The sequence below is a fragment of the Pseudomonas sp. TJI-51 genome, assembly GCF_000190455.2.
GTDB classification, from domain to species: Bacteria; Pseudomonadota; Gammaproteobacteria; order Pseudomonadales; family Pseudomonadaceae; genus Aquipseudomonas; species Aquipseudomonas juntendi.
The window spans coordinates 13070-69455 of the sequence record NZ_AEWE02000046.1 but is presented as its reverse complement, the minus strand read 5'-3'; the positions used below and the strand labels follow the sequence as shown (position 1 = coordinate 69455).

Annotated in this window: 51 protein-coding genes, 1 tRNA gene and 1 pseudogene (1 of these 53 only partly in view); 24 read left to right on the top strand and 29 right to left on the bottom strand. The window is 63.3% G+C overall.

What is annotated here, in order from left to right; translation table 11 throughout:
* From dusA to G1E_RS10945, 3 genes are all read left to right on the top strand, one after another.
* Nucleotides 1-49, top strand: partial view of a tRNA dihydrouridine(20/20a) synthase DusA gene (dusA, locus tag G1E_RS10955; protein WP_009686308.1) — the 3' end only. Its footprint begins 962 nt before the window's first position; the window shows 49 of its 1011 coding nt (coding positions 963-1011); its start codon lies beyond the left edge, outside the window; the stop codon is at nt 47-49.
* Between the two features lie 195 nt (nt 50-244).
* Nucleotides 245-1171: a transaldolase gene (gene tal, locus G1E_RS10950; protein WP_009686307.1), complete on the top strand. Its 927-nt coding sequence runs from the start codon at nt 245-247 to the stop codon at nt 1169-1171.
* Between the two features lie 71 nt (nt 1172-1242).
* Nucleotides 1243-3093: an alkaline phosphatase D family protein gene (locus G1E_RS10945; RefSeq protein WP_009686306.1), complete on the top strand. Its 1851-nt coding sequence runs from the start codon at nt 1243-1245 to the stop codon at nt 3091-3093.
* Nucleotides 3094-3175: 82 nt separating this feature from the next.
* Here G1E_RS10945 and rssC read toward each other — a convergent pair whose 3' ends face one another.
* The gene (rssC, locus tag G1E_RS10940) at nt 3176-3658 is read right to left on the bottom strand and encodes an anti-sigma factor antagonist RssC (RefSeq protein WP_009686305.1); all 483 of its coding nucleotides are present in this window, start codon (nt 3656-3658) and stop codon (nt 3176-3178) included.
* Entirely contained in the window at nt 3655-4836 is a 1182-nt protein-coding gene (rssB, locus tag G1E_RS10935; RefSeq protein ID WP_009686304.1) for a two-component system response regulator RssB, read from the bottom strand. Before rssB ends, rssC begins: the two co-directional genes overlap by 4 nt.
* Before the next feature lie 279 nt (nt 4837-5115).
* Between rssB and G1E_RS10930 the strand changes: the two genes are divergently transcribed.
* Nucleotides 5116-5415 (top strand): PilZ domain-containing protein, encoded by a 300-nt coding sequence (locus tag G1E_RS10930; RefSeq protein WP_009686303.1) that lies wholly within the window; start codon nt 5116-5118, stop codon nt 5413-5415.
* Nucleotides 5416-5475: 60 nt separating this feature from the next.
* On the opposite strand, the gene G1E_RS10925 is transcribed toward G1E_RS10930, so the two are convergent.
* The gene (locus tag G1E_RS10925) at nt 5476-6183 is read right to left on the bottom strand and encodes a VacJ family lipoprotein (protein WP_009686302.1); all 708 of its coding nucleotides are present in this window, start codon (nt 6181-6183) and stop codon (nt 5476-5478) included.
* 198 nt (nt 6184-6381) lie between these two features.
* On the opposite strand from G1E_RS10925, the gene G1E_RS10920 reads away from it, so the two are divergent.
* The gene (locus G1E_RS10920; protein WP_009686301.1) at nt 6382-6945 is read left to right on the top strand and encodes a hypothetical protein; all 564 of its coding nucleotides are present in this window, start codon (nt 6382-6384) and stop codon (nt 6943-6945) included.
* A 122-nt stretch (nt 6946-7067) separates the two neighbouring features.
* Entirely contained in the window at nt 7068-7331 is a 264-nt protein-coding gene (locus G1E_RS10915; RefSeq protein WP_009686300.1) for a DUF4404 family protein, read from the top strand.
* 43 nt (nt 7332-7374) lie between these two features.
* Here G1E_RS10915 and queF read toward each other — a convergent pair whose 3' ends face one another.
* Both queF and G1E_RS10905 read right to left on the bottom strand, forming a co-directional pair.
* A complete protein-coding gene (queF, locus tag G1E_RS10910) occupies nt 7375-8205 on the bottom strand; it encodes an NADPH-dependent 7-cyano-7-deazaguanine reductase QueF (RefSeq protein WP_009686299.1) in 831 nt (276 codons plus the stop codon).
* A gap of 68 nt (nt 8206-8273) precedes the next feature.
* Entirely contained in the window at nt 8274-8819 is a 546-nt protein-coding gene (locus G1E_RS10905; RefSeq protein WP_009686298.1) for a plastocyanin/azurin family copper-binding protein, read from the bottom strand.
* 199 nt (nt 8820-9018) lie between these two features.
* Between G1E_RS10905 and cinR the strand changes: the two genes are divergently transcribed.
* Together cinR and G1E_RS10895 are read left to right on the top strand one after the other, a co-directional pair.
* The gene (cinR, locus tag G1E_RS10900; RefSeq protein ID WP_009686297.1) at nt 9019-9699 is read left to right on the top strand and encodes a two-component system response regulator CinR; all 681 of its coding nucleotides are present in this window, start codon (nt 9019-9021) and stop codon (nt 9697-9699) included.
* Nucleotides 9696-11048, top strand: coding sequence for a heavy metal sensor histidine kinase (locus G1E_RS10895; RefSeq protein WP_033691081.1), 1353 nt, complete (start codon nt 9696-9698; stop codon nt 11046-11048). Before cinR ends, G1E_RS10895 begins: the two co-directional genes overlap by 4 nt.
* Before the next feature lie 44 nt (nt 11049-11092).
* On the opposite strand, the gene G1E_RS10890 is transcribed toward G1E_RS10895, so the two are convergent.
* From G1E_RS10890 to G1E_RS10880, 3 genes are all read right to left on the bottom strand, one after another.
* On the bottom strand, nt 11093-12334 hold the full coding sequence (locus G1E_RS10890) for a lipoprotein-releasing ABC transporter permease subunit (protein ID WP_009686295.1): 1242 nt from the start codon (nt 12332-12334) through the stop codon (nt 11093-11095).
* A 61-nt stretch (nt 12335-12395) separates the two neighbouring features.
* Nucleotides 12396-13079 (bottom strand): lipoprotein-releasing ABC transporter ATP-binding protein LolD, encoded by a 684-nt coding sequence (lolD, locus tag G1E_RS10885; RefSeq protein ID WP_172828393.1) that lies wholly within the window; start codon nt 13077-13079, stop codon nt 12396-12398.
* A 7-nt stretch (nt 13080-13086) separates the two neighbouring features.
* On the bottom strand, nt 13087-14337 hold the full coding sequence (locus G1E_RS10880) for a lipoprotein-releasing ABC transporter permease subunit (protein WP_047149820.1): 1251 nt from the start codon (nt 14335-14337) through the stop codon (nt 13087-13089).
* A gap of 93 nt (nt 14338-14430) precedes the next feature.
* On the opposite strand from G1E_RS10880, the gene G1E_RS10875 reads away from it, so the two are divergent.
* Entirely contained in the window at nt 14431-15015 is a 585-nt protein-coding gene (locus G1E_RS10875; protein WP_033691079.1) for a PilZ domain-containing protein, read from the top strand.
* A gap of 30 nt (nt 15016-15045) precedes the next feature.
* Entirely contained in the window at nt 15046-15768 is a 723-nt protein-coding gene (locus G1E_RS10870) for a glycerophosphodiester phosphodiesterase (protein WP_009686291.1), read from the top strand.
* 42 nt (nt 15769-15810) lie between these two features.
* Here the strand turns inward: G1E_RS10870 and sthA are convergent, their stop codons facing one another.
* The 3 genes and pseudogenes from sthA to G1E_RS10860 all read right to left on the bottom strand — a co-directional run bounded on the left by sthA (nt 15811) and on the right by G1E_RS10860 (nt 19162).
* The gene (gene sthA / locus G1E_RS10865; protein WP_009686290.1) at nt 15811-17205 is read right to left on the bottom strand and encodes a Si-specific NAD(P)(+) transhydrogenase; all 1395 of its coding nucleotides are present in this window, start codon (nt 17203-17205) and stop codon (nt 15811-15813) included.
* A gap of 203 nt (nt 17206-17408) precedes the next feature.
* Nucleotides 17409-17622: pseudogene (locus G1E_RS29410) on the bottom strand (FAD:protein FMN transferase); the annotation flags it as partial.
* 76 nt (nt 17623-17698) lie between these two features.
* Entirely contained in the window at nt 17699-19162 is a 1464-nt protein-coding gene (locus G1E_RS10860; protein ID WP_009686289.1) for a glyceraldehyde-3-phosphate dehydrogenase, read from the bottom strand.
* A gap of 167 nt (nt 19163-19329) precedes the next feature.
* On the opposite strand from G1E_RS10860, the gene mfd reads away from it, so the two are divergent.
* Genes mfd through G1E_RS27495 form a run of 3 tightly spaced genes read left to right on the top strand, consistent with a single transcriptional unit; the run spans nt 19330 to nt 26683 of the window.
* Nucleotides 19330-22779 carry a transcription-repair coupling factor gene (gene mfd, locus G1E_RS10855; RefSeq protein WP_009686288.1) on the top strand — a complete coding sequence of 1150 codons (3450 nt, stop codon included), beginning with the start codon at nt 19330-19332 and terminating at the stop codon, nt 22777-22779.
* A gap of 9 nt (nt 22780-22788) precedes the next feature.
* Nucleotides 22789-23361: a CsiV family protein gene (locus tag G1E_RS10850; RefSeq protein WP_009686287.1), complete on the top strand. Its 573-nt coding sequence runs from the start codon at nt 22789-22791 to the stop codon at nt 23359-23361.
* Nucleotides 23362-23365: 4 nt separating this feature from the next.
* On the top strand, nt 23366-26683 hold the full coding sequence (locus tag G1E_RS27495; RefSeq protein ID WP_009686286.1) for a DEAD/DEAH box helicase: 3318 nt from the start codon (nt 23366-23368) through the stop codon (nt 26681-26683).
* A 100-nt stretch (nt 26684-26783) separates the two neighbouring features.
* Here the strand turns inward: G1E_RS27495 and nagZ are convergent, their stop codons facing one another.
* Together nagZ and G1E_RS10835 are read right to left on the bottom strand one after the other, a co-directional pair.
* Nucleotides 26784-27782 carry a beta-N-acetylhexosaminidase gene (nagZ, locus tag G1E_RS10840; protein WP_172828394.1) on the bottom strand — a complete coding sequence of 333 codons (999 nt, stop codon included), beginning with the start codon at nt 27780-27782 and terminating at the stop codon, nt 26784-26786.
* An 83-nt stretch (nt 27783-27865) separates the two neighbouring features.
* A complete protein-coding gene (locus G1E_RS10835) occupies nt 27866-28573 on the bottom strand; it encodes a TetR/AcrR family transcriptional regulator (protein WP_009686283.1) in 708 nt (235 codons plus the stop codon).
* Between the two features lie 217 nt (nt 28574-28790).
* Between G1E_RS10835 and lexA the strand changes: the two genes are divergently transcribed.
* Nucleotides 28791-29399, top strand: coding sequence for a transcriptional repressor LexA (gene lexA, locus G1E_RS10830; RefSeq protein WP_009686282.1), 609 nt, complete (start codon nt 28791-28793; stop codon nt 29397-29399).
* Between the two features lie 13 nt (nt 29400-29412).
* Nucleotides 29413-29889 carry an SOS-induced cell division inhibitor SulA gene (sulA, locus tag G1E_RS10825; RefSeq protein WP_009686281.1) on the top strand — a complete coding sequence of 159 codons (477 nt, stop codon included), beginning with the start codon at nt 29413-29415 and terminating at the stop codon, nt 29887-29889.
* 56 nt (nt 29890-29945) lie between these two features.
* Here sulA and G1E_RS10820 read toward each other — a convergent pair whose 3' ends face one another.
* The 7 genes from G1E_RS10820 to G1E_RS10790 form a co-directional block, all read right to left on the bottom strand.
* Nucleotides 29946-30179: a hypothetical protein gene (locus tag G1E_RS10820; protein WP_009686280.1), complete on the bottom strand. Its 234-nt coding sequence runs from the start codon at nt 30177-30179 to the stop codon at nt 29946-29948.
* Nucleotides 30180-30229: 50 nt separating this feature from the next.
* Nucleotides 30230-30745, bottom strand: coding sequence for a DUF6586 family protein (locus G1E_RS10815; RefSeq protein ID WP_009686279.1), 516 nt, complete (start codon nt 30743-30745; stop codon nt 30230-30232).
* Nucleotides 30746-30834: 89 nt separating this feature from the next.
* A complete protein-coding gene (gene topA, locus G1E_RS10810; protein ID WP_009686278.1) occupies nt 30835-33444 on the bottom strand; it encodes a type I DNA topoisomerase in 2610 nt (869 codons plus the stop codon).
* A gap of 101 nt (nt 33445-33545) precedes the next feature.
* The gene (locus G1E_RS10805) at nt 33546-33797 is read right to left on the bottom strand and encodes a DUF1653 domain-containing protein (RefSeq protein WP_009686277.1); all 252 of its coding nucleotides are present in this window, start codon (nt 33795-33797) and stop codon (nt 33546-33548) included.
* A gap of 76 nt (nt 33798-33873) precedes the next feature.
* Nucleotides 33874-35049, bottom strand: a complete 1176-nt coding sequence (fadA, locus tag G1E_RS10800) for an acetyl-CoA C-acyltransferase FadA (protein ID WP_009686276.1) — start codon at nt 35047-35049, stop codon at nt 33874-33876.
* A 31-nt stretch (nt 35050-35080) separates the two neighbouring features.
* On the bottom strand, nt 35081-37228 hold the full coding sequence (fadB, locus tag G1E_RS10795) for a fatty acid oxidation complex subunit alpha FadB (protein ID WP_009686275.1): 2148 nt from the start codon (nt 37226-37228) through the stop codon (nt 35081-35083).
* A gap of 608 nt (nt 37229-37836) precedes the next feature.
* The gene (locus G1E_RS10790; protein WP_009686274.1) at nt 37837-38274 is read right to left on the bottom strand and encodes a hypothetical protein; all 438 of its coding nucleotides are present in this window, start codon (nt 38272-38274) and stop codon (nt 37837-37839) included.
* 110 nt (nt 38275-38384) lie between these two features.
* Here G1E_RS10790 and G1E_RS10785 point away from each other — a divergent pair, with 110 nt between their 5' ends.
* Nucleotides 38385-38825: a universal stress protein gene (locus G1E_RS10785; RefSeq protein ID WP_009686273.1), complete on the top strand. Its 441-nt coding sequence runs from the start codon at nt 38385-38387 to the stop codon at nt 38823-38825.
* A 125-nt stretch (nt 38826-38950) separates the two neighbouring features.
* Here the strand turns inward: G1E_RS10785 and G1E_RS10780 are convergent, their stop codons facing one another.
* Nucleotides 38951-40879 (bottom strand): ATP-binding cassette domain-containing protein, encoded by a 1929-nt coding sequence (locus G1E_RS10780; RefSeq protein ID WP_009686272.1) that lies wholly within the window; start codon nt 40877-40879, stop codon nt 38951-38953.
* A gap of 222 nt (nt 40880-41101) precedes the next feature.
* On the opposite strand from G1E_RS10780, the gene G1E_RS10775 reads away from it, so the two are divergent.
* On the top strand, nt 41102-43027 hold the full coding sequence (locus tag G1E_RS10775; RefSeq protein ID WP_009686271.1) for a transglycosylase SLT domain-containing protein: 1926 nt from the start codon (nt 41102-41104) through the stop codon (nt 43025-43027).
* A 66-nt stretch (nt 43028-43093) separates the two neighbouring features.
* On the opposite strand, the gene G1E_RS10770 is transcribed toward G1E_RS10775, so the two are convergent.
* A complete protein-coding gene (locus tag G1E_RS10770) occupies nt 43094-43897 on the bottom strand; it encodes an MOSC domain-containing protein (protein ID WP_009686270.1) in 804 nt (267 codons plus the stop codon).
* Between the two features lie 55 nt (nt 43898-43952).
* Nucleotides 43953-44888 (bottom strand): chemotaxis protein CheV, encoded by a 936-nt coding sequence (locus tag G1E_RS10765; RefSeq protein WP_009686269.1) that lies wholly within the window; start codon nt 44886-44888, stop codon nt 43953-43955.
* Nucleotides 44889-45214: 326 nt separating this feature from the next.
* On the opposite strand from G1E_RS10765, the gene G1E_RS10760 reads away from it, so the two are divergent.
* The 3 genes from G1E_RS10760 (at nt 45215) to G1E_RS10750 (ending at nt 47635) form a co-directional block, all read left to right on the top strand.
* A complete protein-coding gene (locus G1E_RS10760; protein ID WP_009686268.1) occupies nt 45215-45724 on the top strand; it encodes a hypothetical protein in 510 nt (169 codons plus the stop codon).
* 365 nt (nt 45725-46089) lie between these two features.
* A complete protein-coding gene (locus G1E_RS10755) occupies nt 46090-46986 on the top strand; it encodes a sensor histidine kinase (RefSeq protein ID WP_033691078.1) in 897 nt (298 codons plus the stop codon).
* Nucleotides 46976-47635, top strand: coding sequence for a response regulator transcription factor (locus G1E_RS10750; RefSeq protein ID WP_009686266.1), 660 nt, complete (start codon nt 46976-46978; stop codon nt 47633-47635). Before G1E_RS10755 ends, G1E_RS10750 begins: the two co-directional genes overlap by 11 nt.
* Here the strand turns inward: G1E_RS10750 and yegS are convergent.
* Nucleotides 47619-48506 carry a lipid kinase YegS gene (gene yegS / locus G1E_RS10745; protein ID WP_009686265.1) on the bottom strand — a complete coding sequence of 296 codons (888 nt, stop codon included), beginning with the start codon at nt 48504-48506 and terminating at the stop codon, nt 47619-47621. The genes G1E_RS10750 and yegS overlap by 17 nt on opposite strands.
* 364 nt (nt 48507-48870) lie before the next feature.
* Here yegS and G1E_RS10740 point away from each other — a divergent pair, with 364 nt between their 5' ends.
* A complete protein-coding gene (locus G1E_RS10740; RefSeq protein ID WP_047149819.1) occupies nt 48871-50115 on the top strand; it encodes a glycosyltransferase family 4 protein in 1245 nt (414 codons plus the stop codon).
* On the opposite strand, the gene glp is transcribed toward G1E_RS10740, so the two are convergent.
* Nucleotides 50104-51330: a gephyrin-like molybdotransferase Glp gene (gene glp, locus G1E_RS10735; RefSeq protein ID WP_047149818.1), complete on the bottom strand. Its 1227-nt coding sequence runs from the start codon at nt 51328-51330 to the stop codon at nt 50104-50106. The genes G1E_RS10740 and glp overlap by 12 nt on opposite strands.
* The gene (gene moaB / locus G1E_RS10730; RefSeq protein WP_009686260.1) at nt 51314-51853 is read right to left on the bottom strand and encodes a molybdenum cofactor biosynthesis protein B; all 540 of its coding nucleotides are present in this window, start codon (nt 51851-51853) and stop codon (nt 51314-51316) included. The genes glp and moaB overlap by 17 nt, the downstream gene beginning before the upstream one ends.
* A gap of 186 nt (nt 51854-52039) precedes the next feature.
* Between moaB and G1E_RS10725 the strand changes: the two genes are divergently transcribed.
* A complete protein-coding gene (locus G1E_RS10725) occupies nt 52040-52261 on the top strand; it encodes a YgdI/YgdR family lipoprotein (protein WP_009686259.1) in 222 nt (73 codons plus the stop codon).
* 80 nt (nt 52262-52341) lie between these two features.
* A tRNA-Pro gene (locus G1E_RS10720) sits at nt 52342-52418 on the top strand.
* A gap of 108 nt (nt 52419-52526) precedes the next feature.
* Here the strand turns inward: G1E_RS10720 and G1E_RS10715 are convergent.
* Entirely contained in the window at nt 52527-54290 is a 1764-nt protein-coding gene (locus tag G1E_RS10715) for an ABC transporter transmembrane domain-containing protein (RefSeq protein WP_009686258.1), read from the bottom strand.
* A 209-nt stretch (nt 54291-54499) separates the two neighbouring features.
* Between G1E_RS10715 and G1E_RS28670 the strand changes: the two genes are divergently transcribed.
* The gene (locus tag G1E_RS28670; RefSeq protein ID WP_009686257.1) at nt 54500-54673 is read left to right on the top strand and encodes a PA1571 family protein; all 174 of its coding nucleotides are present in this window, start codon (nt 54500-54502) and stop codon (nt 54671-54673) included.
* 131 nt (nt 54674-54804) lie between these two features.
* On the opposite strand, the gene pdxB is transcribed toward G1E_RS28670, so the two are convergent.
* Together pdxB and tusA are read right to left on the bottom strand one after the other, a co-directional pair.
* The gene (gene pdxB / locus G1E_RS10710) at nt 54805-55947 is read right to left on the bottom strand and encodes a 4-phosphoerythronate dehydrogenase PdxB (RefSeq protein WP_009686256.1); all 1143 of its coding nucleotides are present in this window, start codon (nt 55945-55947) and stop codon (nt 54805-54807) included.
* A 60-nt stretch (nt 55948-56007) separates the two neighbouring features.
* Nucleotides 56008-56250 carry a sulfurtransferase TusA gene (gene tusA / locus G1E_RS10705; protein WP_009686255.1) on the bottom strand — a complete coding sequence of 81 codons (243 nt, stop codon included), beginning with the start codon at nt 56248-56250 and terminating at the stop codon, nt 56008-56010.
* Nucleotides 56251-56386: the final 136 nt, after the last annotated feature.

The following is a 56386-nucleotide window of genomic DNA, read 5'->3' as shown; positions in this document are numbered from 1 at the left end:
GCCGCTGGCCGTGTTCGACCAGGCAGTGGAGCTGCTTCAGGGGCGCTGATGCGCTGTGTAGCGACAGCGGGTCCAGATGACGCCAGCACGCGCGGTGGTTTGGTGGTGTGCGGAACCTCGGGGTGGCGCCGGACTCGAATATCATCTTCACACCACCCTTCGTGGCAGGCCCGCGCCTACCGGCCCTTGAGCGGCCGTCGGGGCTCGGGTAATGTCGAGTCATTGCACAGGACAGAGCACGCCCATGACCTCCAAGCTGGAACAACTCAAGCAGTTCACCACCGTGGTCGCCGATACCGGAGACCTGGACGCCATCACCCGCCTGAAACCGGTCGATGCCACCACCAACCCGTCGCTGCTGCTCAAAGCCGCTGCCATCACCGGTTACGCGGACCTGCTCAAGCAGGTCAAGGCAGATGCCAAGGGCAATGTCGACCTGGCCTGCGACAAGTTTGCCGTGGCCGTTGGCTCGGGCATCCTCAAGGTCATTCCCGGGCGCATCTCCACCGAAGTGGATGCCCGCCTGTCATTCGACGAACCGGCCCTGCTGGCCAAGGCCCGGGCGTTGATCGACCTGTATGAAAAAGCCGGCGTCGGCCGTGACCGCGTGCTGATCAAACTGGCCTCGACCTGGGAAGGCATTCGCGCTGCCGAGAAGCTGGAAAAGGAAGGTATCCAGACCAACCTTACCCTGCTGTTCTCGTTCGCCCAGGCCCAGGCCTGTGCGGATGCCGGGGTGTTCCTGATTTCGCCGTTCGTGGGCCGGATCTACGACTGGTACAAGAAAAGCACTGGCCAGGACTACGTGGGCGCCGAAGACCCGGGTGTGCAATCGGTCACGCGCATCTACAACTACTACAAGGCCAATGGCTACGACACCGTCGTCATGGGTGCCAGCTTCCGCAACATCGGCCAGATCGAACAACTGGCGGGCTGCGATCGCCTGACCATCAGCCCTGACCTGCTCGACCAATTGAGCAGCGACCAGGGTGAGTTGCCGCGCATGCTCAAGCCAGGCAATGCTGGCGAGGCCAAGCAGGTGCTGAACGAAAGCCAGTTCCGCTGGGCAATGAACGAAGATGCCATGGCCACCGAGAAACTGGCCGAGGGCATCCGCCAGTTTGCCCGGGACCAGGAAAAGCTGGAAAAACTGATGGCTGTAAACGCCTGAGTAGTTTCGGCCTCGCCAGGCGGGCGTAAAGTGCCAAGCACCTTGCGCCCCATACCCTTCCCGAGCTGTTGATGACCGCCCCTACACTGCTGCCCCTCGTACTGGCCGGCCCGGTCCTACGGCGCCTGGAACCCCAGCGCCTGGCTATCTGGCTGGCCGCCACCGAACCGCTGCACGCGCAATTCGTCTGCCACGCCAGCGACGCCCAGGTAGACTGCCAGGTGATAGCCGTAGGCAAGCACGCCTTCATTCACCTGCTGGATATCCATTTCAGCGATGCGCTGCCCTGCAACCAGTTGCTGGACTATGACCTGCTGATCAATGGCAAGGGCATCGCCGATTGGGCACCTCACCTGCTCTACCCCGGCAACCAGCGCCCCAACCTGGTGTTGCGCGAGCGCCTCGACCACCTGTTGCATGGCTCCTGCCGCAAACCGCACCACCCTGCGGCCGACGGCCTGCTGTGCGCAGACCGCCTGCTGCAGGCTTGCACAACCCCGCAAGACCGGCCCGCCGTGCTGCTGATGACCGGCGACCAGGTGTATGCCGACGACGTGGCCGGGCCGATGCTGCGTGCCATCCACAGCCTGATCGCGCGCCTGGGCCTGTTCGACGAGCAACTTGAAGGTGCGGTGGTCACCGGCAGCCAGGCGCTGTACCAGCATCCGGCCAGTTACTATCACCGCGCAGACCTGTTGCCGGCACAGAAGCTCAACGAAACCCTGCGCGAGCGGTTCTTCGGTGGCAAGCGCAAACCGATCTTCTCTTCCAGCAACGCTGACAACCACCTGGTGACCTTCGCCGAAGTCATGGCGATGTACCTGCTGGTGTGGTCACCCGTACCGTGGCAGCTGGTCGACCTGGCCATGCCAGCCGGGCTCAGCGACCAGCACCAGGCCCGTTACCAGCACGAGCTGCCGCTGGTCCGCGGGTTTGCCGAAAACCTCGGCCAAGTGGCCCGGGCCATGGCCCACCTGCCCTGCCTGATGATCTTCGACGACCACGACATCACCGACGACTGGAACCTGTCGGCACAATGGGAGCAGACCGCCTACGGCCACCCGTTTTCACGGCGGATTATCGGCAATGCCCTGCTCGGCTACCTGTTGTGCCAGGCCTGGGGCAATGCCCCGGACACCTGCAAGCCGCTGCTCGGCCAGTGCCAGGCACTGACCGGCGACAACCAGGACGCAGTGATCGGTGAGCTGCTGCGCTTTCAGGGCTGGCAGTTCAGCCTGCCTACCGAGCCGCCCTTGCTGGTGCTGGACACCCGTACCCGCCGCTGGCGTAGCGAAAGCAACCTGGCCAGGCCATCCGGCCTGCTGGACTGGGAAGCGTTGAGTGAACTGCAGCAGGCGCTGCTCGATCACCCATCGGCAGTCATCGTTTCACCGGCGCCGATTTTCGGCGTGAAACTGATCGAGACGGTGCAGAAGGTCTTCAGCTGGCTGGGCTACCCCTTGCTGGTCGACGCCGAAAACTGGATGGCCCACCGCGGGGCGGCGCAGGTCATCCTCAACATATTCCGCCACTCGCGCACACCCGGGCACTACGTGGTGCTGTCGGGCGATGTGCACTATTCATTCGTTTACGAAGTGCTGATTCGCCACCGCCAACGTAGCCCGCACTTGTGGCAAGTGACCAGCAGCGGCATCAAGAACGAGTTCCCCCGGCGCCTGCTGGACGTGCTGGACCGCCTCAACCGCTGGCTGTACTCGCCGCGCTCGCCGCTTAACTGGTTTACCAAACGCCGGGAAATGGAGGTTGTGCCACGCACGCCCAGCCACAGCAAGGCCGGAGAACGGCTGTGGAACGGCGCGGGGCTGGGGCAGGTGTTTTTTGATCGGCAGGGGCGGCCGGTACGCGTGTATCAGCTGGATGCGGGTGGCGCGCAGGCAACCGAGTTTATCGGGGGCCCGTAGCCAGGCAGCGTGGCCAGCGCGTGGGCCAGGCTCTTGCGAAGTGGCGCCGCTACAACCGCGCACGTCCCTCAAGGCACAGTGCCTAGCTGCGCTCCAGCGCATTCACCAGGTCATGGAACGCTTCGCGGTTGGAGTCATTCAGGCCCATGAGGATCTTGTGCGCCTCCAGCACCTTGGAACGCACCACGTCTTCGTTCTGGTCCTGCGACGGCAGGTCGGTCAGGCACTCGGGGCAGGGAATTGGCCGATCGACGATATTGAACACCTGATCGAAGCCCATCGATTGCAGCAGCCGGGAGATGTCCGGATTGGTGGTCACCACCGTCGGCAGCAGGCCTACCTTCTGGCGCGACAGGATCGACAGCTTGGCCAGCAGGCCCAAGGTGGTGCTGTCGATGCTCTCGGTTTCGGTCAGGTCGATGACAATGGCCGAGAAGTTCAGCGCAGTGAAAATCTTCTCGATCGTTGCATCCAGCGCCGAACACAAGGTCAGGCGCACTTCACCGACAAATTTCAGTACAAAGGTACCGCTCTGCTCGGCGAACTGGATTCTACCGGTACTCATTGAATGTTCCTGCTTAACACCAATAGGGCGATATCATCCGGCATCTCCCCAAGCGTAGCCAATCCAAAACGTTGACGCAGCCCATCCAGGCTACCACCTGCTGCCTTGACGATCTCCGGCAAGGCGGCTTCTTTATCTTTGAGCGTATCACCCGGCAAAAGGTCCAGAATGCCATCGGACATGAGGCTGATGCTGAATTGTGGCGGCAGCTCCACGACCAGGTCCTGGTAGGTGGCCTCGTCAAACAGCCCCACCGGCAGGCCACGGCCTTCCAGGTAGCGGGCGTTGCCTGGGGTGTACAGCACCGGCAGCGGCAAGTGGCCGCCAACGGCGTAGGTCAGCAGGCCCGAATCCTCGTCTATCACGCCACCTACCATGGTCACGTGCTTGCCCAGCTTGCTGTTGATCAGGCCGCGGTTGATGTGGCTGAGCACTTCCGATGGCTTGAACTCACGCATCTTGTTGCGCTTGAGTTCGAACATGAGACGTGTGGTCATGAATTTCAACAGCACGGTGACAAAGGCCGACGACGCGCCATGCCCGGAAACATCGGCAAGGTAGAAGGCGATACGCCGGTCATCGACGCGGAAGTAGTCGACGAAATCACCCGACAGGTACAGCGACGGGATGATCTGGTGCTCGAAGGCGAACTCGCCGGCAGCCCATGGGCTTTCCGGCAGCATGTTCATCTGTACTTGGCGGCCGGCGGTCTGGTCTTCCTGCAGCAGGTGCAGGCTGGCCTCCAGTTCGCGGTTGGCGGCTTCGAGCTTGTCGCGGTAGCGCTGGTTTTCCAGCACCAGGCGCGAGCGGTCGAGGGCGCGGCGCACCGAGTGTTCCAGTACGGCCAGGTCTTCCAGCGGCTTGATCAGGTAATCCGCAGCCCCAAGGCGCAGTGCTTCCACCGCATCACTCATGACGCCGGCACCGGACACCACGATCACCGGCACCTGCGGCGCACGCTCGCTGACCTGGCGGATCAGTTCGAGCCCGCCCATCTGCGGCATGCGCAGGTCGCAGATCACGAGGTCGGGCTGGTGCTCTTCGAAGACCTGAAGCCCCTGCTGGCCATTACCGGCCTGGAGCACGCTGAAACCACTGTCTTCAAGATACGCGGCGAGGCTCGCACGGACCACGTCGTCGTCATCGATGATCAGCAGCGTTGCACTGGTATTCTGCATGTGGGCGAACGGCGCCGATTTAGGTTGGTGCAGCGGTGTCGGCAAGGCAGACGGCCAGCTACGGGAATTCTTTGTGGTCATACTCTACTTGAGTTGTAGGACAAGAACACCTGCCCGGCAACTGTCGGCAACTGTGGAGCAACCTTGTAAGGCGCAGACGGTACTCCCATCCGCCAGGGGTTTCAAGCATGCGTGGGTCGACCTCATCGCTCTTTACAGGGCAAATCGCCGGGAGTTATAAGAAAGTCGACCAGCGCAACCCGATGGGAAGGATGCAGCATGCCCCACACGCCCTCCAGCCACAGCGAGAAACGCGATTTCATCCGCATGCGCATCGACGCCGAAGTGAGCCTGTTGCACGAAGGCCAGGTCATCGCCGCGCGCTGCCTGGACCTGTCCAGCGGCGGCATGCAGGTGCAGGCGCCAGAGCATTTTCAGGTAGGTCAGCAGCTCGAAGTGCGGATCGACTCCGACCACCCGGCCTTGAAGGGGCTGCACGCCAGCACCGAGGTAGTGTGGATCGCCGACCAGCCAGGCGGGCAGCAGAAGTTCGGCTTGAGGATACTGGCAATGCATTGAAGCGGCGCCCGAAGCCGGCAGGGGCGGCGTAGCCAGGGCGCCCCTGCACAGCATGAACGGTCAGAAGTCGTCTTCGACTTCGCCATCCTTGACCTTGAACTCGCGGTTCTGCAAGTAGGCATTACGAATGAAGATGTACTTGTCGCCTTGGATCAGCTTCTCGGCCGACAACAGACTGGCGCGGGTGTCGATCACGTCCAGGGCGAATATCGAGTTGCGGGTCGGCACGTGGTCTATGTAACGGTAAGGCCTGGTATAGGTATCCGGGTACCTGGCCACGCCATCACGCACGGTGCTCGGGCCTAGCAGCGGGATGACCACGTACGGGCCACTCGGCACGCCCCAGTAGCCCAGGGTTTGGCCGAAGTCTTCGTCGCTGCGCTGCAGGCCCATCTTGGTGCCCACATCGAAGAATCCACCCAGGCCAAAGGTGGTGTTGACGATCAGCCGCGCAGTGTCCACGCCGGCTGCATGGGGCTTGAGCTGAAGGATATTGTTGGCCAGGTTGGTCACATCGCCCAGGTTACGGAAGATGTTGTGGATACCGTCTTCGAGAAACTGCGGGGTAACGGCCTCATAGCCCTTGGCCAATGGCTTGAGGGCATAGGTGTCGACCGTATCGTTGAAACGGAAGATCGGGCGGTTGACCGCTTCCCAGGGATCTTCCTCGGTGGCCGCCTGGGTGGCGGCCACGGGCGCCAGCAGCATGCCGGCACAGACACAGGCCTGGGTGACTCGATCGATCACACTGGCACCGATCCTACGCATAGATGTCTCTCCATCGGGTTTCTCGACCGCCAGCGCACGGGTCGCGTGGCGTTAAGGCGGCAGTATAGAGGCTTACGGGCTGTTAGACAGCTTTACACATCTTTGCTCAATATTTTGTGAACAACTGTTGCACCAGCCCCGCTGTCACAGGGCGGTAACAATCAGCCAATAGCCTGCGCCGTATTTGGGGACGCCGCCATGCACGCTACACCCGCCCTCACCGCTGTGCTGTTCGGCCTGCGCGGTTGCCTGGTACAGAGTGCCAACGGCGCACCCGCACCGGCCCCCGGCGCGCTGGCCATCCTCGCCAACCTGCATCAGCGCTACGTCCCCTGTATCTGGCTGGATGAGATCGCCGACCCGCCGAGCCAGCGCATGGCCCAGGTGCTGCCTGACTGGCTCCCGGGGCTTACGGTGACCGACCCGGGCTTGCCAGCACCCAATGCCTGCTGGCAAGCACTGATGCAGCTGGGCAGCCAACGCCTGGCAGGCTGTGTACTGGTCAGCGGCGACCCGCGGTTGCTGCAGGCGGGGCTCAACGCCGGGCTGTGGACGATCGGCCTGGCTGCCTGCAGCCCACTGTGCGAACCCGGTTCCGCCCAATGGCAAGCGCTACCCCCTGCGGAGCAGGACTTGGCGCGCGGCAAGGCGACCCTGGCGTTGTTCAGCCTGGGCGTGCATTCGGTGATCGACCACCTGGAAGCGCTGGATACCTGCCTGCAGGACATCGCCCGGCGCCGTGCCAAAGGTGAAAAACCCTGATACAGCCATGTTGACGCGGATCATGCAAAGCAGCGGCAGGTGGATTACGCTGAAAGCAGGCCAGAACCTTTGCCGCTTCGCTGAGGTCCATGGCTAGCCAAGCCATTGATGGAGAAAAGCCAATGCCTGCCCGCGAATTGCAAGAGCGCCTGAACACCTTGCGCGAGCAACTGGACCGTAACGTACCGCTTTCGGAAGAAGAGCTGGCCGCACTGCACGAAGAAGCGCGCCAGATCGAGGCACAGCTGAAACTGGAGGAAGCCACCCCGGACAACAACCTGGTGGACGGCGTGAACCTGGCGATCGAGCGCTTCGAGGCCGAACACCCCGACCTTACCGCCACCCTGCGCAGCATTGCCAACTCGTTGCACAGCATGGGGATCTGACACCACGAAGGGGTGCATTGCACCCCTCCTGCGTTACCAGCCCTTACTGGCGAACCAGCCGCTGGTTATCCGGGCTGATAGCACCGGTGCTGCGGTACGGGTTGATATCCAGCCCCCCGCGGCGCACATACCGTGCATACACGGTCAGGTGCTCCGGCTGCAGCAAGTGCTTCAAGTCCAGGTAGATGCGCTCCACACACTGCTCGTGGAAGTCGGCATGCTGGCGGAAGCTGATCAGGTAGGTCAGCAAGCTGGCGTGGTCCAGCGCCCTGCCCTTGTACTCGACGACCACGCTGCCCCAGTCCGGCTGCCCGGTAACCGGGCAGTTGGACTTCAGCAAGTGGCTGTGTACGGTTTCTTCAACCACCCGCTCAGGGCTGCAGCGCAACAGCTCTGGCTGCGGCTGTGCGTAGTTGCTGATGGCAACGTCCAACGCATCGATGCACAGGCCGGGCAACGCCACCACCCCCTGGGCCTCGACCTCTGCCAACGTGCGCACCTTCACCCCAACCGGCTTGCCCGCTGCTGCCGACAGGTCCTTCGCCAAGCATGCCTGCAGCTCGTCGAGGGTGGCGAAGACTGTCTGGTTCAGCGAGTTGAGGTACAGCTTGAACGACTTGGACTCGATGATGTTGGGCGAATCGGCCGGAATGGCGAACTCACCAATCGCCACCACGGGCTTGCCAGAAGGCAGCAGCCAGCTCAGCTCAAAGCAGTTCCAGTAATCCACACCGTGCCACGGCAAGGTCTGGGCGGTAACACCCAGCTCGGCCCACTTGGCCGTACGCGGGATCGGGAACAGTTGCTCCGGGGAGTAGGTAGCGACGTATTCGCTGGCTTTGCCCAGCGGGGAGTGTTCGGCAGCGGGATGCATGTAAACTGACCTGGAGGTTCGGAATTGCCCCTAGTCTACCGGTTTTGCACCCCGCCTTGCAGGCCCCGTCACTCGATGGTCAGTGCCCCGACCATACCGGCCTGGTAGTGCCCCGGCACATTACAGGCGAACTCGATAGGCGCCGACTTGCGGAAGGTCCAGGTCAGTTCGGCGCGCTGGCCAGGCATCACCAGCACCGTGTTGCCGCCGCCGTGCGCGTGCCCACCGCCGTGATCGTTCATCTGTTCATGGCCCATCATTTGCCCAGGGTCCATCGCCTGGCCATGGTCCATGCCCTGGTGGTTCATGCCCTCATTGAACAGCTTGCCTTGCATGGCAAGCATTTCCTTCTGGTGTTCGGCGTGCATGGCCTTGTCGCCCAGGTTGAATTCGTGTGGCAGCTTGCCTTCATTCACGAGCACGAAACGTACGGTTTCGCCAGCTTTTACCTGCAGGCGCTTGGGCTCGAAGGCGATGTCCTTGAGTACCACCTCTACAGTGCGGGTGGCCTTGGCCGCCGGGGCTGGCTCGCCGAAGGCAAAGGTGCCGGCCTGGCCGGCTAGGGCCGGCAGGCTGGCCATGGCAAGGGTGGCGGCGAGGAACAGGCGTTTCATGATGACTCCGGGAATACACGACAGGGTGCAGCCACATTAGTCACCGTTGACTGGCAACTGGCTGACAGCAAGATTACAACTTTGTCAGGTTGGGCATGCAGACACACCGTCACGTATCATTTCAGCCGCCCCAGCGGCTTACGCACGGGGCGCGCCGTCTCCACCATCACCGCAAGCCAGCTGAAACCTTGGTGCCTCTATGAAACTGCTGATCGTCGAAGACCAGGCCCGTACCGGCCAGTACTTGCGCCAGGGCCTGAACGAGGCCGGCTTCGCCACCGAACTGGCCAGCGATGGGGAGACCGGCCAGTTCCTGGCCCTGAGCGGCGACCACGACCTGCTGATCCTGGATGTGATGCTGCCCGGTCGCGACGGTTGGCAGATCCTGCAGGCCGTGCGCCAGGCCGGTCGGGATACGCCTGTGCTGTTCCTGACCGCGCGCGATGCCGTCGAGGACCGGGTACATGGCCTGGAGCTGGGCGCAGACGATTACCTGGTCAAACCGTTCGCCTTTTCCGAACTGCTGGCGCGGGTGCGCAGCCTGCTGCGCCGTGGCGCCAGCCCGAGCCAGGACACCACCCTGAGCCTGGCCGACCTGCGCCTGGACCTGATCCGCCGCCGCGCCGAACGCGCAGGCAGCCGTATCGACCTGACCGCCAAGGAATTTTCCCTGCTGGAACTGTTGCTGCGCCGGCAGGGCGAGGTGCTGCCGAAGTCGCTGATTGCCTCACAGGTGTGGGACATGAACTTCGACAGCGACACCAATGTGATCGAAGTGGCAATCCGCCGCCTGCGCCTGAAAATCGACGACCCGCACCCCAACAAGTTGATCCACACCGTGCGCGGCATGGGCTATGTACTCGAAGAGCGGCCAGCGTGATGCGCCGGGTATCCCTCGGTAGCCGCCTGGCGCTGCTGTTCGCCGCGTGCACCGCCGCTGTTTCGCTGGGCGCCGGCCTGTTGTTCAACCGGGCCAGTGAGCAGCACTTCATCGAACTGGATCAACAACTACTCGCCTCACGGCTGTCGCTGCTGCGCACGCAACTGGACGGCATCACTACCGCCGAAGCGCTGAAGGCGCGCCTGCCCGCCCTGCGCGAAGCGCTGAGCCATCAAGCCAACCTGGCCTTGCGCATCAGCGGCGCCGACGGCACGCCCTGGTTCGCCAGCCGCAGCGGCCTGCCGCCGGCAGTGCTGCCGACCGGGCTGGGCACCCAGCATGCCCAAGGGGCGGACTTCCGCAGCCTGACCGCGCCCTTGGCGCCGGGCAGCAACGCATCGCCACAACTGGCGTTGTACCTTGATATCACGCACCACCAGCATTTCCTGCAAGGCATGCAGCGCCTGATCTGGCTGACCGTCGGCCTGTCGGCGCTGGCCACCGCGCTGCTGGGCGCCTGGGCGGCCCGCAGCGGTCTGCGGCCTTTGCGGCAAATGGGCCAGGTGGCCGCTGGGGTGTCGGCTCGCTCGCTCACCACCCGCCTGCCAGTGGCCCAGATGCCCGTAGAACTGGCCGAGCTGGCCAGCACCATGAACGCCATGCTGCAGCGCCTGGACGATGCGTTCCAGCGCCTGTCGGCGTTCTCCGCCGACATCGCCCACGAGCTTCGCACACCGCTGTCCAACCTGCTGACCCACACCCAGGTCACCCTCACCCGCCCGCGCAGCCTGGAAGAATACCGCGAGGCCCTGCATGGCAACCTGGAGGAGCTGCAATGGATGGCACAGATGATCAATGACATGCTGTTCCTCGCCAAGGCCGACCATGGGCTGCTGGTGCCTGGGCAAGCGCCACTGGCACTGCATGAGGAAGTGGATGCGCTGCTGGAATACTACGCACCGCTGGCCGAAGACGGCGACGTGCAGATGCTGCGCGAAGGTGAGGCCATGCTGCACGGCGACCGGCACATGCTGCGCCGGGCCCTGTCCAACCTGCTGGATAACGCCCTGCGCTTTACCCCGGCAGGCGGGCAGATACGGGTGGCCCTGGCAGCGGGGCCCAGCATCAGCGTGGCCAATACCGGCGCGGCCATCGAGCCCGCGGCCCTGCCACGGCTGTTCGACCGCTTCTACCGGGTAGACCCGGCACGGCGTGAAGGCAGTAGCGAGCATGCCGGCCTGGGGCTGGCGATTACCCGGTCGATCGTGCAGGCCCATGGCGGCTGCATTCGCGCGGAGTGCGCGCAGGGGTGGACGCGCTTCGTGATCGAATTCACTGAAGGCCGGTGAAACAGGCTGCCTTGCAGCCCACTGCGCAAGCCTTCAGCTGTGGCTCAAACCGCCAAGCCAATGGCCGGCTGCACCTGCGAAGCCCGGTAAGCCGGGTAGATGGTTGCCAGGAAGCTCATCACCAGGCCGGCGGTGCAGATCATCAGCACATCGCTCCCCTCCAGTTGCGACGGCAAACTGCTGACGAAGTACACATCCGAGGTGAAGATGTGCTGCCCGCTCACCCGCTCCAGCCAGCCGACGATCTGGCTGACGTTCAGCGCGGCAATCACGCCCAGCACCCCGCCAATCAGGGTGCCGACAATACCGATCAGGCTGCCCTGGACCATGAACGTACCCATGATCTGCGCTGGCGTGGCGCCCAGGGTGCGCAAAATGGCGATGTCCGGGCCTTTGTCGTTCACCACCATCACCAGGGTGGCGATGATGTTGAACGCCGCCACTGCAATGATCATCATCAGCAACAGGCCGATCATGGTCTTTTCCATCTTCATTGCACTGAACAGGCTACCCTGGGTGTGCGACCAGTCATCGGCACGGTAGGCATCGCCCAGCCCGGCGGCGATGGCCTTGGACACCTGCGGCGCGGCGTACAGGTCGTGCAGCTTCAGGCGCACGCCTTGCACCTGGCCCGGCGCCCAGCGCTGCATCTGACCAGCATCGGCCATATGGATATAGGCCTGCGAGCCATCCAGTTCGGCGCCGACCTTGAAGATGCCGACCACGGTCAGGCGCTGCATGCGCGGGGTGATACCGCCCGGCTCCTTGCTGATTTCCGGCACGATCAAGGTCAGCTTGTCGCCGGTATTCAGGCGGAAACGGCGGGCTGTGAGCTCACCGATGACCACGCCGAACTCACCGGGCTGCAGGTCCTGCAAGCGGCCCTGGACGATGTGCTGGCCGACGATGGAGACCTTGCTCTCCTCGGCCGGGTCGATACCGCTCACCTGAATCGGCTGCATCGCGCCCTTGTACGAGAGCATGCCTTCCATTTCGGTAATGGGCGCGGCGGCCATCACTGCCGGGTTCTGCAGCGCCGCATCGGCAACCTTGTGCCAGTCGTCCAGTGGCTGCACCCCGAGGATGGCGGCATGCGGCACCAGGCCCAGGATGCGCGAGCTCATTTCGCGCTGGAAGCCGTTCATCACCGACAGCACCACGATCATCGCCAGCACGCCCAGCGACAGGCCGATCATCGAGGTCATCGAGATGAACGAGATGAAGTGGTTGCGGCGCTTGGCTCGGGTGTAGCGCGCGCCGATGAAAATGGGCAAGGGTCTGAACATGTACGAAATCACCCAATGAAAACAGGAAAACGGGGCAACGCCTGTTGCCCCGTACAGTCGCTCAGATCGCCACCAGGTGGCCGTCGTCGAGCTTCAATACACGGTCCATCTGGCGCGCCAGGCTGAGGTCGTGCGTTACCACCAGGAACGCTGTGCGCGAAGCACTGGACAGCTCCTGCATCAACTCCTGAATGCCCTGGGCAGTATGGTGGTCGAGGTTGCCGGTAGGCTCGTCGAGCATCACCAGGCCAGGGCGGTTGACCAGGGCCCGGGCAATGGCCACACGCTGGCGCTCGCCACCCGACAGCTCGGCCGGCTTGTGGTTGAGGCGGTGGCCCAGGCCTACGCGCTTGAGCAGTGCTTCGGCCCGCTCACGGGCCTCGGGGATGGGCGTGCGGCCGATCAGCAATGGCATGCACACGTTTTCGATGGCGGTGAATTCCGGCAGCAAGTGGTGAAACTGGTAGACGAAGCCCAATTCACGGTTGCGCAGCAGGCCGCGGGCACGCTCACCCAGCGCCGACAGCTCTTCGCCCGCCAGCCAGACGCTGCCCTGGGTGGGCCGGTCAAGGCCGCCCAACAGGTTCAGCAAGGTGCTCTTGCCAGAGCCCGAGCTGCCGACAATGGCGATGCGCTCACCGGCATGCAGCTCCAGGTTGAGGCCGGACAGCACCTGCACCGACTCCGGGCCCTCGTCGTAGGACTTGCCCAGGTTGCGGCAACTCAGAACGGCTTTATCACTCATGCGCGACTCACTCATAACGTAGCGCCTCGGCAGGCTGGGTGCGGGCCGCACGCCAGGCCGGGTACAAGGTGGCGAAGAAACTCAGGACCAGCGCCGCGCCACAGACCATGTACACGTCCTGGGCCTGGATCTGCGACGGCAGGTAATCGATGAAATACACGTCGGCATTGAGGAACTTGTGCCCGATCAGTTTCTCGATGCCGGCGATGGCGGCACTGACATTCAGTGCGGCAAGAATGCCGACCACGGCGCCGATCAGGGTACCGATCACCCCGATCACCGTGCCCTGGACCATGAAGATGAGCATGATTTGCCCGGGCGTCGCGCCGAGGGTGCGCAAGATGGCGATGTCGCCACGCTTGTCGTTGACCACCATCACCAGCGTGGAAATGATGTTGAACGCGGCCACCGCCACGATCAGCAGCAACAGCAGGCCGATCATGGCTTTTTCCATGCGGATCGCCTGGTACAGGTTACCGTGGGTACGGGTCCAGTCGCGGCTGTAGAACGCCTGGTCACCCAACTGCTGGGCGATGCTCCAGGCTACCCGCGGCGCCTGGAACAGGTCGTCGAATTTCAGGCGCAGGCCCTGTACCTGGTCGGGCTTCCAGCGGTGCAGGCGCGACAGGTCGCTGATGTTGGTCAAGCCCAGGTAGCCGTCGATCTCGCCCGCGCCAACGTGGAAGGTGCCGACCACGGTGAAGCGCTTCATGCGCGGGAACATGCCGGCCGGGGTCACGCTGACCTCGGGGGCAACGAAGGTGAGCTTGTCGCCGATGGCCACACCCAGCTTGGCCGCCGCCTTGTCACCGATCATGATCCCCCACTCGCCCGGCGCCAACTGGTCCAGGCGCCCCTGCAAGACAAAGTTGTCGATGATCGACACCTCGCGCTCGCGGGCCGGGTCGATGCCATTGAGCAGCACTTTCTGCACCTTGCCATCGTGGGTCAGCAGGCCTTGCATCTGGGTGAACGGCGCAACCGCCACCACCTGCGGATTCTGCTTTACTTGTTGGGCAAGGGCCTGCCAATCGGCAATGGGTTGGCCGCTCTCCAGCGTGGCATGCGGGATCATGCCCAGCACGCGGGTACGCATCTCGTGGTCGAAACCGTTCATCACCGACAGCACCACGATCATCACCACCACGCCCAGGGCGAGGCCGATCATCGAGGTCAGGGAAATGAACGAGACGAAGTGATTGCGACGTTTGGCACGGGTATAACGCGTACCGATAAATGCGAAAAGAGGTCTGAACATGTCGGGGCTTGTTCGGATGAAAGGGAACGTCCTTGTGGCGAGGCGCCTACGGCGGCTTTACACTCGGCCCCCCGCCGCTACCTTGGGTTCGCCATGACGACATTAGACGAAGAAGATCGCCGCGAATACTACCGCATCGACGATCGGATCGCACTTCAAATAAGCCCCCTAAGCGCGGCCGAAGCCCTTGACCCAGATGTATTGCAAGATGATTCCCCACTGTTCAACCTGCTCAGCGAGCTGCACCTGTCGGACTTCGAGGCGCAGCACCTGCTGCGCCAGCTGAGCGACAAGGACCGCACCCTGGCCGCCTTCCTGCGCGCGCAGAACAAACGCCTCGACCTGCTCAGCGCAGTGGTCGCCCAGACCCTGCTCGGCGAAGTCGGGCAACCCCAGCCAGTGACCATTTCCGAAGGCGGTATCGAATTCACCCAGCGCAACCCGCTTGCCCCCGGCACCCGGGTCAAGGTGAAAATGGTGCTGATGCCACGTGCCCACGGCCTGCTGCTGCGCGGTAAAGTCACCCACTGCGACCAGCGCACGGGGGGCGGTTACGACGTCGGCACCGAGTTCATCGACATGACCGACGCCCAACGGCAACTGCTGGCCCGTTACATCCTGCAGCGCCAGCAGCAGCAACGGCGCCAGCAACTGGAACAGAACAGCCCTGCATCCTGAACCTGTTTTCTCTGATCTGAAGGAACGAACGTGACCCTGATCTACGGCCATCGCGGCGCCAAGGGCGAAGCACCCGAAAATACCCTGACCAGCTTCCAGCAATGCCTGGCACACGGCGTGACCCGCTGCGAACTGGACCTGCACCTGTCAGCCGACAACCAGCTGATGGTGATCCACGACGCCACCCTCAAGCGCACCACCGGCCGGCGCGGCAAGGTGGTCGAACACCCGGCCGCCGACCTGGTCAAGGTCGATGCCCGCAAGGGCGGGCCAGGCCACGTGCAGCCCTGCCCGATTCCCACGCTGGAAGAGCTGTTCCAGAAATGCCCGTTCGAGCACTGGCAACTGGAGGTAAAAAGCGCCTCGCGCACGCGCGCTGCCACCACCGTTCTGGCCATCCGCGAGCTGGCCCAGCAGTACAACTTGCTGGACAAGGTCACCATCACCTCCAGCTCGCGCGAAGTACTGGGTGCAGCCCAGGAGCTGGTGCCAGATGTGAAACGTGGGCTGGTGGCGGAGTACGCGTGGCTCGACCCGTTGAAGGTCGCCCAGAACTACGGCTGCGACTTGCTGGCCCTGAACTGGACGCTATGCACCCCCGAACGCCTGCTCAAAGCACAGGCCCAGGGTTTGCACGTGTCGGTGTGGACGGTCAACGAGCCGGCACTGATGCGCCGGCTGGCTGACTTTGGCGTGGACAGCCTGATTACAGACTTTCCCGGTTTGGCCAAGACCACCCTCGGGCAGGGTTGAAATCGGTCTCTCCGACCGGCTCAGGCCACCGGTCGGAGCCGCTCAAAAAAGCCGGTTCAGGCCGTCGTAGGCAGCTACCCGGTAGGCTTCGGCCATGGTCGGGTAGTTGAACGTGGTGTTGACGAAATACTTCAGGTTGTTCTGCTCACCTGGCTGGTTCATGATCGCCTGGCCGATGTGGACAATCTCCGAGGCCTGGTAGCCGAAGCAGTGAACACCCAGGATTTCCAGGGTTTCGCGGTGGAACAGAATCTTCAGCATGCCTTGCGGCTCGCCGGCAATCTGCGCCCGCGCCATGCTCTTGAAGAACGCCTTGCCCACTTCGTACGGCACCTTGGCCTGGGTCAGCTCCTGTTCGTTTTTGCCGATCGAGCTGATTTCCGGAATGGTGTAGATGCCGGTCGGCACGTCATTGACGAAGCGCCAGCTGCCGTTGTCCACGATGCTGCCAGCGGCCGAGCGGCCCTGGTCATGGGCGGCACTGGCCAGGCTTGGCCAGCCGATCACGTCACCGGCGCCGTAGATGTTCGGCACGCTGGTACGGTAGGCCTCGTCGACCTCGATCTGGCCCCGGCTGTTGACCTTGATGCCAATGTTCTCCAGGCCCAGCTTGTCGGTGTTGCCGGTACGGCCGTTGCACCACAGCAAGGCGTCGGCCTTGATCTTCTTGCCCGACTTCAGGTGCAGGATCACACCGTTGTCCAGGCCTTCGACGCGCTCATAATCTTCGTTGTGCCGCACGGTGATGTTGTTGTTGCTGAAGTGATAGCTCAGCGCCTGGGAAATTTCCGAGTCGAGGAAGCTCAGCAACTGGCCGCGGTTGTCCACCAGCTCTACCAGCACACCCAGGCCACTGAAGATCGAAGCGTATTCGCAACCGATAACGCCGGCGCCGTAAACGATCAGCTTGCGCGGGGTGTGGCTGAGGCTGAGGATGGTATCGCTGTCGTAGACGCGCGGGTGGTGGAAGTCGATGTCGGCCGGGCGGTAGGGGCGTGAACCGGTCGCGATGATGATGTGCTTGGCATTGAGCTTTTCCACCACGCCGTTCGAGCACACCACTTCCACGGTCTGCTCGTCGGCAAAACTGCCGGTACCGACGAACACGTCAACCCGGTTGCGGGCGTAGTAGCCCGTGCGCGAAGCCACCTGCTTGGCGATGACCTTCTCGGCGCTTTTCAGCACGTCCGGGAACGAAAACCAACGCGGCTCGCCAATGGCACGGAACATGGGGTTGGTGTTGAACTGCATGATCTGCCGCACCGAGTGACGCAGTGCCTTGGACGGGATGGTGCCCAGGTGGGTGCAGTTACCACCGACCTGGCGACGGTCATCGACCATCGCAACCTTGCGCCCTGCTTTGGCGGCATTCATTGCCGCGCCTTCACCGGCCGGGCCGGAACCCAGCACCACTACGTCGTAGTTGTAGACAGCCATGCGTACTCCTTCAGAACTGGCCCGCAAGCCACGGTCGCTCGCGGGACGCGATCATGCCGCCGAAGCGCCATGAGAAAATTCGGGTGCAGTCTAATCAAGCGTGAACGCCGCGCACATTAACCCTTGGTCGCGTCGTAGGCCAATTTCGCCCGCACTACATATGCTTTACCGATCCCTGGCGGCAATCATCCCTGCTTGCGCTTTCACTCGCCTTTCACCGCCTGCGCAAACGCGGGCGTAGCTCGGGAGACGCAGCCACCCCCGGCCCGAGTCACCCGAACGGCGGCACGGGCATGCGCACCTGGCTCCGGACACGGGCATCGATAGGGGGTGCCAATAGCGCCGGCCATTGTCCTCGAAATAGTGCCGCTCGTCATCCGAGCCCAAGTGATTTACCGGGCGTACGCACCTGCAAAGGCCGCAGCAACATGAAAAGCAGGCAAAAAAAACGGGAACCCGAAGGTTCCCGTTTCTTCATTGCCTTACCCGCGAATCAGCGTGGGAACGCAGGCGGGTTCACACCGGCCATGTCTTCCATCACGCGAACCACCTGGCAGCTGTAACCGAATTCGTTGTCGTACCACACGTACAGAACAACACGGTTGTCATTGGCGATGGTCGCTTCAGCGTCCACCACACCGGCGTGGCGCGAGCCAACGAAGTCGGTCGAAACCACTTCCTGCGAGGCAACGTAGTCGATCTGCTTGTGCAGCTCCGAGTGCATTGCGGTCTGGCGCAGGTACTCGTTGATTTCGTCGCGAGTAGTGGCCTTTTCCAGGTTCAGGTTGAGGATGGCCATCGAAACGTTCGGCGTAGGTACGCGGATGGCGTTGCCGGTCAGCTTGCCCTTGAGCACTGGCAGTGCCTTGGCAGCAGCGGTGGCGGCACCGGTTTCGGTGATGACCATGTTCAGCGGCGCGGCGCGGCCACGGCGGCTGCCCTTGTGGAAGTTGTCGATCAGGTTCTGGTCGTTGGTGAACGAGTGAACGGTTTCGACGTGGCCGTTGACGATGCCGTACTGGTCGTTGATGGCCTTGAGCACCGGCACGATGGCGTTGGTGGTGCAGGAAGCTGCCGAGATGATCTTGTCATCGGCCGTGATATCGCCGTGGTTGATGCCATGCACGATGTTCTTCAGCGCGCCCTTGCCAGGTGCGGTGAGGATCACGCGGGCAGCGCCCGGGCAGGCCAGGTGCTGGCCCAGGCCGTCGGCATCACGCCATACACCGGTGTTGTCGACGATCAGCGCGTTTTCGATACCGTACTGGGTATAGTCGACTTCGCTTGGGTTCTTGGCGTAGATAACCTGGATCAGGTTGCCGTTGGCAGTGATGGTGTTGTTGGCTTCATCGATGGTGATGGTGCCATCGAACGGGCCATGCACCGAGTCACGGCGCAGCAGGCTGGCACGCTTGACCAGGTCGTTTTCGGCGCCCTTGCGCACAACGATGGCGCGCAGGCGCAGGCCGTCGCCGCCACCGGTCTTCTCGATCAGGATGCGCGCCAGCAGGCGGCCGATGCGGCCGAAGCCGTACAGCACCACGTCAGTGCCTTTGCGTGCCGAAGCGTTCTGCTGGCCAACCACGTCGGCCAGCTCTTCACGGACGAACTGCTCGGCAGTGCGGCCATTGCCTTCCTGCTTGAACTTGTTGGCCAGCTTGCCCAGGTCGACCGAAGCGGCGCCCAGTTTCAGCTCGCTCATGGCTTTGAGCAGGGGGAATGTCTCGTGGACGGACAGTTCGGTTTCGTCGGTTTGGCGATGACGCGCAAAGCGGTGCGCCTTGAGGATCGAGATAACCGAACGGTTGATCAGGCTGCGGCCATAAATCGAGCTCACCACATTGTTGTTGCGGTAGAGCTGACCGATAAGCGGGATCATCGCTTCAGCCAGCGCTTCACGATCGATCCACTCACCAAGACACTGGTCGGGCTTCTGAGTCACGGGAACCTTCCACATGTAGGGACAGAAAAAAGGGGCTACATTATGACGCCCCAACACAGAACCGGCAATGAGCGCCTGTCGCAGTGAGCCAAGCCAGCATTCATGCCCTTTGGAGCCTGACAGCCGGCACCGTCACCGGTACAATCGGTCTCTTTGCCGCAACGCTTGGAGTGCAATCTCCCGTGTCAGTTCTGCGCCTACCGCAAATGTCGGCCACGGCCGGCAAACAAACCTGGGGCAACCTGCCCGGTGCCGCCCTCAGCCTTGCCATCGCCGAGGCCGCCAGCAGCGCTGGCCGCTTCACCCTGTTATTGACGGCCGACAGCCAGGCCGCCGACCGCCTGGAACAGGAGCTGCGTTTCTTCGCACCCGACCTGCCGGTGCTGCCGTTTCCCGATTGGGAAACCCTGCCCTACGACCTGTTCTCGCCGCACCAGGACATCATCTCCCAGCGCATCGCCAGCCTTTACCGCTTGCCTGAGCTGAGCCACGGCATCCTCGTGGTGCCGGTGACCACCGCCCTGCACCGCCTGGCACCCACGCGTTTTCTGCTGGGCAGCAGCCTGGTGCTGGACGTGGGCCAGACCCTCGACGTGGAGCAGATGCGCACGCGGCTGGAAGCCACCGGCTACCGCTGCGTCGACACGGTCTATGAGCATGGCGAGTTCGCCGTGCGCGGTGCACTGATCGACCTGTTCCCCATGGGCAGCAAGCTGCCCTACCGCATCGACCTGTTCGATGACGAGATCGAGACCCTGCGCACCTTCGACCCCGAGACCCAGCGCTCGATAGACAAGGTGGATTCCGTGCGCCTGCTGCCTGCGCGCGAATTCCCCATGCAAAAGGACGAAGTGACCCGCTTCAAGGCACGCTTTCGCGAACGCTTCGACGTCGACTTCCGCCGCAGCGCGATCTTCCAGGACCTGGCCAGCGGTATCATCCCCGCCGGTATCGAGTACTACCTGCCCTTGTTCTTCGAAGAAACCTCCACCCTGTTCGACTACCTGCCGGCGGACACCCAGGTGTTTTCGCTGCCGGGGGTGGAACAGGCCGCCGAACACTTCTGGAACGACGTGCGCGGGCGTTATGAAGACCGCCGTGGCGACCTCAGCCGGCCACTGCTGCCACCGGCCGAGCTGTTCCTGCCGGTCGAAGACTGCTTCGCCCGGCTCAAGCAGTGGCCGCGGGTGGTGGTCAGCAGCGACGACCTGGAAGCCGGCGCAGGGCGCGAGCGCTTCCCGGCGCGCGCCCTGCCCAACCTGGCGATCGAGGCCAAGGCCAACCAGCCACTGGCCGAGCTGGCCAGCTTCCTCGACCAGTTCCCCGGCCGCGTGCTGTTCACCGCTGAATCGGCCGGCCGACGCGAGGTATTGCTGGAGCTGCTCGAACGGCTGAAGCTGCGCCCGCACACTGTTGATGGCTGGCACGATTTCATCACCGGTGCCGAGCGCCTGGCCATCACCATCGCCCCACTGGACGAAGGCCTGCTGCTGGACGACCCGGCCATTGCCCTGGTCGCCGAAAGCCCGCTGTTCGGCCAGCGCGTCATGCAGCGCCGGCGCCGTGACAAACGTGGCGAAACCGCCAATGACGCGGTAATCAAGAACCTTACCGAACTGCGCGAAGGCGCACCGGTGGTGCACATTGACCACGGCGTAGGCCGCTACCTGGGCCTGGCCACGCTGGAAATCGACGGCCAGGCTGCAGAGTTCCTGACCCTGGAATATGCCGAAAACGCCAAGCTCTATGTGCCGGTCGCCAACCTGCACCTGATCGCCCGCTACACCGGCAGCGACGACGCCCTGGCACCGCTGCACCGGCTGGGTTCGGAAGCCTGGCAGAAGGCCAAGCGCAAGGCTGCCGAACAAGTCCGCGACGTGGCCGCCGAACTGCTCGACATCTACGCCCGGCGTGCCGCGCGCAAAGGCTACGCCTTCGCCGACCCGTCCGCCGACTACGCCACGTTCAGCGCCGGCTTCCCGTTCGAGGAAACCCCCGACCAGCAGGCCGCCATCGAAGCCGTGCGCGCCGACATGCTCGCGCCCAAGCCGATGGACCGCCTGGTCTGTGGCGACGTGGGCTTCGGCAAAACCGAAGTGGCCATGCGTGCGGCGTTCATTGCCGTGCACAGCGGCCGCCAGGTGGCGGTACTGGTGCCGACCACCCTGCTCGCCCAACAGCACTACAACAGCTTCCGCGACCGCTTCGCCGACTGGCCGGTGACCGTGGAAGTGATGAGCCGTTTCAAGTCCGCCAAGGAAGTCGCCGCCGCCGCCGCAGACCTGGCCGAGGGCAAGATCGACATCCTGATCGGCACCCACAAGCTGCTGCAGGACGACGTACGCTTCAAGGACCTGGGCCTGGCAATCATCGACGAAGAGCACCGTTTTGGCGTACGCCAGAAGGAGCAGCTCAAGGCCCTGCGCAGCGAAGTCGACATCCTCACCCTCACCGCCACCCCCATCCCGCGCACGCTCAACATGGCGGTGGCGGGCATGCGCGACCTGTCCATCATCGCCACGCCGCCGGCGCGCCGCCTGTCAGTGCGCACCTTCGTGATGGAGCAGAACAAGAGCACCGTCAAAGAGGCGCTGCTGCGCGAACTGCTGCGCGGCGGCCAGGTGTACTACCTGCACAACGATGTGAAAACCATCGAGAAATGCGCAGCCGACCTCGCCGAACTGGTACCCGAGGCACGCATCGGCATCGGCCATGGGCAAATGCGCGAGCGTGAACTGGAACAGGTGATGAGCGACTTCTACCACAAGCGCTTCAATGTGCTGGTGGCTTCGACCATCATCGAAACCGGTATCGACGTGCCCAGCGCCAACACCATCGTCATCGAACGCGCCGACAAGTTCGGCCTGGCCCAGCTGCACCAGCTGCGCGGCCGGGTTGGCCGCAGCCACCACCAGGCTTACGCCTACCTGCTCACGCCCACCCGGCAGAAGGTCAGCGCCGACGCCGAAAAGCGCCTGGAAGCGATCGCCAACACCCAGGACCTTGGCGCCGGGTTCGTGCTGGCGACCAACGACCTGGAAATCCGCGGTGCCGGCGAGCTGCTGGGCGAAGGCCAGAGTGGGCAGATCCAGGCCGTTGGCTTCACCCTGTACATGGAAATGCTCGAGCGCGCAGTCAAGGCCATTCGCAAGGGCACCCAGCCCAACCTGGAACAGCCACTGGGCGGCGGCCCGGAGATCAACCTGCGCCTGCCGGCGCTGATCCCCGAAGACTACCTGCCAGATGTGCATGCCAGGCTGATCCTGTACAAACGCATTGCCTCGGCGGCTGACGAAGAGGGCCTCAAGGACCTGCAGGTCGAAATGATCGACCGCTTCGGCCTGCTACCGGAACCCACCAAGAACCTCATGCGCCTGACGTCGCTCAAGCTGCAGGCGGAAAAGCTCGGCATCAAGAAAGTCGATGCCGGCCCCAATGGCGGCAAGCTCGAGTTCGAGGCTGAAACCCCTGTAGACCCGCTGACCTTGATCAAATTGATTCAGGGCCAGCCCAAACGCTACAAGTTCGAAGGCGCGACCCAGTTCCGCTTCCTGGTGCCGATGGAGCGCCCGGACGAACGCTTCAACACCCTGGAGGCGCTGTTCGAGCGCCTGACCCCACAGCCTGCCTAAGGAAGATTCATGCGTGCCATCCGTTGCCTGACCCTGCTGCTGGCGCTGTTCGCGCCAGCCGCCTTCGCCGAAGGCCTGTATCAGGTAGAAATGATTCTGGTGCGGCAGAACAGCGTGCCCGCCTTTACCAGCCCGTTCGCACCGGAAGACTGGAGCGGCGGTGCTGCGCGCCTGCACAAAGACGCCGAGCAACGCCCGGCGCTGGAAGACGAAGCCACCCGCCTGGAAGCGACCGCAGACTACACCGTGCTGATGCACAAGGCCTGGCGGCAACAGGTGGGCGACCAACCCAGCCGCATCGCCCTGGGCGAAGGCAACGAGCAATTCGGCCATTTCCCTATCGAAGGCAACCTGAGCATTGCCCAAGCGCGCTTTATCGCGGTGGAGGCCAACTTCTGGGTCAACCAGCTGGATGGCAACGGCAGCGTGCTGCAAAGCGAGCAGTTCAAGCAAAGCAACAGTAACGTCAAAGGTGGGCAGCTGACCTTCCTCGACGGTGGGCACCTGGCGGTGCTGCTGAAGATCACGCCACCGGGCACGCCGAAAATGCCGGCCATGGACCCGGAGATGATGGAGCAGTAAGCGCATGAAGCCAGATGCCGTCGAGTTGGTGAATCAATACCCGAACTGGACCCAGTCGTTCAGCAAGGCCACCCTGCAGCGCGCAGAACGCTATGCCGATGAAGGCCGGGTAGAACTGGACGCTATCTATCGCCAGACCATCACCGCCCGGTGCGAAGGCAGCGGCGACAATGTCTACCAGCAAACCATCGAACTGCACATTGCAGGCGGCCGCTGCCACGTCGAGGGTGAGTGCGACTGCCCGGTACGCCAAAACTGCAAGCATTGCGCTGCGGTACTGTTCACCCTCAGCGGCCCCACCATCAGTACCGAGCCTGTGCAAAGCCCGCCGGGTACGCTGTCGGCCGAACTGCAGCACTGGCTCAGTGGCCTGGAGCAGCCGCCGGCCCAGACCGGCGCAGCCGATGACAAACGCGGGCGCATGGTCTGCTACCAGCTGCAACTGACCGATACTGCCGGCTGCACGCTGCTGGTGCGCAAAGGCACACGCAGCGAGGACGGCATCCGCTTCAGCCGGGTGCAGTCGCTTTACGATTTTCTCTACGAGCCGCCGCGCTTCGTCACCGACCAGGACACGCGCATCCTGCGCCTGCTTGCGGCATTGAACCAGGGGGCCGGCCAGGACCGCGGCTACCAACTCAAAGGCCAGGAAGGCGGGGAACTGTTCCAGCGCGCACTGGAAACCGGGCGCATGCTGTTCGACGTCAACATGCCCCTGCTGCACGAAGGCCCGACGCGCCCAGCCGAGTTCCGCTGGGTACGCCAGGGCAATGGCAACTACCGCGGGCTGTGGTACAGCGGTGAGGAACCGCTGCGCTGCGTCATCCCGCTGCTGCCGCTGTACTACTTCGATGTGCAGGCGCAAGAGGTGGGCAAGGTCGAACACACCCTTGACCCGCATGTGGCCGTGCAACTGACCATCGCCCCCGATGTGCCGGAACACCTTGTCGTCCCCCTGAGCCACAAGCTCAATGCCCTGAGCCACAAGGTGCCGACCCCAGCCCCCGTGCGAGAGCAAGTGATCGAGGACATACAGCCACAGGCCCTGCTGGCCCTCGGCAGCCTCGAGTACACCGCCTACATGCCGAAAACCGGGCGCATGCAACGGCAGATGCAACATCGCGCCGCATTGGCATTCGACTATGACGGCCTGCAAGCCAGCGGTAGCGACGACAAGCCGCTGACCCGCCTTGCAGGCAACACCAGCCAGCGCATCCGCCGCCAGCCCCAGGCTGAACAAGCCCTGCGCAAGGTGCTGCGGGACTTCGGCTTCAGGCCTGCAACCCGGCAGAGCAAGGCATTGCCCGACAGTGCCGGGGAAATGTATCAACTGCCCGACGACGAAGCCTGGCTGCACTTTGCCCGCGAAGGCCTGCCCCGCCTGCGCGAAGCCGGCTGGGCCATCGATACCCACCGCGATTTCGCCTTCGACCTGCAAGAGGTGGAAGACTGGTACGCGACCATCGACGAAGCGCCGGGTCATGAATGGTTCGACCTGGAACTGGGCATCGTGGTCGATGGCCAGCGCCATAGCCTGTTGCCGATCGTGCTGCAATTGCTGCGCAGCAGCCCAGAGCTGTTACGCCCCAGCGAACTGGCCCGGCGCAGTGATGACGAGCACCTGCTGATCGACCTGAACCGCGGCCGCCTGGATGCCCCGCCCCTGCGCGTCGCCCTGCCCTATGGCCGTATCAAGGCGGTGATGGGCACCCTGGGCGAGCTGTACCTGCACGAAGGCAGCGTAGGCCCGGCCCTGCGCCTGGACCGCGCCGACGCCGCGCGCCTGAACCAGATCGAAGGCATGCCGCTGCATTGGCAAGGTGGCGAGCATGTGCGCGACCTGGGGCGCCGCCTGCGTGACGCGCGTGACCTGCAGGTCGCACCGCCAGTCGCGCTGCGGGCCAGCCTGCGCGCCTACCAGCAGCAAGGCCTGAACTGGCTGCAGGCCCTGCGCGAAATAGGTACCGGCGGCATTCTGGGCGACGACATGGGCTTGGGCAAGACCCTGCAAGCCTTGGCTCACCTGCTGCTGGAAAAGGAAAGCGGGCGCCTCGTCAGCCCAGCCCTGGTCGTGATGCCGACCAGCCTGATACCCAACTGGCTGGACGAAGCCGCACGCTTCGCCCCCGACCTGCGTGTACTGCCCCTGCACGGGCCAGGGCGCAGCAAGCATTTTGCCAAGCTGGGCGACTACGACCTGGTCCTCACCACCTATGCGCTGCTGCCCCGCGACCTGCAGCACCTGCGCGCGCACGCGTGGCACTTGCTGGTGCTGGACGAGGCACAGAACATCAAAAGCAGTACCAGCAAGGCGGCCCTGGCCGCCTGCGAACTGCAGGCCACCCAGCGTCTGTGCCTGACCGGCACGCCGATGGAAAACAACCTGGGCGAACTGTGGTCGATCTTCCACTTCCTGATGCCCGGCTGGCTGGGTGAACTGAAGCGCTTCAACCAGGACTACCGCACGCCGATCGAGCGCCACGGTGACAGCGAGCGCATGGCCCACCTGGCCAACCGCGTCCGGCCGTTCCTGTTGCGCCGCACCAAGGAGCAGGTGGCCACCGAGCTGCCGGCCAAAACCGAGATGGTGCACTGGGTCGAGCTCAGCGACGCCCAGCGCGACACCTACGAAGCGGTACGCGTGGCCATGGACAAGAAAGTCCGCGATGAAATTGCCCGCAACGGTGCCGCGCGCAGCCAGATCGTGATCCTCGACGCGCTGCTCAAGCTGCGCCAGGTGTGCTGCGACCTGCGCCTGGTAAAAGGCGTGGAGAGCAAGGGTAACCAGGCCGACAAGGGCAAGCTGGGGGCACTGCTGCAAATGCTCGATGAGCTGCTCAGCGAAGGCCGCCGGGTACTGCTGTTTTCGCAGTTCACGTCGATGCTTGCACTGATCGAGCAGGAACTGCAAAAGCGCCAGATCCGCTACAGCCTGCTCACCGGCGATACCCGCGACCGGCGTACGCCGGTGCAGCAGTTCCAGCAGGGTGACAGCGAGGTGTTCCTGATCAGCCTGAAGGCCGGTGGCGTGGGCCTGAACCTGACGGCGGCAGACACGGTGATCCACTTCGACCCCTGGTGGAACCCGGCCAGCGAAAACCAGGCCACCGACCGCGCCTACCGTATAGGCCAGGACAAACCGGTGTTCGTGTTCAAGCTGATTACCCGCGGCACGGTGGAAGAGAAAATACAGGCACTGCAGCAGGAGAAGGCCGCGCTGGCGGCGAGCCTGCTCGATGGCGGCCAGGCTGGGCAGTGGCGGCTGGGGGATGAAGAGATCGATGCCCTGTTTGCACCGTTGCCAGGCAAGCGTGGGCGCTGATGCCCTCGGGTCGGCCGTGAGGGTTGGCTGGCAGTGAGGCCGAGCGCCGCGCGGGCGGCGATCTCACTGGCAACCAGCAACCCGCTCCAGCGGCGACAAGTCAGTCGACCAGCTGCGCCTCTTTCAACGCGCCCAACGCCGCCAGCCAGCGTGGCTGCTGGCGATAGTCGGTACGTGCAAAGCCCTGCCCGCGCATCCGGGCGATACGCGGCGAGGGCCTGACCTGCATGCGCTGCGCTGCGCTCAGTGCCAGCTCTGCCGCCGCGCGGTCATTGCAAACCAGGCCCATGTCGCAGCCGGCAGACAATGCCGCCTCGATACGGCTGGCCGCATCGCCCACCACATGGGCACCGGCCATCGACAGGTCATCACTGAAGATCACCCCGTCAAAGCCCAGCTCGCCACGCAGAATGTCCTGCAGCCAGCGGCGCGAGAAGCCGGCCGGCTGGTCGTCCACCTGCGGGTAGATGACATGCGCCGGCATCACCGCCGCCAATTGCCCGCTCAGGCGGCTGAACGGTACAAGGTCGGCCTGGCGCAGTTGCGCAAGGCTGCGCTCATCGGTGGGAATGGCCACGTGCGAATCGGCCTCGGCCCAGCCATGCCCCGGGAAGTGCTTGCCGCAGGCCGCCATGCCGGCGGCATTCATGCCGCGGATGAACGCCCCGGCCAACTGCGTCGCACGCAGCGGGTCGCCCTCGAAGGCGCGGCTGCCCACCACGGCACTGCGCTGGTGATCAAGGTCAAGCACCGGAGCGAAGCTCAGGTCCAGGCCCACTGCCAGCACTTCGGTCGCCATCAGCCAGCCACACTGCTCGGCCAGGTATTCAGCGTTGTCGTTGTCGGCCAGCGCGCGCATGGCGGGCAGGCGCACAAAGCCCTGGCGCAGGCGTTGCACACGGCCGCCCTCCTGGTCCACCGCCAGAATCAGATCGGGGCGTATGGCGCGGATGGATGCGCATAGCTCACGCACCTGGCGCGGGCTGTCGATATTGCGGGCGAAGATGATCAGGCCGGCCACTTCGGGCTGGCGCAGCAGGTGACGGTCTTCGGCGGTCAGCCATTTACCGGCGATGTCCACCATCAGGGAGCCTTGCAGACTGACGGTCATGGGTATTCCTTAATTGAAGACTGAACAGAAGCGGCGCTAGCTTAGCCCAAGCGCCCCGCCGCGCCCAGCCTTCAGGCCTTGGCCGTGGCGGCGCTGCTCTTGGTGCGTGGGCGCAGTTGTGCAGTGGCCATGGCCGGGTCGGTGACGCCACTGTCGGCCCGCATGCCGGCCGCCAGGAACGGCACCATCAGGCGCATGACCTGTTCGATGGACGTATTGATACCGAAGTCGGTTTCGGCGATGGCCCGCAGGGCCTTGATGCCGGACATGCTGAACGCGGCCGCCCCCAGCATGAAGTGCACGCGCCAGAACAGCTCCAGCGGCGGAATACGGGGAGCCGCCTCGTTGACCAACAGCATGTAGCGGCGGAACACCTTGCCGTACATGTCTTCCAGGTAGCGCCGCAAGTGCCCTTGGCTCTGGCTGAAGGCAAGGCCCAGCAGCCGCATGAAGATCGACAGGTCGTTGTTGCTGCGCGGCTGCACGGCCAATGCCTGCTCCACCAGCATTTCCAGCAGCTCTTCCAGGCTTGGCTTGTGCTCGGGCTTGGCCTGGCGGCGTTCCAGTTCACGCTCGAGGCTGGCGCAGAACGGGCCCAGGAAGCGCGAGAACACAGCCTGGATAAGCGCTTTTTTGGAACCGAAGTGATAGTTGACCGCCGCCAGGTTGACCCCGGCCTTGCTGGTAATCAGCCGCAGCGAGGTTTCAGCGAACCCCCTTTCCGCGAACAGCTGCTCGGCAGCATCGAGAATGCGTTCAACGGTTTCCGATTGGGCCATGACTACTCCGACTACTCCGCCAGACAAACAGTTGTTTGAAACATACGTTTCAGCCCTGCATCTGTCAAGGCTCGGTGACCGGGCGGTCGCCGTTGGAAAACAGCGCGCGTCATGCCTCCGGGAGGGGGCGTTCGACTTTTCTTGCAACGTGTGGCTTGAAGCTTATCCAGTACTGTATATAATCCCAGTCACTGTACAAAAAGCCAGAGCGCCCAACATGCTGAAACTGACGCCACGCCAAGCCGAAATTCTCGCGTTCATCAAGCGTTGCCTGGAAGACAACGGTTTCCCGCCCACACGTGCCGAGATCGCTCAGGAACTGGGCTTCAAATCGCCCAACGCTGCCGAAGAACACCTCAAGGCCCTCGCCCGCAAGGGTGCCATCGAAATGACCCCAGGTGCATCCCGCGGCATCCGCATCCCGGGCTTCGAAGCCAAGGCCGATGAAAGCGGCCTGCCCATCATCGGCCGTGTGGCTGCCGGTGCACCGATCCTTGCCGAGCAGCACATCGAGCAATCGTGCAACATCAACCCCGCGTTCTTCCACCCCCAGGCCGACTATTTACTGCGCGTGCACGGCATGAGCATGAAGGACGTCGGTATCCTGGACGGCGACCTGCTGGCAGTACACACCTGCCGTGAAGCACGCAACGGCCAGATCGTGGTGGCCCGCATCGGCGACGAAGTGACCGTCAAGCGCTTCAAGCGCGAAGGCAGCAAAGTCTGGCTGCTGGCCGAAAACCCCGAATTCGCCCCTATCGAAGTCGACCTGAAAGAACAGGAACTGGTGATCGAGGGCTTGAGCGTCGGCGTCATTCGCCGCTGATCCAGGAGGCGTCATGCAGCAGTTCATTCACGTACCCGAGCAAGCCCAGTTGCCGTTGTTCGAAGCATTCCTTGCCCAACCCGTACTTCCTGGCTTAAAGGCCAGCGAACTGGCACGCAAGCACAGCGACCCCGAGCTTTTCAGCGAACTGTCGCTGCGTGGCGCCCAAGGGCACTGCCAAAACCTGCTGGCACCCGTACTGCGTGAGCTGAGCGAAGAAGACGAAACCCGCTGGCTGACCCTGATCGCGCCGCCGTCGAGCCTGACCCAGGCCTGGCTGCGCGACGCAGGCCTCAACCGTGAACGGATCCTGCTGCTGCAACCCCGTAGCAATCAGAGCCCATTGCAGCTGGCCTGCGAAGCCCTGCGCCTGGGCCTTAGCCACACAGTGGTCAGCTGGCTGGGTAGCGTGAATGCTACTGCCCGCCAGCAACTGCTACGGGCAGCCACTACCGGAAATGCACAAAGCCTGAACATCCGCCTCGGCTGATGTTCAGGCTTTGCCTGTTACTTCAAAACGCCAGGCACCTGCTGCACCCTCAGGGTTCAGTGCAGCACCCGCGGCCCTTCATCACGCTCAGCCTCACCTTCCATCAGGCGACCCGCCATCTGCACACCCACGCTGAGCATGGCCTTGGCCACTTCAACATGCTGACCCTGCAGAAATACCTTGGCGTCTTCCGAGAAATCCAAGGTTACCAGTGAGCCTTCATCCTCGGCGCGACGCAGTTCGATGCGGCCATCAGGCAACTCGACAATTTCCAGAAAAGACGTAGACATAAATGGCAGTTCTCCGCGAAAGGCCAGTATTGTATCAGCCGTTGCCGCAATCAGCACTCACTCAACGCGTCGCGAAAACGCCTGACCAGGCCTTTGAGGTTATTGCGCCAGCTTTCCAGCTCGGCACGGGACAACGCTGGTTGCTCGGGCTCGTCAAGGTTCACGGCTTGGATCAGCGGCTGAGTAACATCGGTTTTTGGCGCTTTCCTGGCGACAGGTGGTCGGAACAAATCGGCATAAGCACTGAGCATTTGCGCCAGCCACGTTTCACGCTGGCGCGCCAGCTCCAGCAGCTCGGCCACCTCGGGGATGGCAATACCGTTCAGGCTGTCGTCGGCCAGCGCCTGCTCCACAGTTGCCACCACCGGCAGGCGGTAGAAAGCACCAATTTCATGGCACATGCCCAGTAGCGCGCCGTACAGGTGAAACAGCGCCGACTCGCGCTCGGCCTGTACCAGGCCCTGGGCATTCATGGCCTGGCTTTGCTCGGCCTTGGCCATGGCCTCGAGGGCGAGGCCGGCAAAGAACAGTTTCTGGTTGGTGCGGGTGTAGGTTTCCTGGGCCATTTCTGTGCCCTCCCTTCAGGCTGCAAGGCAAGTTTCTGCATCATAAATGATTGGGGCCGCTAAGCGGCCCCAATTACAGCACTGAAGGCTCAGCGCTTGTCTTCTACCTTCCACGCGCCACCGTCGTAGAACGCCTTCCAGCCGGTAGGCTTGCCATCAACCTCGGACTGCACGTACTGCTCCTTGGTCTTGCGGCTGTAGCGGATCACTGCAGGGCGGCCGTCCGGGTCCTTCTGCGGCGCATCGCACAGGAAGTGATACTTCGGGTCGATCTCGTGCTTGTGCGGCACGATTTCCATGACCAGTGGTGCCCGGGTTTCGCGGTTCTTGGGGAACTGGCTGGCCGCCAGGAACAACCCCGAGGCGCCATCGCGCAGCACGTAGGTGTCGTCCACCTTCTCGCACTTGAGCTCAGGCATGTCCACCTTGTCCATCTTCGGTGGCGCTGCCTCACCGCTTTTCAGCAGTTTGCGGGTGTTCTTGCAAGCCGGGTTGGTGCAGCCGAAGAACTTGCCGAACCGGCCGGTCTTCAGTTGCATCTCGCTACCGCACTTGTCGCATTCCAGGCTTGGCCCTTCGTAACCCTTGATGCGGTAGTTGCCTTCTTCGATTTCGTAGCCAGGGCAGTCCGGGTTGTTACCGCAGATATGCAGCTTGTGCTTCTCATCCAGCAAGTAGGCATCCATCGCCGTGGCGCAGATCGGGCAACGGTGCTTGCCCAACAGCACCCGCGACTCGGACTCACCCTCGTCGTCCGCAGCGATTTCATCGCCGGGCACCAGGTTGACGGTCGCCTTGCAACGCTCTTTCGGCGGCAGGCTGTAGCCAGAGCAGCCAAGGAATACCCCAGTGGAAGCAGTACGAATCATCATTGGCCGGCCACATTCCTTGCACGGAATGTTGGTCATGGTCGGCTGGTTGGCGCGCATGCCGTCTTCGCTCGACTCGGCCGTCTGCAGCTTCTTGCTGAAGTCGCCATAGAACTCGTCGAGCACGTTCTTCCAGTCACGCTCGCCCTGGGCCACGTCGTCGAGGTTCTCTTCCATGTCGGCGGTAAAGCCGTAGTCCATCAGGTTGGAGAAGCTTTCCGACAGGCGCTCGGTGACGATGTCGCCCATTTTCTCGGAGTAGAAGCGGCGGTTGTGCAGGGTCACATAACCACGGTCCTGGATGGTGGAAATGATCGCCGCGTAGGTCGACGGGCGACCGATGCCGCGCTTTTCCATTTCCTTTACCAGGCTGGCTTCGGTGAAGCGTGCCGGCGGCTTGGTGAAGTGCTGGCTCGGGTCGATCTGCAGCAACTTCAGTGCTTCGCCCTGGACCATTTCCGGCAGTACGTCGTCTTCACCCGGTTTGCTCTGCTGTGGCAGCACACGGGTATAACCGTCGAACTTCAGGATACGGCCCTTGGCGCGCAGCTCGAAATCGCCGGCAGCCACGGTGACACTGGTAGACAGGTACTGCGCCGGCGGCATCTGGCAAGCCAGGAACTGGCGCCAGATCAGCTCGTACAGGCGCTCGGCGTCGCGCTCCATGCCACTGAGCTTGGTCGGGTGTGTATTCACGTCCGACGGGCGAATCGCTTCGTGCGCTTCCTGGGCGCCTTCTTTGCTGCCGTAGACCAGCGGTGCATCCGGCAGGTACTGCTTGCCGAACTCACGCTCGATGTAGCTGCGGGCCATGTCCAGGGCATCGGCCGACAGGTTGGTCGAGTCGGTACGCATGTACGTGATGTAGCCAGCTTCGTACAAGCGCTGGGCCATCATCATGGTCTTCTTCACACCGAAGCCCAGGCGGTTGCTGGCGGCCTGCTGCAGGGTGGAGGTAATGAACGGCGCCGACGGCTTGCTGCTGGTCGGGCGGTCTTCGCGCTTGACCACGCTGTAGCTGGAAGCCTTGAGCTTCTCCAGCGCGGCCATGGCCTGGGCTTCGTTCAGCGGCTTGAACGCCTCGCCATTTTCGCGCGCCACTTCGAAACGCACCTTGGCGTTTTTCGCGGTGCCGAGGTCGGCGTGGATTTCCCAGTATTCTTCGGGGATGAACGCGCGAATTTCACGCTCGCGCTCTACCACCAGCTTGACCGCTACCGACTGCACGCGACCGGCAGACAGGCCACGGGCAATCTTGGCCCACAGCAGCGGCGACACCATGTAGCCAACCACACGGTCAAGGAAACGCCGAGCCTGCTGGGCGTTGACCCGGTCGATGTCCAGCTCGCCCGGTTGCGAGAAGGCTTCCTGAATCGCCTTCTTGGTAATTTCGTTGAACACCACGCGCTTGTAGCGGGCGTCGTCACCCCCAATGGCCTCGCGCAGGTGCCAGGCAATGGCTTCCCCTTCGCGGTCCAAGTCGGTTGCGAGATAGATGGTGTCGGCATCCTTGGCCAGGCGGCGCAGCTCTTCGATCACCTTTTCCTTGCCAGGCAGGATCTCGTACTTGGCTTTCCAGCCGTGGTCGGGGTCGACACCCATGCGCGACACCAGTTGGCGACGGGCCTTTTCCTTGGGTGAAAGCGCCGGGGCCTCACCCGCAGCCTTACCACGCTTGGCGGCCGGCTCTTTGCTTGCGCTGGCCGAACCGCTGGTGGGGAGGTCTCGGATATGGCCGATACTCGACTTCACCACGTACTGGTTGCCCAGGTACTTGTTGATGGTCTTGGCCTTGGCCGGGGATTCCACAATGACCAGCGATTTGCCCATGGATCGGAGTATTCCTGAATCTGAAGATGAAAAACGCGTCAGGTGCCGACACGCGGCACCGCTATATATAGTGGCAAAAGTGTGAGGTCAAGTTCGAACGATCATGCGTGCGAGTTGCCCAGCAACCCGGGCAGCCCCTCTTCGGCCTTGACCAAAGCAAAGCGTGGCACCTGCTCGCCGTCAACCTCGACGGACTCCTGGAACATCGAAAGTGGCCTCACCCAGAAGCTGTAGTCACCATACAGGCACTGGTAGAAAACCATCCACTCTTCGCTCTCGGAGTGCCGCGCAACGCTGAAGACACGGTACTCAGGCCCTTTGTAATGCCGGTAGACGCCTGGCTGTATCTGCATGTTGCACACCCTCCTGAATAAAACCTGAAAAAACAAAACCGGGGCACAAGGCCCCGGTTGCTGTCCAGCGGCGCGATCAGACGCGTTCGAAGACAGTGGTGATACCTTGGCCGAGGCCGACGCACATGGTCGCCACCCCCAGGGTACCGCCATTTTGCTTCATGACATTGAGCAGGGTGCCGGAAATACGTGCCCCAGAGCAACCGAACGGGTGCCCCAAAGCGATGGCGCCGCCGTGCAGGTTAACCTTCTCATCCATCTTGTCGAGCACTTTCAAATCTTTCAGCACTGGCAAGGCCTGCGCAGCGAAGGCTTCGTTGAGCTCGATGAAGTCGATGTCTGCCATGGTCAACCCGGCACGCTTGAGGGCTTTCTGGGTCGATGGCACCGGGCCGTAGCCCATGATCGCCGGGTCCACACCTGCCACCGCCATCGAGCGGATTACCGCCAACGGCTGTATACCCAGGTCCATGGCGCGCTGGCCAGACATGACGATCATGCACGACGCGCCGTCGGTGATCTGCGACGAAGTACCGGCCGTAACCGTGCCCCCTTTGGGGTTGAATGCCGGCTTGAGCGACGCCAGGCCTTCGAGGGTGGTTTCCGGGCGAATGGTTTCGTCGTAATCGAACACCTTCAGGAAGCCGTTCTCGTCGTAGCCCTGCATCGGGATGATTTCATCCTTGAACTTGCCTTCGACCGTAGCCTTGTGGGCCAACTGGTGCGAACGCAAGCCAAACAGGTCCTGCTGCTCACGGGTGATGCCATGCATCTTGCCGAGCATTTCTGCAGTGAGGCCCATCATCCCGGAAGCCTTGGCGGCATGCAAGGACAGGTGCGGGTTAGGGTCCACGCCGTGCATCATGCTGACATGGCCCATGTGCTCCACGCCGCCGACCACGAACACATCGCCGTTGCCGGTCATGATGGCCTGGGCGGCAGTGTGCAGCGCGCTCATCGACGAGCCGCACAGGCGGCTGACGGTTTGCGCAGCGGAGGTGTGCGGGATCTGCGTCATCAGCGAAGCCATGCGGGCGATGTTCCAGCCCTGCTCCAGGGTCTGGTTGACGCAGCCCCAGATCACGTCCTCGACCTCTTTGGGGTCGACCTTGCCGTTGCGCTCCAGCAGCTTGCTGATCAGGTGCGCCGACATGTCTTCGGCGCGGGTGTTGCGGTGCATGCCACCCTTGGAGCGGCCCATCGGCGTGCGACCGAAGTCGACAATCACCACGTCTCTTGGATTCAGGCTCATATCAAATCTCTCGCTCTAGCTCGTTGACCGCTCAGTTGAAGAAGCGCTGGCCATTCTTGGCCATTTCGCGCAGCTTGGCGGTCGGGTGGTACAGCGGCCCCAGGTCGGCATAGCGATCGGCCAGGGCAACGAATTCGGCGACACCGATCGAGTCGATGTAGCGCAGCGCACCACCGCGGAAGGGAGGGAAACCAATGCCGTAGACCAGCCCCATGTCGGCTTCGGCAGCGGTCTCGACGATGCCGTCTTCCAGGCAGCGCACGGTCTCCAGGCACAGCGGCACCATCATCCAGTTGACGATGTCTTCATCGGTGACTTCACGCTGCTCGAACACGATCGGCTTGAGCACGTCGAGCACGGTAGCGTCGAACACTTTCTTCGGCTTGCCACGCTTGTCGGTTTCGTAGGCGTAGAAACCCTTGCCATTCTTCTGCCCCAGGCGGTTGGCCTCGTACAGGGCATCCACCGCCGAGCGGCGCTCGTCCTTCATGCGGTCAGGGAAACCTTCGGCCATCACGTCACGGCCGTGGTGGCCGGTGTCGATGCCTACCACGTCCATCAGGTAGGCCGGGCCCATTGGCCAGCCGAACTTTTCCATGACCTTGTCGATTCGCACGAAGTCGACACCGGCGCTGACCAGCTTGGCAAAGCCGCCGAAGTACGGGAACAGCACGCGGTTGACCAGGAAGCCCGGGCAGTCGTTGACCACGATCGGGTTCTTGCCCATTTTCTTGGCATAGGCCACGGTGGTGGCCACAGCCACTTCACTGGACTTCTCGCCACGGATCACTTCCACCAGCGGCATCATGTGCACCGGGTTGAAGAAGTGCATGCCGACGAAGTTTTCCGGGCGCTTGAGCGCCTTGGCCAGCAGGTTGATGGAGATGGTCGAAGTGTTGGAGGCCAGGATCGCATCGTCCTTGACCTGCCCTTCCACTTCCGCCAGCACCGCCTGTTTGACTTTCGGGTTCTCGACCACGGCCTCGACCACGATGTCGACATTGGCAAAGTCGCCATAGGACAGGGTCGGGCGAATGGCATTGAGCGCCTCGGCCATCTTGGCCGGGGTCAGGCGGCCCTTTTCGACGCGGTTGCCAAGCAGCTTGGAGGCCTCGTTCAAGCCCAGCTGGATGGCTTCCTCGCGGATGTCCTTCATCAGGATCGGGGTGCCCTTGACCGCGGACTGGTAGGCGATGCCGCCACCCATGATACCGGCGCCAAGCACGGCAGCCTGCTTCACGTCGTGGGCGATTTCGTCGTGCGCCTTGGCCTTGCGCTTGAGCTCCTGGTCGTTCAGGAACAGTCCGATCAGGCTCTCGGCAACCGAGGTCTTGGCCAGTTTGGCAAACCCGGCCGCTTCGACTTCCAGCGCCTTGTCGCGGCCGAAGTTGGCGGCCTTCTGAATGCTCTTGATGGCTTCGACCGGGGCCGGGTAGTTCGGCCCGGCCTGCCCGGCAACGAAGCCCTTGGCAGTTTCGAACGCCATCATCTGTTCGATGGCGTTGAGCTTGAGTTTTTCCAGCTTGGGTTGGCGTTTGGCCTTGTAGTCGAGCTCGCCGCTGATGGCGCGCTTGATCAGGTCGATGGCGCCAGCCTGCAGCAGCTCGGGCGCAACCACGGCATCGACGGCGCCGACTTTGAGGGCTTCTTCGGCGCGGTTTTCCTTGCCGGCAGCGATCCACTCGATGGCGTTGTCCGAACCGATCAGGCGCGGCAGGCGCACGGTGCCGCCAAAGCCCGGGTAGATGCCCAGCTTGACTTCCGGCAGGCCGATCTTGGCGCTGCTGGACATGACACGGTAATCGGCGGCAAGGCACATTTCCAGGCCGCCACCCAGGGCGATGCCATTGATGGCCGCGACGGTCGGCACTTCGAGGTCTTCGAAGGCGTTGAAGATGCGGTTGGCTTCCAGGTTGCCGGCGACCAGTTCGGCCTCGGGCAGCTTGAAGTTGTCGACGAACTCGGTGATGTCGGCGCCGACGATGAACACGTCCTTGCCACTGCTGACGATGACGCCCTTGACCGAGGCGTCGGCCTGGATGGCGCCTACGGCCTCGCGCAGCTCGTTCAGGGTCAGGCGGTTGAACTTGTTGACGGACTCACCCTTGAGGTCGAACTTGAGCTCGACGATGCCACTTTCAAGAGCCTTAACCGTGATGGCTTTACCTTCGTAAATCATCAACTGATCTCCACGATATGGAAGCTGAACTGTACACGCCGATCGCTGCAGCGGAAGCAGGCCTAGCTGCCCCGCCCAGGCACACCCGTCAGCGCGCTAGTCGGAAGTATGGCTTGGCGTGGTGACATACAAACGCTCAATTCATACGCCCGTTTGATTTGGGTGTGCACACATTCTCCGAAAAGATCTGCGTTGTCAAATGCTCACGAGCACGAAGAAAACGCGACTTTGCGGTCATTTTGTACCGTGCGCGCAGCAAACCATGATGACAGTGATCACCGGTCATTCATGCCAGCGATCGACCCGCGGGATTGCACAGGCGCTGCACATTTTCGCTTGCGCGCCGACCGGGTATGGCTACACTGCCACTTGCGTGAATGAATCCCCGGCCTGCCTGGCCTTTTCTGCGAAAGCAGAACGCAAAGCGGCGACTTGGCACCCCACCCCTTCAGGGGTACGCCAAGCCGCCGCTTTGTCGTTGTAGGAGCGGCATTGTGTCTTGAGAGGGGATTAGACCTGGTCATTCACCGCTCCCACAGGTGAATCGCGCAGGCTTTTCAAATTTTGAGAAAGACAATTGCTCCTAAAGGGATCGTGTTTAGCTGAACTCAGGCGAGGGTTTCGAGGACGTAGGCAACATCCTGCAATACAGCCATATCGCCCCGTTCAGTCCAGTACAACGCGATCATTCGGGCATCGGCCTCTACCTTGTAAACGCTCGCCGGCAAGCGCGCCAGCGCCTCCACGAAACGCGGGTCTTCGCAGGGTTCGCGGTACTGGTTCCACCACACCCCCGGGCTGACCTGCCAGTAGCTGAAGCTGTTCTGGTGCCCACGGCGGCGCGCCCGGTGGTACTGCGGGCAAGGACTTGGCGGCTCCTTCTCCAGCCAGTGCGGCCACTGTTGCGGCGCCAGCTGCATGGCCAACCCCATACGTCGGGCCTCCAGGCGCAGCTTCATCTGCTCGCTCTGCTTGTGCGAACTGCGCAACCAGGAAAACGGGCTGAGAATCAGCGCAAGGATTGACACCACCAGCAATACCGTCATATCAGTAGATTCCATAAAGCGTTGCAAATGAGCTGGTTAGCCATTTTTCACGGAAGACCCGCCCGAAAGCGACCATACTTCCTTTATCGCGATTGTCAGGAGTACTGCTCATGCCCTACGAACATTTGTTGGTCGCGGTCGACCTGACCGAAGAATGCGACCCGGTGATCAAGCGCGCCATGGCCTTGGCTGCCCCATCGAACGCCAAGGTATCGCTGGTGCATATCGTCGAGCCAATGGCCATGGCGTTTGGCGGCGATGTGCCGATGGACCTGTCGCAACTGCAACAACAGCAGTTCGACCAGGCCAAAGAGCGCATGGACCGGTTGTTCAACAAGTACCCGGACATTAATCGGGGCGACTCGCACCTGACCTACGGCCAACCTCGCCAGGAAATTCACCAGCTTGCCAAGGAACAACACTGCGACCTGATCGTGGTCGGCAGCCATGGCCGCCACGGCCTGGCGTTGCTGTTGGGGTCCACGGCCAATGACGTGCTGCACGGTGCGCCGTGTGACGTGCTGGCGGTACGCTTGCAGAAGAAAGACTGAGCCGACCTGCTCCGGCCCTATCGCCGGCAAGCCAGCTCCCACAGAGGCACCATGGATTTCAAGCCTTATGGTGTCCCTGTGGGAGCTGGCTTGCCGGCGATAGGGCCGGACTAGGCTAACAACTATCAGCCTTCCAGCTCAGCCCAGCGCTCCACCAGTACATCCAGCTCACCCTGCAAGTTCTCGATCCTGGCCAGCACTGCCGAAGTTTCCGCAATCGGCCGCTGATAGAAGCCCGCCGCATTCACCTCTTCCTGAGCTTCAGCCATGCGCTGCTCCAGCGCGTCGATCTGCCCCGGCAGCATCTCCAGCTCACGCTGCAGCTTGTAGCTGAGCTTTTTCTTCGATGCCTCTTCCACCACCGGCGCAGCAACAGGCGCAGGCTTGGCCTCGACCTTCTCCACCACCGCGCTGTTGAGGGCCGACTTGCCGCCCTTGCTCTCGGTCACGCCCAGCAGCTTCGGCGAGCCGCCCTGGCGAATCCAGTCCTCATAACCCCCTACATACTCGCGCACCTTGCCCTCGCCTTCGAACACCAGGGTGCTGGTGACGACGTTGTCGAGGAAGGCCCGGTCGTGGCTGACGATCAGCACGGTGCCCTTGTAGTTGGACAGCACCTCTTCGAGCAATTCGAGGGTTTCCACGTCCAGGTCGTTGGTCGGTTCGTCGAGCACCAGCAGGTTGGCCGGCTTGCTGAACAGCTTGGCCAGCAGCAGGCGGGCACGCTCCCCCCCCGACAGCGCCTTGACCGGCGTGCGCGCACGCTGGGGGCTGAACAGGAAGTCGCCCAGGTAACTGAGCACATGGCGGTTCTGCCCATCGATCTCGATGAAGTCACGGCCTTCGGCGAGGTTGTCGATTACCGTCTTTTCCAGCTCGAGCTGGTGGCGCATCTGGTCGAAATAGGCCACTTCCAGCTTGGTGCCGCGCTCGACCTTGCCTGAAGTGGGCTCCAGGTCACCGAGCATCAACTTCAGCAAGGTGGTCTTGCCGGTACCGTTGGCACCCAGCAGGCCGATACGGTCTTCGCGCTGCAGGACCATGGAGAAGTCCTTGACCAGCATCGGCCCTTCGGGATGATGGAAACTCACGTTTTCCAGCGCCATGACCTGCTTGCCGGACTTTTCCGCTGCCTCGATCTGGATATTGGCCTTGCCCTGGCGTTCGCGGCGCTCGCCACGCTCTACCCGCAGGGCCTTCAAGGCACGCACGCGACCTTCGTTGCGGGTACGGCGGGCCTTGATGCCCTGGCGAATCCACACTTCTTCCTGGGCCAGGCGCTTGTCGAACAGCGCGTTGGCGGTTTCTTCGGCGGCCAGTGCGGCCTCCTTGTGCACCAGGAAGCTGGCGTAGTCGCCGTTCCAGTCGATCAGGCCGCCACGGTCCAGTTCAAGGATGCGGGTGGCCAGGTTCTGCAGGAACGACCGGTCGTGGGTAATGAACAGCACCGCGCCGTTGAAGCCGCGCAGGGCCTCTTCGAGCCAGGCAATGGCGCCGATGTCCAGATGGTTGGTCGGCTCGTCGAGCAGCAGCAGGTCGGGCTCCGACACCAGCGCCTGGGCCAGCAGCACACGGCGGCGCCAGCCACCGGACAGCTCGGCCAGGGTCTTGTCGGCAGGCAGTTGCAGGCGGCTGAGGGTGCTTTCCACCACCTGCTGCAGGCGCCAGCCGTCGCGGGCTTCCAGTTCGTGCTGAACATGCATGAGCTTTTCCAGGTCATCGTCGCCCTGGATGTTCATGCTCAGGTGGTGGAACTGCGCCAGCAGTTCACCCACGCCGTCGAGGCCGGCCGCGACCACGTCGAACACCGTGCGCTCATCTGCCACCGGCAGTTCCTGCGGCAGTTCGCCGATCTTCAGGCCCGGCGCACGCCAGATTTCCCCGTCGTCGCCCTTCTGCTCGCCCTTGACCAGGCGCAGCATGCTCGACTTGCCGGTGCCGTTGCGGCCGATGATGCACACCCGCTCGCCACGAGCGATCTGCCAGGACACTTTGTCCAGCAGCGGCATGGCGCCGAATGCGAGGGACACATCGCTGAATTTGAGCAGGGTCATGTTGGTCTCCATAAATCGGGCGCGCATTCTACCTGAGTTGGGCCCCCGACGGCAGCTGCCAGGCCAATCGATGCACGCGTGGCGACATCCGGTCGACGTTAATATGCCGATACAAGCACATTGCTTTCACCCGCTGCCGGCAAACGGCTAAGCTAAGGCAATAGCTTCCAACAGTGCTGGCTCCGCCGTCACTTCCCCATGGTTCAACTGCCCGGACGTATCATGCGCAGCCGCCTGTTACAAATTGCTTCCTGCCTGCTGCTGACCGCTGCCACCAGCGCGGCACAGGCCACCGACCTCACCCTGCAGCGCCAGTACTACGACGAGGCCAAGCGCGCGCTGGCCAAAGGCGACAAAGGCCCCTACCTTCGCTATGCCCAGGCCCTGAGTGACTACCCGCTGACCCCGTACCTGGCCTACGACGAGCTCACCGCCCGCCTGAAAAGCGCCAGCAACCAGGAAATCGAGGCGTTCCTCGCCAAGAATGGCGACCTGCCCCAGGCCAACTGGATGAAACTGCGCTGGTTGCGCTGGCTGGCCGAACGCGGCGAGTGGGACACCTTCGTCAAGTACTACGACCCCAAGCTCAATTTCACCGAGCTCGATTGCCTCAACGGCCAGTACCAGCTCAGCCATGGCCTGCGTGCCGAAGGCAACGCCACCGCCGAAAAGCTGTGGAACGTGGGCAAGTCGCAACCTCCCGCGTGCGACACACTGTTCGGCATGTGGGCCGCTGAAGGCCAACTGACCGAGAGTAAGCGCTGGCAGCGCATCAAGCTGGCGGCCCAGGCGCGCAATTACAGCCTGGCCAACAGCCTGATCAATGGCCTGACCACCCTCGGCCCGCAAGGCCGGCTGCTGGTCGACGTGGCACAGAAGCCTGAGCTGCTCAACCAGCCATCGCGCTTTGCCCCGGCCAACGAGGCGATGGCCGATGTGGTCAGCCTGGGCCTGCGCCGCCTGGCGCGCCAGGACCCGGAGCGGGCCATGGCGCTGCTGGACGACTACGCCCAGCGCATGCATTTTTCCCGCGACGAAAAGGTGGCCATCGCCCGCGAAATCGGCCTGACCCTGGCCCGCCGCTACGACCCGCGTGCGCTCGACTTGATGACCCGCTACGACCCTGAGCTGCGCGATAACACCGTCAGTGAATGGCGCCTGCGCCTGCTGCTGCGCCTGGGCCGCTGGGAAGACGCCTACGAGCTGACCCGGCGTCTGCCTCAGGACCTGGCCAGCAGCAGCCGCTGGAAGTACTGGCAAGCGCGCAGCCTGGAGCTGGCACAGCCGAACAACCCGCAGATCCCGCTGCTGTACAAGACCGTGGCGCGCGAGCGTGACTTCTATGGTTTCCTCGCCGCCGACCGGGCCAAGACACCGTACCAACTGAACAACAAACCCCTGTTGCTGAGCCCGCAACTGGTGAAGAAGGTGCGCAATACACCCGGCATCCAGCGGGCGCTGGAATTCCATGCCCGCGGCCAGATCGTCGAAGGCCGCCGCGAGTGGTACCACGTCAGCCGGCACTTCAACCGCGATGAAATGGTGGCCCAGGCGCGCCTGGGTTATGAATTGCGCTGGTACTTCCCGGCCATCCGCACCATCAGCCAGGCCCAGTACTGGGACGACCTGGACATCCGCTTCCCGATGGCCCACCGCGATACCCTGGTGCGCGAAGCCAATGTGCGCGGCCTGCATTCGAGCTGGGTATTCGCCATTACCCGCCAGGAAAGCGCGTTCATGGAAGACGCACGCTCCCCGGTAGGCGCCAGCGGCCTGATGCAACTGATGCCGGCTACCGCCAAGGAAACGGCCCGCAAGTTCAGCATTCCGCTTGCCTCACCGGCACAAGTGCTCAACCCGGACAAGAACATCCAGCTGGGCGCCGCCTACCTGAGCCAGGTGCACAGCCAGTTCAACGGCAACCGGGTCCTGGCCTCGGCAGCCTACAATGCCGGGCCCGGGCGCGTGCGCCAGTGGCTGAGGGGCGCCAAGCACCTGAGTTTCGATGTGTGGGTGGAGTCGATCCCGTTCGACGAAACCCGCCAATACGTGCAGAACGTGCTGTCGTATTCGGTGATCTACGGGCAGAAACTGAATGCACCGCAGCCGCTGGTGGATTGGCATGAGCGGTATTTCGATGACATGTAAGGTTCGCTGAGCCCTTGCCGGCCTGTTCACGGGCAAACCTGTGAACAGGCCGGTGCCAGCACACAGCTATTCCAGGATTTCCACGCCCATCCCGACCTCAAGCCACCCGCTGCCATCCACCGCCAGGTTCTGCCCGAACAGTATATCGCCTTCCTTTTCGCGGAAGGTCCTGAGCGTGGCCATCGGTTCACGGTCTTCACTGCGCTCGCCGGTGGCGGGGTCGATAGTGGTAAAGATGCACCTCACACTCGGTTTGAGCACCCGGAATTCGAGGGTGCCAATGCGGATCCGCTTCCAGCCATCCTCGGCGAAAGGCTCGGCGCCCTGCACCACCAGGTTCGGCCGAAAACGCAGCATCTCCATGGGCCGCCCCACACGGCGGTCAAGCTCGTCCAGCGAGCCCTGGCCGATCAGCAACAAGGGGAAACCATCCGGAAAAGCCGCGCGATCGCTGTTGAAGCCATAACCGTTGGGCAAATAACGGGCACGCTGCTCCGGGCAATGCACCAGGCGCACAGCCTTGCCCAGCCACTCGCTCAGCCAGGCCGCCGCGCCATCGCCGGCGTCTGGCACGCGCAAGGTATCGCGCCAGATCGTCACGCCACGCAGGCCCTCATCGGCAGGTGGCACTGCCACCCTCAGCGAGGAGCGCCCAGGCGCCTGCAACAGCAGCTGGCCGCAGCCGTCATCGTGCGCCGCGATCTGGCCAAGGCGTGGCCAGGCACGCTGGGTCAGGAAGCGTCCGTTTTCTGCCTCGACCACCATCCAGCGCCGGTCACCCTGCAGGCCCAGCAGCCCCACCGGCGAAGCGCGCAGGCTCTGCGCCTGGCACGACTTCACCGGGTATCGGTACAACTCACTCAGAAACATCCCTGCCGCCTCGCGTCTTGGCAAATGCCAAGCTTATACCGGGCAGGCGTGGCGATCACGCGGTGGCCGTATCCAGCAGCAGGCGCTGCTTGACCACGTCGACCAGGCGATCGGGCTGGAACTTGGAAAGGAAGTTGTCGCAACCCACTTTCTTGACCATGGATTCATTGAAACTGCCCGACAGCGATGTGTGCAGCACCACATAGAGTTGGCGCAGCCGCGCATCGCCACGAATCTCGGTGGTCAGGCGGTAACCGTCCATTTCCGGCATTTCGGCGTCGGTGAACACCATCAGCAGCTTTTCACACACGTCCTCGCCTGCATCAGCCCAACCCTTGAGCATGCGCAGTGCCTTCAGGCCATCACTGGCCACATGCAGTTTCATGCCCAACTGGGACAAGGTGTCGCGCAACTGCGCCAGGGCCACACTGGAGTCGTCCACCAGCAGCACCTCGCGGCCTTGCGCCCGTGCCAGCACGGGGTCGGCCAGTTTGTCGCCGGAAACCCGGGCGTTGTAAGGCACGATTTCAGCCAGAACCTTTTCCACGTCGATGACCTCGACCAGTTGCTCATCGACCTTGGTGATGGCAGTCAGGTAATGCTGGCGCCCGGCGCTGGACGGCGGCGGCATGATCGACTCCCAGTTCATGTTGACGATGCGGTCGACCCCTCCTACCAGGAAAGCCTGCACCGAGCGGTTGTATTCGGTGACGATGATGGTGCTTTCGGGCGTGGGTTGCAGCGGGCGCATGCCAATGGCCTGGGACAGGTCGATCACCGGCAACGTCTGCCCACGCAGGTTGACCACACCGCAGACGAACGCATGACGCTGGGGCATCAGGGTGAGCTTGGGCAGTTGCAGCACTTCCTGAACCTTGAACACGTTGATCGCGAACAATTGGCGGCCCGCCAGGCGGAACATCAGGATTTCCAGGCGGTTCTCACCTACCAGTTGCGTGCGTTGGTCTACCGTGTCGAGAATGCCAGCCATTGGAAAGCCCCCAGGCTTGAGTCGAAAAAGGTGAATTGATCTACCCTGTATCGGCGGCTTCCCGCACACCTTGACCCTTGCGGGAAAATGCCGACCCGGCAATTGATATCACTTTACCATCATGCTTTACTGCCGGCACCCCGCTCGAATTCGGCAGCCCGCATCAGGGAAACCCCTAGGGGCAGTCAGGTGAAACCTGATATTCGCGATATCCTTTAGCCATTAATGTGACGCCATTCTCATTGCATGAATGGAGTCAGGCTTTTGCTAGCTATCGTTGCGGCGTGCCCGTCACCTGCGCCTACCCCACGCGCGGGGACCTGATCATGGACACTGCCTTAGCGTTCGATAACGCACTGCAGGGCTTCCTGCTGGATGCCCAGGTACTGCTGACCCAGGCCCAGGAATGCCTGCAGCATCTGGAATTGATCGACAACGATCCAGACGCCTGCCGCTGCCTGGACAGCACCTTGGCCAGCCTCGCCGGGCAGGCCACCCGCCTGGGCGCGCGCGAAGTTGCCCATTACGCCACCGCGCTTCACCAGTTGCTGGCCCCAGCCTGCTACAGCGGCTGCCTGCAGCCAGAGGCATTGCCTGCGATCGAGGCCTGCCTGACCCTGCTGGCCTGGCAACTGGAGTTGCTCGACAGCCGAACCGGGCGGTTGAACCTGGATATCGGCGAGCAACTGGTGCTGCTGGGCGAGCTGGCCAAGGTCGTGCAGCAACCCCTTGCCCCTGCTTGCGCGTCTTGCGATGAAGCAGGCAAAACGTGCGATCACCCGCATGATGTCATGCGCTCCGGCAGCCATGGCAGCCGGTCGTACCGCGCGCATTAACCTGACCAGAAGTGCAACTAACTACATGCACTCAAGCCCTGCGCTGGTCGAACTTGCAAAGTTCGCAAAGTTTCAGGAAGGCCAAGTTGAATCATTACCGCCTTAGTTGCAGCGCGGGTGCGAGCAGCGGGATCCGCGGGTGGCACTTTGCCACCCGGCACCGCCCTGCCAACAGGCGTTTCGGAGCGTCACCCAGCCGCGACCGACACCGTACGAAGTGGTAATATGCGCCCCCACAAACACTTGCAATCACAAAAAAGTTTGCACATCAGGTGCTCGACCAAACAGCGGAAGTACTGCGCCAAAGCCTCTGACCCGCATTGTGCAAGGCCTCTATCAGCAATACTTCAGTGGCTTCCCTATTTATGCTCCCACGCTTGAAATTCTACATGCGTAGCTGCTGCCGCGTTGCCCTGCTGCGCTGGCTGACGGTCGGGCTGTGTGTGGCCTCGCTGATTACCAACCTGATGCTGTACCTGGCCAACCTGGCTATCCCGGCTGGCCTGCTGCTTTTGCAGTTGGCCGCAACGCTGGCCGCCACCCTGCAGTTGCGATTGGGAGCCAGGTCGATCAGCCTGCGGCCGGCTGAACTGGCCGAGCGCATGCTGAAGGTGCAGGAAGACGAGCGGCAACACCTGAGCCGGGAGTTGCACGACGACATTGGCCAATTGCTGACTGCCGCCAAACTGCAACTGCAGTGGCTGAAACGGCGCATGCCGGCCGAGTTGCAGGGCCACTGCGATGCGCTGCACAGCACCCTGGATGACACCCTGGGCACGGTACGCAACGTGTCGAGCCTGCTCAACCCCAGGCAATTGGCGAGTCTTGGGTTGGAAGCCAGCTTGCGCGCGCACTTGGTCCGCACGCTGGGCAGCAGCAGCGTACACTGGAGCCTGGCGTGCAACCAACGTCTGGGCGGCATTGACGATGCAGTGGCCATGGCAGTGTTCCGCATCACCCAGGAAGCAGTCACCAACATGCTGCGCCATGCCCAGGCACACAACCTGGTTGTGCGCCTGCAACGCACCCCTGCCGGGCTGGCGTTGTCGATTCACGACGATGGCCGCGGCTTCGTTCCCGCCCGGCATCCGGCCGAGGCCGGCCAGCGCGGCCTGGCCGGCATGCAGGAGCGGGTAACGGCCTTGCAGGGCAGCCTGCAGATCACCAGCCAGCCTGGCCAGGGTACACGGATAGAAGCGATGTTCCCGTGGCCACCGCGCACCCAGCAACGCGCCAGGAGTACTGTTGCCCATGACCTGTAGATTGCTGCTGGTCGACGACCACTCGCTGATCCGCGCCGGCGTACGTGCGCTGGTTTGCGACATTCCCGGCTACAGCGTGGTCGGTGAGGCCGACGATGGCAGCCAGTTGCTTGAGCAGGTGCGCGCACTGGCGCCGGACATTGTCCTGCTGGACATTTCCATGCGCTCGACCAGTGGCCTGGACGCCCTGACCCAATTGCGGGCCTGCGGCAGCAACTGCAAGGTGCTGATCCTGTCGATGCACACCGATCCGGACCTGATCATGCGTGCCCTGGAAAGCGGTGCCCACGGTTACCTGCTCAAGGACACCAGTGCCACCGAGCTGGAGCAGGCGCTGGAGGCAGTACGCCACGGCGAGCGCTACCTGAGCCCGGCCATCGCCCACACCGTCATCAACCAGGCGCTGCAGCGCAACAGGCCGGGCGCACAGGGCGGCAGCGACCGGCATAACCTCACGGCGCGCCAGCTGGAGATCCTGCGCCTGATCGTGCGCGGCAAGTCGACCCGGGAAATTGCCACTGGCCTTGGCCTGTCGATCAAGACCGTGGAAACCCACCGCTCGCAAATCATGAAGCGCCTGCAAATTCATGACGTGGCTGGCCTGGTACTGTTTGCCGTGCGCGAAAAGATCATCAGCCTGGACGACTGAGCAGCGGCGACCCGGCAGGCAGGTGCAGGCGCAACGCTGCGGGCCGGGCTTCGAAACGCAAGTTGGTAGTCTGCAAGGGCTCGCCATCGAGGTTGAGGTCCAGGCCCTGGGCACTCTTGATCTCGACCCAGGGCAACCTGGCACGGACGAACAGGCCATCACCGGCCAGCAGGTCACGCAACGTGCCCAGCATTTCCTGTGGGGCAGGCAACACGGCGATATCGAGCAAGCCATCATCGACTACCGCATCCGGGCACAGCTCCTGCCCGCCTCCCGCCTGGCGGCCATTGCCGATACCCAGTGCCAGCAGGTCCCCTTGCCAGTGGAAATCCGGCCCTTGCAGCTCGACCGAGGCCGCCTGCAGTTCGCTGAAGCGTGTGAGGCCGGTGAACAGATAGGCCGCGGCGCCCAGGACCTTCTTCAGGTCTTCGGACGTATTGGCCGTGACCTGGCTACCGAACCCGCCGGTGGCCATGTTGAGGAACAGCTGGTCGCCGGCTTGGCCCAGGTCTATGGGCTGTGCCGCCACGTTCAACAAGGCCAGCGCAGCGGCAGGCTCCAGCGGAATGCCGGCAGCCTTGGCAAAATCGTTGGCGGTGCCCAACGGCAGCAATACCAGGCTGGCATCGGTCCCGGCCTGCCCCATGGCCTCGGCCACATCGCGCAGGGTCCCGTCGCCGCCACCGGCGACAATGTGGCTGTAACCTGCCGCCAGCGCCTCGGTCACCAGGCGCTGGGCATCGCCCGCCTCCCAGGTGACCCGCACATCCAGCACCCAGCCACTGTCGCGCATGTCGTGCACGGCATCGCGCAGTTCGTCGTTCATCGCCTGCTTGCCGTGCAGGACCAGCATTGCCTTGCGCGCTTGCATAGGCGCATCTCCCTGAGGTTGACCAACCCTATCTCGACCACGGGCACGCGTGGATCGTTGCATGCCGCATTCAAAAACAGCCAGCGGCGTGTCGCGCGTGGCAGGCGGTGTTCCCTGCAGCAGCGCCGGCTCGGCTGGTAGTGAAGATAATGGCATTTTTTCCACAGCCGACAATGCCCGGCTATGCTGAGTCGAGACACTTTTGACAGGTTTTTGACCCTACAAGCGAATGAGCACAGGCGAGTCAGCATTTTGACTGTGAAATGCCCTGGCTTGCCCGCCACGGACGCACCTCCCGGCCCTCTCCTGCAACCGGCCGACAGGTGCGTCTTGCCCTCTGCAGCCGTCAGCGAGGACCACGGTCATGCGTATTCTCTGGACACTGCCTTACCTGCCTTGGCCGACCACCAGTGGCTGCAAGACTCGCCAGTACCACCTGATCCGGGTACTGGCCCAGCGCGGCCACCGCATCACCTTGTTGGTGCAATCGAAGATACCCCTCAGCGACGCCGCACGCGAGGCACTGGAACCGTACCTCGAACGGCTGATAGTCCTGCCGCGCAGGCCGCTGCATAGCCCGCTGAACCTGCTGGCATCGCCGATCATCGACTACCCCATGCGGGCAATCATCAATGGCCTTTGCGCAGCGTTGCGGCACCGCTTCGAGCAGTTGCTGGAGGAACCTTGGGACGTGATCCAGATCGAGCACAGCTATAGCTTCCAGCCGTTCGAGAAGGCCCTGCAGGCCCGCGGCCTGCCCTTCATGCTCAGCGAACACAACCTGGAGTCGATTACCGGCAGCGCCTGCCATGACCGCCTGCCGTTATGGCTACGCCCGCTCAATGCCTTCGACCGCTGGCGCTACCGGCGCTGGGAACAGCGCGTGCTGGGCCAGCCCACCGAGCTGGTAGCCGTCAGCGCTCACGACGCCGAGCTGATCGGGCAGATCAGCAGGCGCCCGGTGAATGTGGTGGTCAATGGCGTGGAATGTGATTTCTACCAGCAGGTGCAACCGGCGCTGCACAGCCAGCGCCTGCTGTTTGTCGGCAATTTTGAATACGGCGCCAACCTGGAAGCCATCGAGTGGGCGCTGGAAGACATCATGCCGCAGGTGTGGCTGAGCAACCCGGCCGTGCGCCTGGCGATTGCCGGGCATGCGATGCCGGCCAGCTGGAAGCTGCACTGGAATGACCCGCGGATCGAATGGCTCGGCTATCGCCCCGATCTGCGTGAACTGCAAAGCCGCTCAGCCCTGTTTTTCGCGCCGCTGCGCTATGCCGGTGGCTCGAAGGTGAAAATCCTTGAAGCAATGGCTGCCGGCTTGCCGGTCATCAGTACCGGCAAGGGCGTTTCCGGCCTGGCGGTGAACAACGGCGAGCATTACCTGGGCAGCGATGACAGTGATCAACTGGCCCTGCTGATCACCCAGTTGCTCAACCAGCCCTGGCGCATGAGCCAGTTGAGCGCGGCCGGGCGCCAGTTCGCCCGCCAGCGCCACGACTGGAGCGTGGCGGCTCATCAACTGGAAACCGTGCACATGCGCCTGACCCAGGCAGCACCGGTGCCAGGGCCGCTGGCCGATGCCTGGCTGGGGCGTTCAGCCAAGTAGTTCGCTGAAGGGAATGAATGGCACGCTGTCACCCGTTTTCGGCGTGCTGCCTTCGCGCACCTCCACCAGCCCGTCGGCCCAGGCTGCGCTGCGCAGCACACCCGAACTCTGGTTCTTGTAGATGCGCACCTGGCCCTGCTCGATGCGCGCGCGCAGGTATTCGCGGCGGCTACCGGGTTTGGGCCAGTCAAACCCCGCCGGCATGTCGAAACGCAGCGGCGTGACATTGCCCACCCCTTGGCGCCGCAGCAGGTAGGGCCGGGTCAGCAGGCCAAAGGTGACCAGGGTCGAGGCCGGATTACCCGGCAGGCCGATCACCGGCACGCCCTGGTAATGGCCGAAGGTCAGCGGCTTGCCCGGCTTGATCGCCAGCTTCCACAGCGCCAGCTCGCCCGCTTCGCGCAGTGCCGCCCCGAGGTAGTCGGCCTCGCCCACCGACACGCCGCCAGTGGACAGGATCAGGTCGACGTGGCCCAGTCCGGCCAGGCAGGCGCGGGTCTGCGCCAGGTCATCCGGCAGGATGCCGGCATCGACCACCTCGCACCCCAGGCGCTGCAACCAACTGACCAGTAGCCGACGATTGCTGTTGTAGATTTGGCCGGGCCCCAACGGCAGCCCGGGCTCGACCAGTTCGTCGCCGGTGGACAGCACCGCCACTTTGACTTTGCGTACCACCTCGAGCCGGGCGTGGCCCAGGGTCGCCGCCAGACCCAGTTCGATCGGCCCCAGGCGCGTGCCGGCGTTCATCACCTGCTCGCCCTTGCGGGTTTCCTGGCCCTGCGGGCGAATGTTCTGCCCGGCGCGCAGCGCCTCGACGAAACGTACCCGGCCATCCTCCAGCACCTGGGTGTTTTCCTGCATCTCGACGCAATCGGCACCTGCCGGCACCGGGGCGCCGGTAAAGATGCGGGCACAGGTGCCCGGCTGCAGAGGCTGTGGCGCATGGCCGGCGAAGATGCGCTGGCTGACGGGCAACGGCTGGCCCTGCCAGTCGGCCAGGCGCAGGGCATAGCCGTCCATGGCACTGTTCGGCCAGGGCGGCAGGTCGAGCGAGGCCACCAGGTCGGTCGCCAGTACCCGGCCTTCGGCCTCGGCCAGGGGCAGGTTTTCAGTCTCCTGAATCGGTGCCGCCTCGGCCAATGCCAGCAATTGTTCCAGGGCTTGCTCTACCGGCATCAGCGGCCGTGGCTGACTGACCTCAGCCACGGCTGTCACAGGCCATTGCCTGCTTCAGGTGCGGGACAAAGTTGCATGGCCGATGGCGGGCGTCGAGTTGCTCGGCAAGAATGCCGTCCCAACCGGTGCGCACGGCATTGGTCGAGCCCGGCAGGCAGCACACCAGGGTGCCATTGGCCAGGCCGGCCAAGGCCCGCGACTGCACCGTAGAGGTACCGATATCCGGCACGGAGATCTGCCGGAACAACTCGCCAAAGCCATCGACCTGCTTGTCCAGCAGACAGGCCACCGCCTCCGGCGTGCTGTCGCGGCCGGTAAAGCCAGTGCCGCCGGTAATCAGCACCACCTGCACGCGCTCGTCGGCGATCCAGGTGGCAACCTGTGCACGGATCTTGTACAGGTCGTCCTTGAGCAATACCCGCTCTGCCAGGTGATGGCCGGCCTCGCTCAACCGGTCGACGAACATCTGGCCAGAGGTATCGGTGTCGGGCGTGCGGGTGTCGCTAACGGTGAGCACCGCGATATTCAGCGGCACAAAGGGAGTATCTGCCTTGGCTTTCATGGGGGTCCGTCACAACAGGATAGGTTGGCCGCAGTTATATCACAGCGCACTTTTACCGGGTTGCGCCCAACAAACTTGCCCTGGATCAACCGCGCAGATTTATCGCTATGATGCACTTGCAGTGAACTTGCACTAAAGTCCTGCGTCATAAATGTCATCTAGCACCATCGCACTTGGAGAACCACGATGATCAAACGGACCCTACCCGCCTTCCTGCTCGCTTTGGGCCTGGGCACCCTTGCCGGCTGCTCCACCCCAACCGTCATCACCCTGAACGATGGCCGAGAAATCCAGGCGACGGATAAACCGTCCTACGACGAAGACTCCGGCTTCTACGAATTCGAGCAGCTGGACGGCAAGCGCACCCGCCTGAACAAGGACCAGATCCGCACCGTGAAAGAGCTGTAACCGCGGCGCGTTTTCAGCAAAGCCCCTTTGCACAGCAGGGGCTTGCGAGCAAAAACACGATGCAGTAGGATTTTGTTCATCGGAGTGTAGCGCAGCCAGGTAGCGCGTCTCGTTCGGGACGAGAAGGCCGCAGGTTCGAATCCTGTCTCTCCGACCAGATCCTCCAGAAGCCCGCTGATGCGGGCTTTTTTGTGCCTGGAAACTGCCACCAACGGTAGCGTTGAAAGCCGATAGCCACCCCTGCACTGCCCCCGTCACCCCTGTGTCAGGCACTGGTGAACTGCAAGGCCGCCAGCCTGGCATACAGCGGGCTCTGCTCGATTAATTGGCGATGAGTGCCCACCGCCACCAAGCGCCCCTGGTCGATGACCGCGATGCGCTCGGCGTGCTGGACCGTGGCCAGCCGATGGGCGATGACCAGCGTGGTACGCCCGGCCATCAGGCGGGGCAGTGCTTGCTGGATCAGGTGTTCGCTTTGCGCGTCGAGGGCGCTGGTGGCTTCGTCCAGCAACAGGATCGGCGCGTCCACCAGTAGCGCCCGGGCAATGGCCAGGCGCTGGCGCTGGCCGCCGGAAAGCCCGATGCCACCCTCCCCCAGCGGTGTCTGGTAACCCTGAGGTAACTGCCGAATAAACTCATCGGCATGGGCGCCGCGGGCTGCGGCTTCGACCTCGGCCTGGCTCGCCTCGGGGCGGCCATAGCGGATATTGGCTTCCACCGTGCCACGGAACAGCGAAGGGTTCTGTGCAACCAGGGCAAACTGCCGTCGCAGCTGGTCAGGGTCGAATTCTGTCAGCGGCTGGCCGTCGAGCAGGATGCGCCCTTGCTGGGGGTCGTAAAACCGCAGCAACAGATCGAACAAGGTCGACTTGCCGGCCCCTGATGGGCCGACCAGGGCCACGGTCTGGCCAGGCTCGATGACCAGGCTCAGGCCAGCTACCGCTGCCACGGTGGGCCGTGACGGGTAGGCGAACACCAGTTCCTGCAACTCGATATGCCCGCGGGCCCTCTGCCCCGGTAGGCCCGAGGCGGCACAGCCCGGCAGGATTGCGCTGCGTGCGGCCAGCAGTTCGGCGATGCGCTCGGCAGCACCGGCGGCGCGCTGCAGTTCGCCGATCACTTCACTGAGGGTGCCGAAGGCGCTGCCGACGATCAGGCTGTAGAACACGAAGGCGGCCAGTTCGCCGGCGGATATGCGCCCGGCGATCACATCCATGCCGCCCACCCACAGCATCACCCCAACCGCCCCCAGCACCAAGACGATCACCAGAGTGATCAGCCAGGCCCGCTGGGCAATGCGCTTGCGCGCCACGGTGAATGCCGCCTCGACCGTGTCGGCAAAAAGTGCGCGGTCATGTGCCTGATGGTTGTAGGCCTGCACAGTCTTGATCTGCCCCAGCGTCTCGGCCACGTAGCTGCCTACATCGGCGACCCGGTCCTGACTCTGCCGCGACAGCCTGCGTACGCGGCGACCAAACAGCAGGATGGGCGCCAACACCAGCGGCAGGGTCACCACCACGATGCTGGTGAGCTTGGGGTTGGTAATGAACAGCAGCACCACACCGCCCAGCACCATCAATGCGTTGCGCAGGAACATCGACAGCGACGAACCGATGACCGATTGCAGCAGCGTGGTGTCTGCTGTCAGCCGCGACTGGATCTCGGCGCTGCGGTTATCCTCGAAAAAGCCGGGGTGCAGGCCGATCAGGTGGTTGAACACCACCCGCCGCATGTCGGCCACGCAGCGCTCGCCAATCCAGGACACCAGGTAGAAACGGCTGAACGTTCCCACCGCCAGGGCCAGTACCAGCAGCAGGAACAGCCCGATGGTCTGGTTGAGCTGGTGCGCGGAACGGGTCATGAAACCCTGGTCGACCAGCAGCCGGATGCCTTGGCCCATCGACAAGGTGATGCCCGCAGTGACCACCAGTGCCAGCAAGGCCAGCAGAACCTGCCGGCGATAGGGGCGAACGAACTGCCAGGCCAGGCGTAATGCCCGGCGTGGTTGCGGGGAAACCGATTCGGACATGGCGACGATCACTATGGCTGGCGAAGGCCCAGACTACCACTCATCAGGGCTGGGGAACGCGGGCAGGTGGCTATAGCCTATCGATCTAACCAGGGTATGGAGCTTTGCCAGCGTTTCTGTTGGACTGGTATTGCCGTGACGAGCTTGTCGTCACAGGCCAGTCACGGTGCAGGACTACCCTGAGTGTTCACCTGATGAGGAGACCATGCATGAGCTTGCAGCCTACCAGCGACAACCAGCAGCCCCGGCCGAACCAGCAACCCCAGGTATGCGGTTCGATCATTGATGCCCAGGGGCGCGAAGTACCGATCACCGAGCAGATGATCCAGCAGGCTTGCAAGGCCCTGGAACAGAGCCGGGTCGAGCGCGTACGCAAAGGTTGAGCGGCGAATTTCTTGCAACCCGGCGCCCGCGCCGGGTTTTTATTTGCCTGAGTTCTGCACTGGCCCTATGCGGCCAGGCCCGGCTGAGCACACTCCCCCGGGCGAATGGCCGTGCAGCGGCCGGCACGCCGTCAGACCAATACGCCACCCAGCGCACTGACCAGTTGCGCCAACTGCGGCGCCTCGCCACGCAGGCGCACCGCCAGCCCCTCGATTTCGCGTCGCGCTGGGTACTGCTTGCGCAACTGGTCGAACGCGGCACGCTGTTGTTGCGGGTCGTCGCTCAGGCTGCGGCGGAAGTCGGCATCGTCACGGCGCGGGTCGTACACGGCGCGGCACAGGGTGGCCAGGGCCCAGGCCGGGTCGGCGCTGGCATCCAGCTCGATTTGCGCCAGCGGCGGGCGCGGCAGCAGGTCGGCCAGTTGCACCTGCTCATCCACCCCGAGGAAGCGGCACAGGGCCTGGTAGATCTGCGCGGTGCCACGCTGGCGGCCGTCGAGGCTGTAACCGGCAATATGCGGTGACGCCAGGGTACACAGGTCGGCCAGTTGCAGGTCGACTTGCGGCTCGCCTTCCCATACGTCCAGCACGGCATGGATGTCGTCGCGCTGCAGCAGCAGCTCGCGCAGGGCGGCGTTGTCCACCACCGGCCCACGGCTGGCGTTGACCAGCCAGGCACCCGGGCGCAATTGTGCCAATTGCGCCTGGCCCAGCAAGTGCCAGGTGGGGTAGCCGCCGCTACGCTGCAACGGGGTATGCAGGCTGATCACATCACACTGCTGGACAATGGTTTCCAGGCTGACGTAGTCACCGCCTTCAGCGGCCTGGCGCAGCGGGTCGCACACCAGCACCTTCCAGCCCAGGCCGCGCAGCACACGTACCAGCCGCCCGCCGACCTCACCTGCACCGACCACGCCGTAGACCCGTTCGGGCAGCGCAACGCCATCCAGTTCGGCCAGGGTCAGCAGGCTGCCCAGCACGTAATCGACCACGCCGCGGGCATTGCAGCCTGGCGCGCTGCTCCAGCGAATGCCGGCTTCGGCAAAATAGTCCAGGCCGAGGTGATCGGTACCGATGGTGCAGGTACCGACGAAGCGTACCCGGCTGCCTTCGAGCAATGTGCGGTCAACCTTGGTCACCGAGCGTACCAGCAGGATATCGGCGTCCTTGACGCTGGCGGCATCGAGGCTTCGGCCGGGGTAGCGGCGAATTTCCCCGAAGCCTTGGAAGAAGGCATCGAGCAGCGGGATGTTTTCGTCGGCAACTATCAGCATGGCGCTCTCCTGTCTGGGGAGCGCAGTGTAGGCGCATCGCCGGGTGGGTTGCACAGGGTTTCAGTCGGCTTTTTTGCGAATCCAGTAAAGGAAGGTGCCGGCGTCTTCCTGCTGTTGCACGAGTTCGTGGCCGAGGAAGTTGCAGAACTTGGGAATGTCGCGGCGGGTGGACGGGTCGGTGGCGATGACCTTGAGCAGGCCGCCGGCGGCCAGGTTGCGTACGTGCTGGTGCAGCATCATCACCGGCTCCGGGCAGTTCAGGCCGGTGGCATCGAGGATGGCGTCGGGGGTGAAATCGGTCATGGGGGGCTCCGAAAATGATCGCTATTGTCGCGCATCACGCGGCGGGGTCCAAGCGCGGCTTTGCAGGCCATACGTCCGGACGGGCGTTGCCAAGGCCCTTTGCGCCCCTCCGGCGGGTCAGAGGCTTCGCGCCGCC

What these genes read in the sequence shown, in the direction of transcription:
- tal (WP_009686307.1), top strand. Translation starts at nt 245, where the DNA reads ATGACCTCCAAGCTGGAACAACTCAAGCAGTTCACCACCGTGGTCGCC.
- G1E_RS10945 (WP_009686306.1), top strand. Translation starts at nt 1,243, where the DNA reads ATGACCGCCCCTACACTGCTGCCCCTCGTACTGGCCGGCCCGGTCCTA.
- rssC (WP_009686305.1), bottom strand. Translation starts at nt 3,658, where the DNA reads ATGAGTACCGGTAGAATCCAGTTCGCCGAGCAGAGCGGTACCTTTGTA.
- rssB (WP_009686304.1), bottom strand. Translation starts at nt 4,836, where the DNA reads ATGCAGAATACCAGTGCAACGCTGCTGATCATCGATGACGACGACGTG.
- G1E_RS10930 (WP_009686303.1), top strand. Translation starts at nt 5,116, where the DNA reads ATGCCCCACACGCCCTCCAGCCACAGCGAGAAACGCGATTTCATCCGC.
- G1E_RS10925 (WP_009686302.1), bottom strand. Translation starts at nt 6,183, where the DNA reads ATGCGTAGGATCGGTGCCAGTGTGATCGATCGAGTCACCCAGGCCTGT.
- G1E_RS10920 (WP_009686301.1), top strand. Translation starts at nt 6,382, where the DNA reads ATGCACGCTACACCCGCCCTCACCGCTGTGCTGTTCGGCCTGCGCGGT.
- G1E_RS10915 (WP_009686300.1), top strand. Translation starts at nt 7,068, where the DNA reads ATGCCTGCCCGCGAATTGCAAGAGCGCCTGAACACCTTGCGCGAGCAA.
- queF (WP_009686299.1), bottom strand. Translation starts at nt 8,205, where the DNA reads ATGCATCCCGCTGCCGAACACTCCCCGCTGGGCAAAGCCAGCGAATAC.
- G1E_RS10905 (WP_009686298.1), bottom strand. Translation starts at nt 8,819, where the DNA reads ATGAAACGCCTGTTCCTCGCCGCCACCCTTGCCATGGCCAGCCTGCCG.
- cinR (WP_009686297.1), top strand. Translation starts at nt 9,019, where the DNA reads ATGAAACTGCTGATCGTCGAAGACCAGGCCCGTACCGGCCAGTACTTG.
- G1E_RS10890 (WP_009686295.1), bottom strand. Translation starts at nt 12,334, where the DNA reads ATGTTCAGACCCTTGCCCATTTTCATCGGCGCGCGCTACACCCGAGCC.
- lolD (WP_172828393.1), bottom strand. Translation starts at nt 13,079, where the DNA reads ATGAGTGATAAAGCCGTTCTGAGTTGCCGCAACCTGGGCAAGTCCTAC.
- G1E_RS10880 (WP_047149820.1), bottom strand. Translation starts at nt 14,337, where the DNA reads ATGTTCAGACCTCTTTTCGCATTTATCGGTACGCGTTATACCCGTGCC.
- G1E_RS10875 (WP_033691079.1), top strand. Translation starts at nt 14,431, where the DNA reads ATGACGACATTAGACGAAGAAGATCGCCGCGAATACTACCGCATCGAC.
- sthA (WP_009686290.1), bottom strand. Translation starts at nt 17,205, where the DNA reads ATGGCTGTCTACAACTACGACGTAGTGGTGCTGGGTTCCGGCCCGGCC.
- G1E_RS10860 (WP_009686289.1), bottom strand. Translation starts at nt 19,162, where the DNA reads ATGTGGAAGGTTCCCGTGACTCAGAAGCCCGACCAGTGTCTTGGTGAG.
- G1E_RS10850 (WP_009686287.1), top strand. Translation starts at nt 22,789, where the DNA reads ATGCGTGCCATCCGTTGCCTGACCCTGCTGCTGGCGCTGTTCGCGCCA.
- G1E_RS27495 (WP_009686286.1), top strand. Translation starts at nt 23,366, where the DNA reads ATGAAGCCAGATGCCGTCGAGTTGGTGAATCAATACCCGAACTGGACC.
- G1E_RS10835 (WP_009686283.1), bottom strand. Translation starts at nt 28,573, where the DNA reads ATGGCCCAATCGGAAACCGTTGAACGCATTCTCGATGCTGCCGAGCAG.
- lexA (WP_009686282.1), top strand. Translation starts at nt 28,791, where the DNA reads ATGCTGAAACTGACGCCACGCCAAGCCGAAATTCTCGCGTTCATCAAG.
- sulA (WP_009686281.1), top strand. Translation starts at nt 29,413, where the DNA reads ATGCAGCAGTTCATTCACGTACCCGAGCAAGCCCAGTTGCCGTTGTTC.
- G1E_RS10820 (WP_009686280.1), bottom strand. Translation starts at nt 30,179, where the DNA reads ATGTCTACGTCTTTTCTGGAAATTGTCGAGTTGCCTGATGGCCGCATC.
- G1E_RS10815 (WP_009686279.1), bottom strand. Translation starts at nt 30,745, where the DNA reads ATGGCCCAGGAAACCTACACCCGCACCAACCAGAAACTGTTCTTTGCC.
- topA (WP_009686278.1), bottom strand. Translation starts at nt 33,444, where the DNA reads ATGGGCAAATCGCTGGTCATTGTGGAATCCCCGGCCAAGGCCAAGACC.
- G1E_RS10805 (WP_009686277.1), bottom strand. Translation starts at nt 33,797, where the DNA reads ATGCAGATACAGCCAGGCGTCTACCGGCATTACAAAGGGCCTGAGTAC.
- fadA (WP_009686276.1), bottom strand. Translation starts at nt 35,049, where the DNA reads ATGAGCCTGAATCCAAGAGACGTGGTGATTGTCGACTTCGGTCGCACG.
- fadB (WP_009686275.1), bottom strand. Translation starts at nt 37,228, where the DNA reads ATGATTTACGAAGGTAAAGCCATCACGGTTAAGGCTCTTGAAAGTGGC.
- G1E_RS10790 (WP_009686274.1), bottom strand. Translation starts at nt 38,274, where the DNA reads ATGACGGTATTGCTGGTGGTGTCAATCCTTGCGCTGATTCTCAGCCCG.
- G1E_RS10785 (WP_009686273.1), top strand. Translation starts at nt 38,385, where the DNA reads ATGCCCTACGAACATTTGTTGGTCGCGGTCGACCTGACCGAAGAATGC.
- G1E_RS10780 (WP_009686272.1), bottom strand. Translation starts at nt 40,879, where the DNA reads ATGACCCTGCTCAAATTCAGCGATGTGTCCCTCGCATTCGGCGCCATG.
- G1E_RS10775 (WP_009686271.1), top strand. Translation starts at nt 41,102, where the DNA reads ATGCGCAGCCGCCTGTTACAAATTGCTTCCTGCCTGCTGCTGACCGCT.
- G1E_RS10770 (WP_009686270.1), bottom strand. Translation starts at nt 43,897, where the DNA reads ATGTTTCTGAGTGAGTTGTACCGATACCCGGTGAAGTCGTGCCAGGCG.
- G1E_RS10765 (WP_009686269.1), bottom strand. Translation starts at nt 44,888, where the DNA reads ATGGCTGGCATTCTCGACACGGTAGACCAACGCACGCAACTGGTAGGT.
- G1E_RS10760 (WP_009686268.1), top strand. Translation starts at nt 45,215, where the DNA reads ATGGACACTGCCTTAGCGTTCGATAACGCACTGCAGGGCTTCCTGCTG.
- G1E_RS10755 (WP_033691078.1), top strand. Translation starts at nt 46,090, where the DNA reads ATGCTCCCACGCTTGAAATTCTACATGCGTAGCTGCTGCCGCGTTGCC.
- G1E_RS10750 (WP_009686266.1), top strand. Translation starts at nt 46,976, where the DNA reads ATGACCTGTAGATTGCTGCTGGTCGACGACCACTCGCTGATCCGCGCC.
- yegS (WP_009686265.1), bottom strand. Translation starts at nt 48,506, where the DNA reads ATGCAAGCGCGCAAGGCAATGCTGGTCCTGCACGGCAAGCAGGCGATG.
- G1E_RS10740 (WP_047149819.1), top strand. Translation starts at nt 48,871, where the DNA reads ATGCGTATTCTCTGGACACTGCCTTACCTGCCTTGGCCGACCACCAGT.
- moaB (WP_009686260.1), bottom strand. Translation starts at nt 51,853, where the DNA reads ATGAAAGCCAAGGCAGATACTCCCTTTGTGCCGCTGAATATCGCGGTG.
- G1E_RS10725 (WP_009686259.1), top strand. Translation starts at nt 52,040, where the DNA reads ATGATCAAACGGACCCTACCCGCCTTCCTGCTCGCTTTGGGCCTGGGC.
- G1E_RS10715 (WP_009686258.1), bottom strand. Translation starts at nt 54,290, where the DNA reads ATGTCCGAATCGGTTTCCCCGCAACCACGCCGGGCATTACGCCTGGCC.
- G1E_RS28670 (WP_009686257.1), top strand. Translation starts at nt 54,500, where the DNA reads ATGAGCTTGCAGCCTACCAGCGACAACCAGCAGCCCCGGCCGAACCAG.
- pdxB (WP_009686256.1), bottom strand. Translation starts at nt 55,947, where the DNA reads ATGCTGATAGTTGCCGACGAAAACATCCCGCTGCTCGATGCCTTCTTC.
- tusA (WP_009686255.1), bottom strand. Translation starts at nt 56,250, where the DNA reads ATGACCGATTTCACCCCCGACGCCATCCTCGATGCCACCGGCCTGAAC.